At 41.1% G+C, this 57,671-nt stretch carries 59 protein-coding genes (1 of these 59 running past the window's edge); 57 read left to right on the top strand and 2 right to left on the bottom strand.

Features of this window, described 5'->3' with window-relative positions; genetic code table 11:
- Window positions 1–52 precede the first annotated feature (52 nt).
- The 34 genes from J7I90_RS12745 (at window position 53) to J7I90_RS12585 (ending at window position 33,495) form a co-directional block, all read left to right on the top strand.
- Window positions 53–673, top strand: a complete 621-nt coding sequence (locus tag J7I90_RS12745) for a YphA family membrane protein (RefSeq protein WP_214772069.1) — start codon at window positions 53–55, stop codon at window positions 671–673.
- A 497-nt stretch (window positions 674–1,170) separates the two neighbouring features.
- Window positions 1,171–2,481 (top strand): ribosome biogenesis GTPase Der, encoded by a 1,311-nt coding sequence (der, locus tag J7I90_RS12740; RefSeq protein WP_034308039.1) that lies wholly within the window; start codon window positions 1,171–1,173, stop codon window positions 2,479–2,481.
- Window positions 2,482–2,497: 16 nt separating this feature from the next.
- Entirely contained in the window at window positions 2,498–3,550 is a 1,053-nt protein-coding gene (locus tag J7I90_RS12735; protein ID WP_238141517.1) for an NAD(P)H-dependent glycerol-3-phosphate dehydrogenase, read from the top strand.
- A gap of 376 nt (window positions 3,551–3,926) precedes the next feature.
- A complete protein-coding gene (locus J7I90_RS12730; protein WP_214772066.1) occupies window positions 3,927–5,264 on the top strand; it encodes an APC family permease in 1,338 nt (445 codons plus the stop codon).
- An 863-nt stretch (window positions 5,265–6,127) separates the two neighbouring features.
- The gene (locus tag J7I90_RS12725; protein ID WP_238141516.1) at window positions 6,128–8,233 is read left to right on the top strand and encodes a sigma 54-interacting transcriptional regulator; all 2,106 of its coding nucleotides are present in this window, start codon (window positions 6,128–6,130) and stop codon (window positions 8,231–8,233) included.
- A gap of 303 nt (window positions 8,234–8,536) precedes the next feature.
- Window positions 8,537–9,910 (top strand): putrescine aminotransferase, encoded by a 1,374-nt coding sequence (locus J7I90_RS12720; protein ID WP_214772064.1) that lies wholly within the window; start codon window positions 8,537–8,539, stop codon window positions 9,908–9,910.
- 323 nt (window positions 9,911–10,233) lie between these two features.
- Window positions 10,234–10,368, top strand: coding sequence for a hypothetical protein (locus J7I90_RS27790; RefSeq protein WP_285289429.1), 135 nt, complete (start codon window positions 10,234–10,236; stop codon window positions 10,366–10,368).
- A gap of 254 nt (window positions 10,369–10,622) precedes the next feature.
- Window positions 10,623–10,820, top strand: coding sequence for a DUF2768 domain-containing protein (locus J7I90_RS12715; protein WP_048681698.1), 198 nt, complete (start codon window positions 10,623–10,625; stop codon window positions 10,818–10,820).
- Between the two features lie 16 nt (window positions 10,821–10,836).
- Window positions 10,837–11,559: a hypothetical protein gene (locus J7I90_RS12710; protein ID WP_396020132.1), complete on the top strand. Its 723-nt coding sequence runs from the start codon at window positions 10,837–10,839 to the stop codon at window positions 11,557–11,559.
- Window positions 11,560–11,792: 233 nt separating this feature from the next.
- Window positions 11,793–13,271 carry a stage IV sporulation protein A gene (spoIVA, locus tag J7I90_RS12705; RefSeq protein WP_034308024.1) on the top strand — a complete coding sequence of 493 codons (1,479 nt, stop codon included), beginning with the start codon at window positions 11,793–11,795 and terminating at the stop codon, window positions 13,269–13,271.
- A 504-nt stretch (window positions 13,272–13,775) separates the two neighbouring features.
- Complete coding sequence (locus tag J7I90_RS12700) at window positions 13,776–14,048, top strand: HU family DNA-binding protein (RefSeq protein ID WP_034308023.1); 273 nt, start codon at window positions 13,776–13,778, stop codon at window positions 14,046–14,048.
- Between the two features lie 98 nt (window positions 14,049–14,146).
- Window positions 14,147–14,341, top strand: coding sequence for a hypothetical protein (locus tag J7I90_RS12695; protein ID WP_214772059.1), 195 nt, complete (start codon window positions 14,147–14,149; stop codon window positions 14,339–14,341).
- Window positions 14,342–14,353: 12 nt separating this feature from the next.
- The gene (folE, locus tag J7I90_RS12690; protein ID WP_034308020.1) at window positions 14,354–14,920 is read left to right on the top strand and encodes a GTP cyclohydrolase I FolE; all 567 of its coding nucleotides are present in this window, start codon (window positions 14,354–14,356) and stop codon (window positions 14,918–14,920) included.
- Window positions 14,921–14,940: 20 nt separating this feature from the next.
- Window positions 14,941–15,189, top strand: coding sequence for a trp RNA-binding attenuation protein MtrB (mtrB, locus tag J7I90_RS12685; protein ID WP_076365643.1), 249 nt, complete (start codon window positions 14,941–14,943; stop codon window positions 15,187–15,189).
- 247 nt (window positions 15,190–15,436) lie between these two features.
- On the top strand, window positions 15,437–16,267 hold the full coding sequence (locus tag J7I90_RS12680; RefSeq protein WP_214772057.1) for a heptaprenyl diphosphate synthase component 1: 831 nt from the start codon (window positions 15,437–15,439) through the stop codon (window positions 16,265–16,267).
- 3 nt (window positions 16,268–16,270) lie between these two features.
- Window positions 16,271–16,981 carry a demethylmenaquinone methyltransferase gene (locus tag J7I90_RS12675; protein WP_034308012.1) on the top strand — a complete coding sequence of 237 codons (711 nt, stop codon included), beginning with the start codon at window positions 16,271–16,273 and terminating at the stop codon, window positions 16,979–16,981.
- Between the two features lie 34 nt (window positions 16,982–17,015).
- The gene (hepT, locus tag J7I90_RS12670) at window positions 17,016–17,978 is read left to right on the top strand and encodes a heptaprenyl diphosphate synthase component II (RefSeq protein ID WP_053535594.1); all 963 of its coding nucleotides are present in this window, start codon (window positions 17,016–17,018) and stop codon (window positions 17,976–17,978) included.
- 96 nt (window positions 17,979–18,074) lie between these two features.
- The gene (gene ndk / locus J7I90_RS12665; protein WP_034308008.1) at window positions 18,075–18,521 is read left to right on the top strand and encodes a nucleoside-diphosphate kinase; all 447 of its coding nucleotides are present in this window, start codon (window positions 18,075–18,077) and stop codon (window positions 18,519–18,521) included.
- A 185-nt stretch (window positions 18,522–18,706) separates the two neighbouring features.
- Window positions 18,707–19,480 (top strand): CheR family methyltransferase, encoded by a 774-nt coding sequence (locus J7I90_RS12660; protein WP_214772055.1) that lies wholly within the window; start codon window positions 18,707–18,709, stop codon window positions 19,478–19,480.
- Window positions 19,481–19,732: 252 nt separating this feature from the next.
- Window positions 19,733–20,905, top strand: coding sequence for a chorismate synthase (aroC, locus tag J7I90_RS12655; RefSeq protein WP_034308003.1), 1,173 nt, complete (start codon window positions 19,733–19,735; stop codon window positions 20,903–20,905).
- Between the two features lie 3 nt (window positions 20,906–20,908).
- A complete protein-coding gene (gene aroB / locus J7I90_RS12650) occupies window positions 20,909–21,988 on the top strand; it encodes a 3-dehydroquinate synthase (protein WP_214772054.1) in 1,080 nt (359 codons plus the stop codon).
- Window positions 21,989–22,012: 24 nt separating this feature from the next.
- Window positions 22,013–22,381 (top strand): chorismate mutase, encoded by a 369-nt coding sequence (gene aroH, locus J7I90_RS12645; RefSeq protein ID WP_214772053.1) that lies wholly within the window; start codon window positions 22,013–22,015, stop codon window positions 22,379–22,381.
- Window positions 22,382–22,456: 75 nt separating this feature from the next.
- The gene (gene hisC, locus J7I90_RS12640) at window positions 22,457–23,569 is read left to right on the top strand and encodes a histidinol-phosphate transaminase (protein ID WP_214772052.1); all 1,113 of its coding nucleotides are present in this window, start codon (window positions 22,457–22,459) and stop codon (window positions 23,567–23,569) included.
- Window positions 23,570–23,616: 47 nt separating this feature from the next.
- A complete protein-coding gene (locus J7I90_RS12635) occupies window positions 23,617–24,720 on the top strand; it encodes a prephenate dehydrogenase (protein WP_214772051.1) in 1,104 nt (367 codons plus the stop codon).
- 22 nt (window positions 24,721–24,742) lie between these two features.
- Window positions 24,743–26,029 (top strand): 3-phosphoshikimate 1-carboxyvinyltransferase, encoded by a 1,287-nt coding sequence (gene aroA / locus J7I90_RS12630; protein ID WP_214772050.1) that lies wholly within the window; start codon window positions 24,743–24,745, stop codon window positions 26,027–26,029.
- Window positions 26,030–26,398: 369 nt separating this feature from the next.
- Entirely contained in the window at window positions 26,399–27,670 is a 1,272-nt protein-coding gene (locus J7I90_RS12625) for a tetratricopeptide repeat protein (protein WP_214772049.1), read from the top strand.
- A gap of 41 nt (window positions 27,671–27,711) precedes the next feature.
- On the top strand, window positions 27,712–28,263 hold the full coding sequence (locus tag J7I90_RS12620) for a ReoY family proteolytic degradation factor (RefSeq protein ID WP_034307987.1): 552 nt from the start codon (window positions 27,712–27,714) through the stop codon (window positions 28,261–28,263).
- 162 nt (window positions 28,264–28,425) lie between these two features.
- The gene (locus J7I90_RS12615) at window positions 28,426–28,887 is read left to right on the top strand and encodes a YpiF family protein (RefSeq protein WP_214772048.1); all 462 of its coding nucleotides are present in this window, start codon (window positions 28,426–28,428) and stop codon (window positions 28,885–28,887) included.
- A 160-nt stretch (window positions 28,888–29,047) separates the two neighbouring features.
- Window positions 29,048–29,554, top strand: coding sequence for a Rieske (2Fe-2S) protein (locus J7I90_RS12610; protein ID WP_214772047.1), 507 nt, complete (start codon window positions 29,048–29,050; stop codon window positions 29,552–29,554).
- A gap of 3 nt (window positions 29,555–29,557) precedes the next feature.
- Complete coding sequence (qcrB, locus tag J7I90_RS12605) at window positions 29,558–30,232, top strand: menaquinol-cytochrome c reductase cytochrome b subunit (protein ID WP_034307974.1); 675 nt, start codon at window positions 29,558–29,560, stop codon at window positions 30,230–30,232.
- Window positions 30,233–30,288: 56 nt separating this feature from the next.
- Window positions 30,289–31,056 carry a menaquinol-cytochrome c reductase cytochrome b/c subunit gene (locus J7I90_RS12600; RefSeq protein WP_034307972.1) on the top strand — a complete coding sequence of 256 codons (768 nt, stop codon included), beginning with the start codon at window positions 30,289–30,291 and terminating at the stop codon, window positions 31,054–31,056.
- A gap of 177 nt (window positions 31,057–31,233) precedes the next feature.
- Window positions 31,234–31,830 carry a lipoprotein heptaprenylglyceryl N-acetyltransferase LhaT gene (gene lhaT, locus J7I90_RS12595; RefSeq protein WP_214772172.1) on the top strand — a complete coding sequence of 199 codons (597 nt, stop codon included), beginning with the start codon at window positions 31,234–31,236 and terminating at the stop codon, window positions 31,828–31,830.
- Between the two features lie 119 nt (window positions 31,831–31,949).
- On the top strand, window positions 31,950–32,735 hold the full coding sequence (ypjB, locus tag J7I90_RS12590; RefSeq protein ID WP_214772045.1) for a sporulation protein YpjB: 786 nt from the start codon (window positions 31,950–31,952) through the stop codon (window positions 32,733–32,735).
- A gap of 85 nt (window positions 32,736–32,820) precedes the next feature.
- Window positions 32,821–33,495, top strand: a complete 675-nt coding sequence (locus J7I90_RS12585; protein WP_214772043.1) for a zinc metallopeptidase — start codon at window positions 32,821–32,823, stop codon at window positions 33,493–33,495.
- A gap of 134 nt (window positions 33,496–33,629) precedes the next feature.
- Here the strand turns inward: J7I90_RS12585 and J7I90_RS12580 are convergent, their stop codons facing one another.
- A complete protein-coding gene (locus tag J7I90_RS12580) occupies window positions 33,630–34,502 on the bottom strand; it encodes a YitT family protein (protein ID WP_053535584.1) in 873 nt (290 codons plus the stop codon).
- Between the two features lie 168 nt (window positions 34,503–34,670).
- Here J7I90_RS12580 and J7I90_RS12575 point away from each other — a divergent pair, with 168 nt between their 5' ends.
- The 22 genes from J7I90_RS12575 to J7I90_RS12470 all read left to right on the top strand — a co-directional run bounded on the left by J7I90_RS12575 (window position 34,671) and on the right by J7I90_RS12470 (window position 55,266).
- Entirely contained in the window at window positions 34,671–35,030 is a 360-nt protein-coding gene (locus J7I90_RS12575; protein WP_214772170.1) for a nucleotide pyrophosphohydrolase, read from the top strand.
- The gene (gene dapB / locus J7I90_RS12570) at window positions 35,023–35,823 is read left to right on the top strand and encodes a 4-hydroxy-tetrahydrodipicolinate reductase (RefSeq protein WP_214772042.1); all 801 of its coding nucleotides are present in this window, start codon (window positions 35,023–35,025) and stop codon (window positions 35,821–35,823) included. Before J7I90_RS12575 ends, dapB begins: the two co-directional genes overlap by 8 nt.
- Before the next feature lie 18 nt (window positions 35,824–35,841).
- A complete protein-coding gene (locus J7I90_RS12565; RefSeq protein WP_048681639.1) occupies window positions 35,842–36,267 on the top strand; it encodes a methylglyoxal synthase in 426 nt (141 codons plus the stop codon).
- The gene (gene bshB1 / locus J7I90_RS12560; RefSeq protein ID WP_214772039.1) at window positions 36,251–36,961 is read left to right on the top strand and encodes a bacillithiol biosynthesis deacetylase BshB1; all 711 of its coding nucleotides are present in this window, start codon (window positions 36,251–36,253) and stop codon (window positions 36,959–36,961) included. The genes J7I90_RS12565 and bshB1 overlap by 17 nt, the downstream gene beginning before the upstream one ends.
- Window positions 36,962–36,968: 7 nt before the next feature.
- Window positions 36,969–38,108, top strand: coding sequence for an N-acetyl-alpha-D-glucosaminyl L-malate synthase BshA (gene bshA, locus J7I90_RS12555; RefSeq protein WP_214772037.1), 1,140 nt, complete (start codon window positions 36,969–36,971; stop codon window positions 38,106–38,108).
- Between the two features lie 13 nt (window positions 38,109–38,121).
- Window positions 38,122–39,306: a CCA tRNA nucleotidyltransferase gene (locus J7I90_RS12550; RefSeq protein ID WP_214772035.1), complete on the top strand. Its 1,185-nt coding sequence runs from the start codon at window positions 38,122–38,124 to the stop codon at window positions 39,304–39,306.
- Window positions 39,291–40,271 (top strand): biotin--[acetyl-CoA-carboxylase] ligase, encoded by a 981-nt coding sequence (locus J7I90_RS12545; protein WP_214772033.1) that lies wholly within the window; start codon window positions 39,291–39,293, stop codon window positions 40,269–40,271. Before J7I90_RS12550 ends, J7I90_RS12545 begins: the two co-directional genes overlap by 16 nt.
- A 343-nt stretch (window positions 40,272–40,614) precedes the next feature.
- Window positions 40,615–41,451, top strand: coding sequence for a 3-methyl-2-oxobutanoate hydroxymethyltransferase (gene panB, locus J7I90_RS12540; RefSeq protein WP_214772031.1), 837 nt, complete (start codon window positions 40,615–40,617; stop codon window positions 41,449–41,451).
- Window positions 41,448–42,296, top strand: coding sequence for a pantoate--beta-alanine ligase (gene panC / locus J7I90_RS12535; protein WP_214772029.1), 849 nt, complete (start codon window positions 41,448–41,450; stop codon window positions 42,294–42,296). Before panB ends, panC begins: the two co-directional genes overlap by 4 nt.
- 24 nt (window positions 42,297–42,320) lie before the next feature.
- Window positions 42,321–42,704 carry an aspartate 1-decarboxylase gene (gene panD, locus J7I90_RS12530; protein ID WP_214772027.1) on the top strand — a complete coding sequence of 128 codons (384 nt, stop codon included), beginning with the start codon at window positions 42,321–42,323 and terminating at the stop codon, window positions 42,702–42,704.
- Window positions 42,705–42,864: 160 nt separating this feature from the next.
- Entirely contained in the window at window positions 42,865–45,645 is a 2,781-nt protein-coding gene (gene dinG / locus J7I90_RS12525) for an ATP-dependent DNA helicase DinG (RefSeq protein WP_214772024.1), read from the top strand.
- Between the two features lie 151 nt (window positions 45,646–45,796).
- Entirely contained in the window at window positions 45,797–45,967 is a 171-nt protein-coding gene (locus tag J7I90_RS12520; protein ID WP_214772022.1) for a YpmA family protein, read from the top strand.
- Between the two features lie 18 nt (window positions 45,968–45,985).
- Window positions 45,986–46,462: a cell wall elongation regulator TseB-like domain-containing protein gene (locus J7I90_RS12515; RefSeq protein WP_214772020.1), complete on the top strand. Its 477-nt coding sequence runs from the start codon at window positions 45,986–45,988 to the stop codon at window positions 46,460–46,462.
- Between the two features lie 19 nt (window positions 46,463–46,481).
- Complete coding sequence (locus J7I90_RS12510; protein ID WP_053535574.1) at window positions 46,482–47,666, top strand: pyridoxal phosphate-dependent aminotransferase; 1,185 nt, start codon at window positions 46,482–46,484, stop codon at window positions 47,664–47,666.
- A gap of 177 nt (window positions 47,667–47,843) precedes the next feature.
- Complete coding sequence (locus tag J7I90_RS12505; RefSeq protein ID WP_214772018.1) at window positions 47,844–48,521, top strand: GntR family transcriptional regulator; 678 nt, start codon at window positions 47,844–47,846, stop codon at window positions 48,519–48,521.
- A gap of 108 nt (window positions 48,522–48,629) precedes the next feature.
- The gene (gene hpaI / locus J7I90_RS12500; RefSeq protein ID WP_063590708.1) at window positions 48,630–49,547 is read left to right on the top strand and encodes a 2,4-dihydroxyhept-2-ene-1,7-dioic acid aldolase; all 918 of its coding nucleotides are present in this window, start codon (window positions 48,630–48,632) and stop codon (window positions 49,545–49,547) included.
- 77 nt (window positions 49,548–49,624) lie between these two features.
- Window positions 49,625–51,139: a 5-carboxymethyl-2-hydroxymuconate semialdehyde dehydrogenase gene (gene hpaE, locus J7I90_RS12495; RefSeq protein ID WP_214772016.1), complete on the top strand. Its 1,515-nt coding sequence runs from the start codon at window positions 49,625–49,627 to the stop codon at window positions 51,137–51,139.
- Window positions 51,140–51,170: 31 nt separating this feature from the next.
- The gene (hpaD, locus tag J7I90_RS12490; protein WP_134782127.1) at window positions 51,171–52,154 is read left to right on the top strand and encodes a 3,4-dihydroxyphenylacetate 2,3-dioxygenase; all 984 of its coding nucleotides are present in this window, start codon (window positions 51,171–51,173) and stop codon (window positions 52,152–52,154) included.
- 144 nt (window positions 52,155–52,298) lie between these two features.
- Entirely contained in the window at window positions 52,299–52,481 is a 183-nt protein-coding gene (locus J7I90_RS12485) for a hypothetical protein (RefSeq protein ID WP_214772014.1), read from the top strand.
- A gap of 208 nt (window positions 52,482–52,689) precedes the next feature.
- On the top strand, window positions 52,690–53,013 hold the full coding sequence (locus J7I90_RS12480) for a nucleotidyl transferase family protein (RefSeq protein ID WP_214772012.1): 324 nt from the start codon (window positions 52,690–52,692) through the stop codon (window positions 53,011–53,013).
- 345 nt (window positions 53,014–53,358) lie between these two features.
- Complete coding sequence (locus J7I90_RS12475; protein ID WP_053535567.1) at window positions 53,359–53,697, top strand: DUF485 domain-containing protein; 339 nt, start codon at window positions 53,359–53,361, stop codon at window positions 53,695–53,697.
- Between the two features lie 3 nt (window positions 53,698–53,700).
- The gene (locus J7I90_RS12470) at window positions 53,701–55,266 is read left to right on the top strand and encodes a solute symporter family protein (protein ID WP_214772010.1); all 1,566 of its coding nucleotides are present in this window, start codon (window positions 53,701–53,703) and stop codon (window positions 55,264–55,266) included.
- A gap of 181 nt (window positions 55,267–55,447) precedes the next feature.
- Here J7I90_RS12470 and J7I90_RS12465 read toward each other — a convergent pair whose 3' ends face one another.
- A complete protein-coding gene (locus tag J7I90_RS12465) occupies window positions 55,448–56,317 on the bottom strand; it encodes a LysR family transcriptional regulator (protein ID WP_214772008.1) in 870 nt (289 codons plus the stop codon).
- A gap of 163 nt (window positions 56,318–56,480) precedes the next feature.
- On the opposite strand from J7I90_RS12465, the gene hpaB reads away from it, so the two are divergent.
- Window positions 56,481–57,671: the 5' portion of a 4-hydroxyphenylacetate 3-monooxygenase, oxygenase component gene (gene hpaB / locus J7I90_RS12460; RefSeq protein WP_214772006.1), read on the top strand. The gene runs 282 nt beyond the window's last position; 1,191 of the gene's 1,473 nt are visible here — the first part of the coding sequence; the start codon lies at window positions 56,481–56,483; its stop codon lies beyond the right edge, outside the window.

Below are 57,671 nucleotides of genomic sequence, written 5' to 3'. Positions count from 1 at the left end.
GTTTATACTTTGAATAAACAACCCATAATGTTCCTAAAAGGGGGGACGCTGCATGGATGGAATTATATTTTATTGGATTTCATGGATAGTTTGGGTCATTATCATGTTTTTTATTCCGAAAACGGTTCCCTTTCGTTTTGATTTTCTTTTTCATCTATTAGCCGTAATGGTATTAGCGGGCTATAAACTGGAGGCTCCATTGATTTCCGTGCATTTGAGCGGACCGTATCTTTTCTTTATTCTGTGTGTGTATATTAGGAAGAAATCAATCATCAAGATGATGGAACTGATTAGCGGAAGTCTTATTATCACTCTCGCTTATGCGAGCTTTCAACTTTTTTCTTTACTTGATCCGATATGGCTCATAATGAAACCCTCTTATCTTTTGTGTATTTTCCTGAATTATCTCATATTATTACTTTTTAAAAATTGGAAACATCGATTGTTCGTCCTTTTAATTGGGATGCTGCTAGGAGATATTATATATTCGGGATTACTTGCTTACCACTCTTTACCTTATGTGGCCCTTGCTTACTCATGGCATGATAATGCCGTGCTGGTATTGGGGGCAAACATACTGTGGAGAATGTTGGAACTGGTTGGCCAATACATTTATACAATTTCCCATTCGAGATTTTTATCAAAACAAGGAAAAGAGAATTTTAATCAATGAGTATGGAGAAAATTAGTATGGGGTATTAGCTATTTTATCAAAATGCAGAAATATAAATGGAACCAATTGGAATTGGAAGGCTTTTATTCATACAATCATTGTTGATTGGCGAGAAATTTGTTACTATAGGATAGTTAGAGGTCTGTAGATAAATCGTAAAATGCTCTAAACAATTAAAAAGGAAGCCGTATGCCGAAGCTTTCTTCATTTTTTTGGGCTGTTTAGAATCAAGTTTTAGCATGCAGAGGGTTCAGCTTCATGTCACCTAAGGAACCGGGGCGTCAAGTGGACAAACCGCCCGTGAATACCTGATGAGTTTAACTGAACATCAGTTGGGATTATTCTTACTGATGAAAGATTCCTTTAAATGATGATGAATACAACCTTTTCCTTTAAAAGGAAATTATGAAAATCAATAATGCAAAGCAACCGTAATAAATGCATTCATGAATTTCGTGACTTTGACAGAGATATAGTAGCAGAAAGGGTGAATAGCAATGCCAAAACCGGTAATTGCGATAGTCGGTCGTCCGAACGTGGGAAAATCGACAATCTTTAATAGAATAGTTGGAGAACGGGTTTCAATTGTTGAAGACGTTCCAGGAGTGACCCGGGACAGGATTTATAGTTCGGGTGAATGGTTGACACATGATTTTAACATTATTGATACAGGTGGAATTGATATCGGTGACGAGCCGTTCCTAGAACAAATTCGCCAGCAGGCTGAAATTGCCATTGACGAAGCTGATGTCATTATTTTTATGACGAATGGTCGTGAAGGTGTAACGGCTGCTGATGAAGAGGTCGCAAAGATTCTCTATAAATCCAGAAAGCCGGTTGTCCTTGCGGTAAATAAAGTCGATAACCCAGAAATGAAAGATCAAATTTATGATTTCTATGCGTTAGGTTTTGGCGATCCATTCCCGATCTCCGGTTCTCATGGACTTGGTCTTGGTGACCTTCTGGATGAAGCGGCTAAACATTTCCCTAAATTTGACGGCCCGGATTATGCTGATGATGTCATTAAATTCAGCTTGATTGGAAGACCGAACGTAGGTAAATCTTCTCTGGTCAATGCACTATTAGGTGAAGAACGTGTCATTGTCAGTGATATTGAAGGTACGACTCGTGACGCGATTGACTCTCCGTATAAGTACAATGGCAAAGAGTATGTCATTATTGATACAGCAGGGATGCGGAAAAAAGGCAAGGTGTATGAAAGTACGGAAAAATATAGCGTACTTCGTGCATTAAGGGCAATTGAACGTTCAGACGTTGTTCTTGTAGTCCTGAACGCTGAAGAAGGAATTCGTGAGCAGGATAAGAAAATTGCAGGATATGCCCATGAAGCGGGTAGGGCGGTCATCATCGTCGTCAATAAGTGGGATGCCATCGAGAAAGATGAAAAAACGATGAAGGATTTTGAAGAAAAGATCCGGGCTCATTTCCTGTTCTTGGATTATGCGCCAATCATTTATCTTTCTGCCTTAACGAAAAAACGGACACATACCTTAATACCGGTCATTGATCAGGCTAGTGAGAATCATGCTATCCGGGTTCAGACAAATGTATTGAATGAAGTGGTAATGGATGCCGTGGCAATGAATCCGACACCGACTCATAATGGAAACCGTTTGAAAATTTACTATACGACACAGGTAGCCATCAAGCCGCCAACTTTCGTCGTATTCGTTAACGATCCGGAGTTATTGCATTTCTCATATGAGAGATTTTTAGAAAATCGAATTAGGGATGCCTTTGGTTTTGAAGGAACACCAATACGAATTTTTGGACGCCAGAGAAAATAGTAAAGGTGGTTATACCGTGGTAAAAGAAAAAGAAAGTATCGCAGTGATTGGAGCTGGGAGCTGGGGGACTGCTTTAGCGCTCGTAATCGCTGATAACCAGCATGAAGTGAGATTATGGGGACATAATCAGAAACAAATCGATGAAATCAATCAAAATCATACGAATGAAAAATACTTGCCTGGCATTGAATTGCCTTTGGGGATTAAAGGTTATTCTTCCCTTAAGGAAGCGTTGGCCGGAATTGAAATAATTATTTTGGCGGTGCCGACAAAAGCCTACAGGGAAGTGCTTGGCCAGATTAAAGAGGCTCATGATAAACCATTGACGATCGTTCATGTGAGTAAAGGAATTGAACCTGATACACTGCTTCGTATATCAGAAATGATTGAGGAAGTCTCTTCGGCGGATTGGCTTAAAGATATAGTGGTTCTTTCTGGACCGAGCCATGCAGAAGAAGTCAGTTTACGTCACCCGACAACAGTTGCCGTTTCTTCAAAGAATATGAAAGCTGCCGAAAGGGTTCAGGACATCTTTATCAATAATAATTTCCGTGTCTATACAAATCCGGACTTGATTGGTGTTGAAATCGGTGGGGCATTAAAGAACATCATCGCTTTGGGTGCCGGCCTTACGGATGGTTTAGGCTATGGGGATAATGCCAAGGCTGCATTAATGACACGGGGATTGGCTGAAATATCCCGTCTAGGGGCGGCCATGGGGGCTAACCCACTAACGTTTTCAGGTTTAGCTGGGATTGGCGACTTGATCGTCACTTGTACAAGCGTTCATTCCCGTAATTGGAGAGCTGGGAATATGCTTGGTAAAGGGCAAAAACTTGAAGAAGTTTTGGAAAACATGGGGATGGTCGTTGAAGGTGTCAGAACCACTAAAGCCGCCTATCAACTAGCCCAAAAGTACGAAGTGAATATGCCAATCACCGAAGCTCTGTACGATGTTTTATTCAATGGGGAAGAAGTGAAAAAGGCAGTTGACCTTTTGATGAATCGTTCAAAAACGAATGAGATGGAAGAACTTTTTAACATATTGGATAGCAGGCAGCAGGATTAATCTCCAATCTGTTGATTTTCATAAAAGAATTTCATTAAATTAGGCATTTGATGATGCGCCTTGCCGTGTATCAGCATACAATGCAACGAAAGTAAACTAGTAATTTGACCTCGGCACGGGGGATTTAGTCAAATGAGCAGAAGGTATCTAAATATCTTCTGCTTTTTTTATGGGCAAAAAATCTTCAATTTATGAATAATTGAATAGATTATTCAGATTTGCATAAATCATTCTACATATTTCCTTGTTTTTTGTTAAAAATCGACCCTTTTTTTTGGTATGAAAATTGCGTAGTGTAATATGACCAAAAAATTATAAGGGGTGGCGAGAAAAGTTAGTTACCCTTTTCTCGCTTAAAAAGGAAGGGGAATGATACATGCAAACAGGTAATCTGAAAAGGTCATTAAACTTGTGGCATATCGTATTGCTCGGTGTTGGATATATGACGCCGATGGTTGTTTTTGATACATTCGGGATAGTTTCCGAAAAAACCGGGGGGCATGTGCCGACCGCTTATATCATTGCTCTTTTGGCAATGTTGTTTACGGCAGCCAGTTATGGAAAAATGGTTAAAATATATCCGCAGGCAGGTTCATCCTATACTTACACACAAAAAACGATCAGTCCTCATTTAGGCTTCCTTGTCGGGTGGTCTTCGTTACTTGACTATTTATTTTTACCGATGGTGAACGGCATTTTGACAAAAATATACTTAACTGCTCTTTTTCCGGAAGTATACCCATGGATATGGGTGGTGGCATTTGTCCTTTTAATGACAGTCATTAACTTATTCAATGTTAATTTTGCGGCTAACTTTAATAGCTTCCTTGTTTTTTTTCAAATGTTGGTCATCTTCATTTTTGGGGCTCTTGTCGTTAAAGGCGTCATGGGTGGAGAAGGGACTGGAGAGGTCTTGTCGGTTCAGCCATTCATCGGGCCCCACATGGAAATCTCGACGCTCATAACTGGTGCTACAATCCTTTGTTTTTCTTTTTTGGGGTTTGACGCAGTCACTACTTTATCGGAAGAAACACCGAATCCATCTAAAACGGTCCCCCGGGCAATCTTTTTGACTGCCCTGATCGGAGGGGTTTTATTCGTGACGGCATCATTCTTTACACAGTTATTTTTCCCGGATGTTTCCCGTTTTAGCGATCCTGAAGCAGCTTCTCCGGAAATTGCCCTTTTCGTGGGCGGGAAGTTATTTCAGGCATTCTTTCTTGCAGGAACGTTATGCGGTACCCTTGCCTCCGGTCTGGCATCTCACGCTAGTGTTTCTAGGTTGCTATATGTCATGGGGCGTGACCAAATGATCCCGAAAAAACTATTTGGGTTTGTCCACCCCAAGTACAACACGCCATTTTTTAATGTCATTTTTGTCGGGTCGATATCACTGGTTGCCTTATTCCTTGATTTGGTTACGGCCACTTCCCTCATAAACTTTGGGGCATTAATCGCTTTTACCTTCGTGAATATTTGCGTAATCGTCCATTCGATAAGAAACAAAAGCTTCAGAACGATTAAAGGTTTTCTTTCAACTATTCTGTCCCCGGTTTTAGGCGCGGCTTCGGTCTTCATCCTTTGGCTTAATCTCGGTATGAGTTCCTTGATTTTAGGAATAGTCTGGGCGGTAATTGGGATTGGTTATCTCCTATATCGGACAAAATGGTTTACGGAATCCCCTCCGCTATTTCATTTTGAAAAAGCACAGTGAATTTATTCTACTGTTTCATTACACGAGGGAGGGTCTTACATGGCTGATGAGAAATAAAGAGGTCATTAATGCTATTGCTTGTTGTTCCCATGCCGTTCATAGCGTTAGCAACATGTATTCAGCACTTAGGGCAAGAATATGTAGATTAATATGGTGCCCGGGAGCTTTATGGTGATGCTTTTCCCGGCGTACGGTTATGTAATGTTGGCAAAGTCATTCCTTCGGCAGGTTCGGTATAGGTTTATATGCAAAAGTCCATTCATACATATGCCTGTTTTTGCAGGTTAGTCGATACTGATGGATTAATCATTCATTTCAATTATATTGCTTTTAATAAATTTCCTTCTGTACTGACCTATCCATAAGCGTTGAATTTACTGATTATTGTGACGGTTCCCGTGTCATGGTTAGGAAAATGGGTGCGAAAGCAATGCTGTATTAACGTTCGTCGCCTTGCTTTTGATGGTATTTATCTGACAAATTACGCAGGGGGATGTATAAGGAATGGTGACGGGGGCAGAAGCATATATTTTACCCTTGGTTCCTTATAGTGCTGACGGTATGGAGGGAGCGGTTCTATCTGTATAAAAAGCCTTAGCAGAGGACTGCCATCCACAGAAATCATTACAAATAGGAATAAGCAAAAGTCAAACATGATTGGAATGTATAAGATAAGGTGGACGGTCCTTTATAAAATAAGTCTAAGCTGCATATCAGGTTCAAAAGGGTCCGTTAATGGACCCTTTTGTTGTGGAATGAGTAAAGGTAAATGCTGGATATGAGTAATGGTGCCTATTATTTTTTATCTTGCAATTCGGAATTGTGATAAAATATAGGTTAGGTTACAAAAGGAGAGTGAAACTGTGTTATCTATTCCGGATGATAAAATTAGACCATTCATAACTATAACAATTGATCAGCCTACATTTTCAGACCAAAATATTCATGAGATACAGGAACCTTTCTTCTTTCTTATGAAGGAAAATCAAGTGTTTGCGTATATCCGCATGGATGACCTCCCGTTAAATGAAAAAATAACGACAGTCGATCAGCTTTTACAGTATGCTTTTTCGATTGATAATGTCTGTAAATTGCACCCTAACATTTCCTTGCCGCATCTGTTTCAAATTATCGGTGAACCTATCGTGCTGATAAAAACGGATGATGGCCTGCTAACGGGTTATGTAAAAAGGGAAGATGTATTAGCAGAATTATTCAAGCAGGACAGCAAACAAAATTTAGACCTGCTGAATGTTATATTAACCTCCATTCCTATGGGGATATTTGTGGCTGATAAAGAAAAGAATATCGTGAACTTCAATGAATCAGGCTTGAAGATGATAAAAAAACCTTCTGAACAAGTCCTTAATGAACCTGCTGCGAACATCTTCAATAAGCAGCATATACATAGCGTGTTTGCCAGCGGGAGCAGTATTCTGAATCAGTTGGAGATTACTGATGTCATGAGTGTGCTCGTCGACTATAGCCCGATTCTGAACCATGAAAAAGAAGTCGAAGGCCTGATCATCATCGTTCAGGATTTACCGATGGTTGAGGAAATGGCCATGGAAATAGAATTGATAAAAAGCTCGAATAAAGACTTGAATGCCATTTTAGCGAATATCTATGATGAAATACTTGTAGTCAATCAAAAAGGAGAGCTGCTGCGCTATAGTGACAGCATCATCTCGGGATTCTGGGGGAAGGACTTAAAAGATTATATCGGGAAGAATCTCTTGCAATTAGAAGATGAAGGGATTTTTAATCCTTCGGTAACCCGGTTAGTCCTTGAACAAAAAAAGAAAGTATCGATTGTCCAAGATACGAAAATGAATAAGAAAGTCCTTTCCGTCGGCACCCCTGTGTTCAATGAAAAAGGGGAAATAGATCGAATAGTCATTGCATCAAGGGATATAACGGAAACGACACAATTGAAATCGGAATTAAATGAAATGAGGAAAGAACTGGACTCTTTCAAAAAACAGGATCAATTTTATAAAGAGTTGGTTTTTGCAAGTCCTAAAATGGAGCAAATAATCAGCCAAGTCAAGAAAATAGCCCATTTTTCATCTACTGTATTAATCAATGGGGAGTCGGGAGTAGGTAAAGAAGTGATTGCTGAAGCCATTCATAAAATGGGCAGGCGATCTAAACAACCTTTCCTGAAGATAAATTGCGGGGCGATTCCGGAAAACCTTCTCGAAAGTGAATTGTTTGGTTATACGAAGGGTTCCTTTACAGGAGCGGATAAAAATGGGAAGGTAGGATACTTTCAGCAGGCCAATAAAGGTGTATTATTCCTGGATGAAGTGGGTGACATGCCCATACATCTGCAAGTCAAGCTGCTGCGGGTACTCCAGGAACAGGAAGTGATTCCGATTGGCAGCACCACACCCATTTCCATTGATGTTCAAATTGTTGCGGCCACGAATAAGAGTCTGGAAAAAATGGTCGAGATGGGCACGTTCCGAGAAGATTTATTCTATCGATTGAACGTCATACCCATACATGTGCCCCCATTAAGGGAAAGGCCGGAGGATATACCGCCGCTAGCCTTTCATTTCCTGCAAAAACTGAATGAAAGGTATCAGCGGAATTATCACTTTTCCCCTGATGCATTAAATATACTGGAAGTCTATACTTGGCCGGGAAACATTCGTGAGTTGCAGAACATGATTGAAAGATTGGTTGTTTCTGCAGATGAAGAGATGATCGATGCTGACTTCATTCAAAGGTTCATACCTGTGGGCAGTGACTTTAAACAAACGAAACCCATCATTACGAGAATCCTTCCGCTGCAGGAAGCGCAGGATCATGTGGAAGAACAATTGATCATGCTTGCCATGAAACAGTATAAAACCACGACCAAAGCGGCTAAAGCGCTCGGGATAAGTCAATCGTCAGTGAGCAGGAAGTATCAAAAAGTGTTAGCTGAACAAAGTAAGAAAATCGAAAATGATGCATTTTGATTAAAAGCCGTTGCCGAGTGATGAAAATCACTTGTCAACGGCTTTTATTTTTATGAAGGCATTTTCGAAGCTTTTCAATGATTTCCCACACTTGATTATGCAAAGTGAAATAACGATATGCATAATTGCATAATTTAAGAGTGGTTTTTTTAAAAAAATGCGATTTTATTGGTGAATTAACTTGGCATGGTTCTTGCTTGATTAGTAAGTATAAGAAAAAAGGGAGGTAAGCATCAAAGTTTCATAAAACAAGCAAACTTAATTAACCCATCAACTAAAGCTATTAAAAAAGGAGATTATAAAATGTCAATTAACGTAGAAAGTAAAAACACTCAAGCTACCCAATCAGCAACTCAAGATTATATTAAAAAGGTGCTTCAATTAATCGAGCAGAAAGAAATTTCAAAAGAAGATGCACAGTGGGTAACAAGAGAAACGGTCGAGAATTTCCGTAACCATGTAAACCCTGGGTTTTTGGAATACCGGAAGACGGTCACTAAAGACACACAGTTCGCTTCGGTGGAGTGGTCTGATCAAGATTCCTGTTTTACGGATGTAAATGGAAAAAAATATATTGATTGTTTAGGTGGCTTTGGTATTTATAATGTTGGCCACCGTAACCCTAAAGTAGTAAAGGCAGTAACCGATCAATTGCAAAGACAAGCCCTTCATAGCCAGGACTTGCTTGATCCATTACGTGCAATGCTTGCCAAGATCCTTGCTGAAATCACGCCGGGAGATCTAAAATATTCATTCTTTACGAACAGCGGTACCGAGAGCGTGGAGGCTGCACTAAAACTGGCTAAAATGTACAGTGACAAATACACGATCATTTCCACGACAAAATCATTCCATGGCAAAAGCCTTGGTTCCCTGTCTGCAACGGCAAAGGGTATGTTCAGAAAACCGTTCATCCCGTTGGTACCAGGTGTGCGCCATGTACCATTCGGTGATGTGGATATGATGAGAAAAACGTTTGAAAGTTGCGCATTGGTCGGTGAAGATGTTGCTGCTGTGCTGTTGGAGCCTATTCAAGGTGAAGGAGGGGTCATCCTGCCTCCGCAAGATTATTTAAAACAGGTTCGGGCATTGTGTGACGAATATGATGCGTTATTGATCTTGGATGAAGTGCAAACAGGAATGGGACGGACAGGTAAAATGTTTGCATCCCAGCTATATGATGTTGTTCCGGACATTATTTGTTTAGCGAAAGCATTCGGTGGCGGAGTAATGCCTGCAGGCGCTGTTGTAGCCAATGAGAAAGTATTTAAAAGCTGGTTCGACAATCCATTCATGCATACTACGACATTTGGCGGAAATCCATTAGCTTGTGCTGCGGCCATTGCTACGATCGACGTACTTTTGGAAGAAAACTTACCGCAGCGTGCTGCAGAAGTTGGGGAATACTTCTTAAATGGGTTAAGGGAAGTGGCTGCTGAGCACAAAGATAAGGTGCTGGAAATACGCGGCCAAGGATTAATGATCGGTATTGAGTTCCATAAAGATGAAGTGGGTTATGAATTCTCAAAAGCCCTTTTTGATAAAGGCATCTTGGTGGCAGGTACGCTTATTAATTCCAAAACAATCAGGATCGAGCCATCATTGACTATTAAGCTGGATGAAGTCGATACAGTCATTAAAGCGTTTAAAGAAGTCTTGCCGACGCTTCAATCTTAATTGAAAAAAGCAGAAAAACAGCCTTAGGGCTGATTCAGACTGTAGATAAAAAGGTTTCGGAATGGTACCATTCCGAAACCTTTTTGAATTTATAGCAGTTTTGGATAATGATGAACTCTCCAAGGTAATTATTTCGACCATTTCTATCCTTCGGCAAGTCTAGGTGGACATCTTCTTTACATGAATGGCAGCCTCCATTTTACTAATCAAATAGTTCGCTGCAAGAGGTGGTCCAAGTAAACATTTCAAGCTGATCAAAGGTATCCTCATCACCTCGCGTTTTCACCCTTGAATAAGGAGCTTATCTTCCTGTTAACACAAGGTTGACTGGAACGGAACGTACGAGACTGCTGCGGGAAAGCGGGGCCATGGGAGACCCCATAGGCGCTAATGGCACCGTAGGCGGACCTTCCGGGGAAAGCGAGTGCACTGCGTTCCAATCAACGGTCAAATTTTAAACACCTTAAAAAACTGTCGACGAACTCAATTATTATCGAGTTTGTTTATAAACTGAAACATTCATTGCGGTGTTTTTTTGTTGCTTGGAGGAGGGAATAATTACATATTTCTCGTTATATAACTGGATCTCAGAAATTTTTTTTCACGAGAACGAGTAATGAAAACGGGAATTACACAGATTGGACAAGGATTTAATTCCTTTAACGTAATTTGGTATGTTATAATAATTTCTGGAAAAAGGAGTGATGAAGATATGACACCTGCTCTGCAAAAAATGTGGATATCCTTTATAGCTATGGGCTTTATGGTTATCTCTATATTTCTAATCTACTTAAGCCGCTATAAATTAAAAGGTTTTTGGAGAGTCTTGACAGCAATTATCGCATACATACTTATGATTCTGGCCGGCTTGATCATCCTTATCGTTGTTCTTAGCGGGCCAACCACTTGATAGGTGAGGAGAAATGATGAGAAATTTTTTCAAAATATTATGTTTATTATGCATCACTGTATCATTATCTGGCTGCTTATATCCGGAGAAGCAAAAAATGCAAAACCAACTGCCTTATAAAGAGCAAATACAATCCGTCCAAAGTGCAGTGGATCAATTTCAGAAAGATGAAGGCGGCATACTGCCGATAGTTACTAAAGATGCAGGGACACCGATTTATCAAAAATATGTCATAAAATTTTCTAAGATTTCGCCGAGGTATATGGCTGAACCGCCGGACAATGCCTTTGAATCCGGGGGTATCTTTCAATACATCCTCGTTAATGTTGAAAAAGATCCGACTGTAAAGCTATTGGATGTCAGGATGGCGCAGAAGATTCAGGATGTTTCCTTGAGATTGACTGCCTATCAGCAAAGCAACGGATACCCACCGTTTAAGGAAAGGTTATCCAATAATGTCTTCACGCTTGATTATGAAAAGATGGGCCTGAAGGAAGCTCCGACGGTCACTAGTCCATTTTCACAAAAAGATTTATTCCTTGTAGTCGATGGTCAAGGCAGCATTTTTGTTGATTATACTCCGGATTTACTTGAGGCATTGAAGAAGAATGAGGGGAAAATCAAGCAAGGTGAAGATATCCGGGAACTGCTGGTGCGGAGTTCGGAGTTCGTCCCTGCCTATTCGTTACCATATACAATTGATGAAAAAACAAATACCCCAATATTTCTTACAAAATAGGCATAACCCTTCTTCTGCAAAATATATTGTAGGGGAAGGGTTATTTCTTTTATCTTTATTTCATCTTACTTTTAAAATAACAACCCTTATATAAAAATTTCTGGTGGAGGAAGGGATTGAACCAGGGAAATAAATGGAATAAATTTTTAGGACAACATCATAGATATATATTGTCCTAAATAAATGCAAATGGATAAACGAAATCCCAAAACTCTAATTCGGGAGGGGATACCTTGGAAAAGGTAGATATTTTTAAAGATATAGCTGAACGGACCGGTGGCGATATATACTTGGGGGTGGTCGGTGCCGTCAGGACTGGAAAATCCACATTTATTAAAAAATTCATGGAGCTAGTCGTCATTCCGAATATACCGTCTGAGGCGGACCGTGCCAGGGCACAGGATGAATTGCCTCAAAGTGCTGCCGGAAAGACGATCATGACGACGGAACCCAAATTCGTACCGAACCAGGCAGCGTCGATTCAAGTAGCTGAAGGTCTCGACGTGAACATCCGTTTAGTCGATTGTGTCGGTTATACAATACCCGGGGCAAAAGGGTATGAAGATGAAAATGGTCCCCGCATGATTCACACGCCTTGGTATGAAGAGCCGATTCCGTTCAATGAAGCTGCCGAGATCGGTACTCGCAAAGTAATTCAGGATCATTCCACATTAGGCGTGGTCGTTACTACGGATGGTTCGATAGGAGAAATCCCGCGAAGTGATTATTTAGAGGCCGAGGAAAGGGTCGTCGAAGAATTGAAAGAGGTTGGCAAGCCATTTATCATGATTGTCAATTCCGTTCAGCCTCACCACCCGAATACGGTAGCACTGAGGGAATCCTTGCAGGAAAAGTATGATATCCCCGTATTGGCCATGAGTGTCGAGGGAATGAGGGAATCGGATGTTTACAGCGTACTGCGCGAAGCCTTGTACGAATTTCCTGTTCTCGAGGTCAATGTTAATCTCCCGAGCTGGGTTATGGTTCTGCGCGAGGATCATTGGTTAAGGGAAAGTTACCAGGAAGCGGTTAAAGAGACCGTCAAGGACATTAAGCGCCTAAGGGATGTTGATCGTGTAGTCGGTCATTTCAATGAATTCGAGTTCATTGACCGTGCAGCACTTGCAGGCATTGAGATGGGGCAGGGGGTTGCAGAAATAGACCTATACGCTCCGGATGAACTCTATGATGATATTCTGAAGGAAATTGTCGGTGTGGAGATTCGGGGCAAGGATCATTTGTTATCATTAATGCAGGACTTTGCGTATGCGAAAGCAGAATATGATCAGGTGGCCGATGCGTTGAGAATGGTTAAACAAACTGGATATGGTGTCGCAGCGCCATCCCTTAACGATATGAGTCTTGATGAACCGGAAATCATCCGCCAGGGAGCCAGGTTCGGTGTCAGGCTAAAAGCCGTAGCCCCTTCCATCCATATGATCAAGGTCGATGTCGAATCCGAATTCTCGCCAATCATCGGTACGGAAAAGCAAAGTGAGGAATTAGTACGTTATCTGATGCAGGATTTCGAAGACAATCCGCTTTCCATTTGGAACTCCGATATTTTTGGAAGAAGCCTAAGTTCCTACGTAAGGGAAGGCATACAGGTGAAATTAGCGATGATGCCAGACAATGCACGCTATAAATTAAAAGAAACACTTGAGAGGATTATTAATGAGGGCAGTGGCGGTTTGATTGCCATCATCTTATAGAAAACGTTTAAGGCTGGACCAACTCCATTTATGGATTGGTCTTTTTACATGGGAGAAACGGCAGGATCGCAAGAAAAATATCATTTATGAACGCTAATATTTGAATTAATCTGCTGTTTTTTAGTATAATCTTGAAAAAACCCTGTGGTTAAGCGATTTTCAGCAATATAATAAGTTTAATTTCTATAAAAAAGGGAAATGATGAATAGCGAAAGACAAAATTTATAATATATACAATTATTAATGAAAAGATTCCCATTATTTTTTGAATTCCCTTGCTAAGCTTATAGGATTTGTGATAATCTACATACAGAAAACGCGTTATAACAGCGATTTCAACCTATTTATAAATTTCCGGATGAATAATTTGGAAATTAAACCGGCTTGGTAATCCCTGATTGTCAGTGAATGAAAATTTTTTGACCGAAGCTAATATCAAATCACTATTATAGTGTTGTAATAATGATTTTTTATAAAGATTCCTTTTGGGAGGAGGTGAATGGCATGAACAAAACAGAATTAATTAATGAAGTTGTTACAGCAACTGAAATTTCTAAGAAAGACGCTACAAAAGCTGTTGATGCTGTTTTTGATACAATCTTAGAAGCTCTAAAAAACGGTGATAAAGTCCAATTGATTGGTTTTGGTAACTTTGAAGTTCGTGAACGTGCGGCTCGTAAAGGCCGTAACCCACAGACTGGTGACGAAATCGAAATTGCAGCTAGCAAAGTGCCAGCTTTCAAACCCGGTAAAGCGCTGAAAGATGCAGTGAAGTAATTCTACCATTACATACGGGTGCTTAACCGAAAAGGGCCGCGTGAAAACGCGGTCCTTTTTTTGCTTCTTAATTTCCATCTGTGATAATATAAAGGACAGTGAATATTTTAGAAACGCTTCAGATGGTGAAAACTGCACAAGAAAATAACCATCCGAAACCGCTTCCGACGAAACTGCCTTTAAAGGGCTTCAATGTATGGGTAATCGGTGATTTAATAATTGCAATTATGGATTTCCGGGTGCAACGCGCTTTGGTTTTTTTATCTGAATACATAATATTATTGATTTTTTAGGAGGTACAAAAAATGGCTAATGTTGATCATGCCAAATTAGAAGAAGCGGTTAAAATGCTTCTCGAGGCTGTAGGGGAAGACCCAACGAGGGAAGGACTGCTGGATACTCCTGCTCGTGTAGCCAGAATGTATGAAGAAATTTTTTCTGGACTTAATCAGGATCCAAAGGAATATTTCGATACTGTTTTTGGGGAGGACCATGAAGAACTTGTACTTGTAAAGGATATTCCGTTTTACTCGGTATGTGAACATCATTTAGTCCCTTTTTACGGGAAAGCCCATGTAGCATATATTCCGAAAAACGGAAAAGTGACTGGTTTAAGCAAATTGGCACGGGCGGTTGAGGCTGTATCGAAGCGTCCGCAGCTTCAAGAGCGCATCACTTCTACAGTTGCAGACTCGATAATGGAAAAGCTCGAGCCTCATGGTGTAATGGTTGTAGTAGAGGCTGAACATATGTGCATGACCATGCGAGGCGTGAAAAAACCGGGATCTAAAACAGTGACTTCAGCTGTAAGGGGAACGTTTGCGAAGGATCACCGTACTAGAGCTGAAGTACTGGCATTCATTAAAGACTAAGGATATGGGGGCAGGAAAAAATGAATGAAAAAAAGATTCTGAATGATTTTGTCGTAATCAAAGCCATTGAGGATAGTGTGAATGTCATCGGGTTGACAAGAGGAACGGACACCAAGTTTCACCACTCCGAAAAACTGGACTCAGGAGAGGTGATGATCGCACAATTCACGGAGCATACCTCGGCAATTAAAATCAGGGGCCATGCAAAGGTCTATACCCCATTCGGAGAGATAGAAAGTGATTCCAAAAAGAATTCACCTGACAAATGATCGTTTCTCAATGCTTGGTTAATTATAAATCAATCACCTGATATCGCGTTTAACAAGCTGTAAATTTCCCGCATCCATGTTTTTGAAGAGCAAAAGTCGATGATTTCCTTGTTTTTGGAAGTTTCATTTTATAAACGTTGACCATTTCATCTGATTGTTTTTATGGTATAATAATGTGTATTTTACACAGACAGAAACCAATATGTATGAAAAAAATTATCTTTCGGGGATGCAAGGGTGATCTCAATTGTTAAACATAACGGACGACATAAGGCAATTAAAACGATTAATAGAAACGAAAGCTCAACATCCATATTTGTTGAAGTATATACAAAAGCCAAGCCTGGACGAAGATAAACTGATGTTGCTTTGGGGATTGTTTAACGATTTGGACGTTACAAGCGAAAAACGGAATCAATACATCATTTCAACCATGTTAGTGCAAATAGCTCTGGATACCCATGAAATCGTCTCGAATTCGGGTGAAGGAATCGAGTCGCCCGAGGTATTGAAAAATCGTCAATTACAAGTGCTTGCCGGTGATTACTATAGTGGCTTATATTATCAAGGGCTTGCCAGTATAGGTAATGTTGATATGATCCGTATCCTTTCAAGCGCGATAAAAAAAATAAATGATAATAAAATCATTCTATACCAACAAGGGTCGATTCATGATGTACCAACGCTTTTAATGACGTTAAAAGCGATCGAGGCTTCGCTGATTCAGAAACTGGCGAATTACTATAATGAGCCTGCCTGGATAGAAATATCGGAAGATCTGCTGCTTTTAAAACGGTTGCATGCCGAGAAGAGCGGTTATATGAAGTCGGGGGAATCAATAGTTTTTGATGTCCTAAGGGAAATGCTTTTTGATGACTCGATCGGTGGGGATGTTCCCATTTCGGAAAAGGAAGAACAGGTACGCACCCAATTCGACAAGTGCCTGAGGGATGCCAGGCAATCCGTAGAACGCTCGATGCGGAAGCTGGCAAAGTTGGATGATGAACTACTGGAAAGAGTGAAGACCATCTTGGAACAAACAGAGAGTATGGCAAATTCATATGTGAAAGAAGGGTGAATCATGGAGCAGTCTAAAGAGCAAAAAGTTCATCATGTCTTTGAAAAGATTTACGGAAATTATGACAAGATGAATTCCCTCATCAGCTTTAAACAGCATCTTAAATGGCGGAAGGCTACAATGGCCATCATGAATGTCCCAAAAGGCGCCCATGCACTGGATGTATGCTGTGGAACAGCGGACTGGACCATTGCCCTTGCTAATGAAGTAGGACCAGAAGGAAAGGTTGTTGGTCTGGATTTTAGTAAAAACATGCTGAAAATCGGCGAACAAAAGGTGAAGGAACTCAATCTGGATCAGGTTTCCCTAATGCATGGGAATGCAATGGAACTTCCTTTTGAGGATAATAGCTTTGACTATGTCACGATCGGTTTCGGGCTGCGGAATGTCCCTGATTACATGAAAGTGCTTAAAGAGTTAAACCGTGTAGCGAAGCCAGGTGGTATGGTCGTTTGCCTGGATACGTCACAGCCAACGATGCTAGGCTTTAAACAGGGATATTATTTTTATTTCCGTTTCATCATGCCCATGTTCGGCAAATTATTCGCAAAAAGCTATAGTGAATACTCATGGCTGCAGGAATCGGCTCGAGATTTCCCAGGCATGAAAAAGCTTGAAAACATGTTTAAGCAGGCAGGAATGGAAAATGTCAGTTATAAAGCCCATTTCGGTGGGGTAGCAGCAACACATTTCGGGTACAAGCCTTCAAAATAAGCAGAATAGCAATGGACAAAGCTGGGTGGAATGTATGAAATTTAAAATGATGTATTCATTTTTGAATGCAGATTTGCAATTAATAGAAAAAGAACTGGAAGCCGCAATTGAAGCGGATTCCACGGTTTTAAGGGAAGCTTCCCTGCATTTACTGCAATCCGGTGGAAAACGGATCCGTCCGGTATTCGTCCTATTGGGTGCGAAGTTTGGCAACTATGATATTCATGTCGTAAAGCATGTCGCAGCGACTCTGGAACTGATTCATACGGCTTCCCTTGTACATGATGATGTTGTGGATGATGCGGATTTACGCAGAGGGTCGGCTACCATCAAGTCGAAATGGGATAATCGCGTCGCCATGTACACAGGCGACTTCATTTTTGCTCGTGCACTGGAAATGATGGCGGTCATCGAGTCTCCGCTTGCGCATCAGATTCTCGCTGATACCATGGTTGAACTATGTCTTGGGGAAATTGAACAAATTAAAGATAAGTATAATTTCGAACAGAATTGGCGGATATATTTTAGACGGATCAAACGGAAAACGGCATTGCTCATTGCATCCAGCTGCCAGTTGGGAGCCATTTCAGCAGGTGTTGAAGAGGGAATTCACGAAAAGCTATTTAAATTCGGATATTATGTCGGTATGTCCTATCAAATCACCGATGATATATTGGATTTTACGGCGTCGGAAGAAGAGCTTGGTAAACCGGCCGGGAGTGATTTGATTCAAGGTAATATCACTTTACCCGTTTTGATCGCTATGGAGGATCCAAAATTAAAAAAGCTTATCGAAACTGTTCGGGAAGATACGCCAAAAGATGAAATGTCCCATATAATCAATGCGATAAAAACTTCCGGTGCCATTGAACAGGCAGCGAGGATCAGTGATATGTATTTAGAAAAAGCTTTTACTGAGTTGAAAGGTCTTCCTGCCATTAAAGCTAGAAAAACTTTATCGGATATCGCGAAAAATATCGGAAAAAGAAAGTTTTGATAATGGGAGTTGCGAAACTCATCAAACAATGGTAATATTCTAAAAGTATTGCCTTATATAGGCAAATAACAATGATACATATTAGGAGTGACATTCATGGAAAGAACATTTTTAATGGTAAAGCCTGACGGCGTTCAACGCAATTTAATCGGTGAAATCGTTTCCCGTTTCGAAAAGAAAGGCTTCCTTCTTGCAGGAGCAAAATTAATGGTCATTTCTCAAGAATTGGCTGAGCAACATTATGGCGAGCACAAAGAACGTCCTTTCTTTGGCGAATTAGTGGACTTCATTACTTCAGGTCCTGTCTTCGCAATGGTTTGGGAAGGTGAAAATGTAATCGCTACAGCACGTCAAATGATGGGTGCTACTAACCCTAAAGATGCAGCAGCAGCAACAATTCGTGGCGATTTTGCCGTAACTGTCGGCAAAAACATCATTCACGGATCTGATTCAGCTGAAAGCGCTGTACGTGAAATCGGTTTATTCTTCAAAGAAGAAGAACTTGTTGAGTATTCTAAACTTGTAAACGAGTGGGTTTATTAATTAGTACTCATCACTATATAGGAAGCGGGTTCCATCGTCATTATGCGATGGAACCCGTTTTTTTTGCATTGCTTTTTTAACTTCCCGGCATGGTAAGGAATTATTGTAGTTTAAAGAAAATATGGCACTCTCCGATATATAAAGGGCAGGACCACTTAAATATTATGTGCAGGGGAGTCGTAGGAATGCCTCAAGAATATGAAGAGTTTATTCGCAATATCAAAACGTTAACAGGCATTGATTTGGCATTATATAAGGAAGGGCAAATGAAAAGGCGATTGACATCTCTATATGAAAAAAGAGGATATCATTCATTTCGAGAATACTATAAAGACATTCAAACCAATCCAGAAGTTCTAAATGAGTTTCTGGATAGAATGACAATCAATGTTTCCGAATTTTATCGAAATGCGAAAAGATGGGAAGTATTGGAGCGGAAAATCCTTCCAGGGTTATTAGCAAGCAAAAAAAAGTTAAAGATTTGGAGTGCGGCCTGTTCAACTGGCGAGGAACCATACACGCTTGCCATGATTTTATCCAATCTGGTTCCACTTAGCCAGATAGAGATATTGGCGACGGATCTGGATGAAAATGTGTTGGCGCGAGCGAAATTGGGGATGTATCCTGAACGTTCCTTAAATGAAGTGCCTGAAGAAATCAAAAGGAAATACTTTGAAAAAAAAGCGGATTTTTATCGTGTTGATGAAGAAATTAAGAGAAGGGTAACATTTAAAAAGCAAAACCTTCTCGCTGATCGATTTGAACAGGGGTTCGATTTAATCATTTGCCGCAATGTGCTAATTTATTTCACGGAAGAAGCCAAAAATTTGTTATATGAAAAATTCAGTGCATCACTAAGAAGCGGCGGGGTTTTTTTTGTAGGAAGTACAGAGCAAATATTCACCCCTGGAAAATATCAATTTGAAACGATCGACACATTTTTTTACAAGAAAAAGTAAATACTTTTAAAAAAGGGACTGATTCTGCTCATGGGCGTTCAGTCCTTTTCGTTTGTCGAGTAATAGCAAATCCAGTAGAACTCTGATTTGAAAGATTAATCTATATCGAAAATGTTTAAGTACTTGTAAAGTAGAGTGAAAAGTGATTAAATTCAAACAATATGGTTTTTACGTTTTACATATACCCACATTTCATAAAATTGTGGTATATTGATACATATACACTTTAAAGTGCTAAAAGGGGGCTGGAAGATGAGATATTTAACAGCGGGAGAATCACATGGTCCGCAATTGACTACTATCATTGAAGGATTACCGGCAGGAATGCCGATTTCGAATGAGGATATCAATCAAGAATTGGGGCGCCGGCAAAAAGGGCATGGACGTGGAAGAAGGATGCAGATCGAGAAAGATCAGGCTTTTATTTCTTCAGGAATCAGACATGGCTACACACTCGGTTCACCGGTTGCTTTGGTGGTCGAGAACGATGATTGGAAACATTGGACAAAGATCATGGGAAGTGAAGGGCTTTCAGAAGAGGAAGCTGAAGAAATTAAACGTAAAATCACCCGGCCACGTCCTGGTCATGCCGACTTGAACGGCGGGATTAAATATGGGCACCGCGATTTGAGAAATGTCCTGGAACGCTCTTCGGCCCGTGAAACGACAGTAAGGGTGGCGGCAGGTTCTGTCGCAAAAAAACTATTGTCTTTATTGGGGATAGAAGTGGCATCACATGTTTTGGAAATTGGCGGAGTGAAGGCAGAACCGCCAAAATACGAAACGATCCAGCAATTGCAACAAGTAACAGAAGAATCTTCCGTAAGATGTTTCGACAAAAACGTAGAGCAGCAGATGAAGGATGCAATTGATGAAGCGAAACAAAAAGGAGATTCCATCGGCGGAATCGTCGAAGTCATTGTAGAAGGAATGCCGGTGGGAGTGGGGAGTTATGTGCATTATGACCGTAAGCTTGATGCAAAACTAGCCGCAGCGATAATGAGCATCAATGCATTTAAAGGTGTGGAAATAGGTCTAGGATTTGAAGCGGCCCATCTATTCGGCAGTGATGTCCATGATGAAATCGCATGGGATGAAGAACAGGGTTATTACCGCAAAACCAATCGCCTCGGCGGTTTTGAAGGCGGTATGACAACTGGAATGCCAATAGTTGTACGCGGTGTGATGAAGCCGATCCCCACTTTATATAAACCTTTGAAAAGTGTTGATATTGATACGAAGGAAGTGTTTGAAGCAAGTGTCGAGCGTTCCGATAGTTGTGCGGTTCCTGCAGCAGCAGTAGTTGCTGAGGCGGTAGTCGCATGGGAACTGGCGGCTGCCATCGTTGATCAATTCCCTTCAGATCGTTATGAGCAATTAGCAGAGTACATAAGATCATATCGGGAAGAAGTAAAGGGGTTTTAAATCATGGAATCCATCCAAATAAAAACGGCTTCCAAGCAATATCCGGTTTTAATTGGCAAGAAGGCAATCAATGAATTGCCCGAATTAATAACACATGAACTGAATCATCTAAACAAGATTCTGATCATAACTGATGAGAAAGTGGCGGCACTTCATTTGCAGACTGTGAAGGACGCCCTGATCAAGACGGGAAAACCGGTTTTGCATCATGTAGTGCCAGAAGGGGAGCATGCTAAAACATTCGATGTGTTTTATGAATGCCAAAGCTTCTGCTTATCCAAACAAATGAATCGCAAGTCATTGATTATCGCCCTTGGCGGCGGTGCTGTCGGTGATTTGGCTGGATTCGTTGCAGCTACTTTTATGAGAGGGATTCCATTTATACAGGTTCCGACGACTTTGCTTGCCCACGATAGTGCAGTGGGCGGCAAGGTTGCCATTAATCACCCGCTAGGGAAAAATATGATTGGGGCCTTTCATCAGCCTGAAGCGGTCATTTATGATCTGGAATTTTTAAAGACTCTGCCACTTAAAGAATTAAGGTCAGGTTTTGCAGAAGTCATTAAACATTCCTTGATAGCAGATAATGAGTTTTATCTATGGTTAAAGTCGAATATTGTTGATTTGAATGATATAACGGATGAGCAATTCCTTACCATGATTACAAAGGGGATTGGCATTAAAGCTAAAATTGTCGAAGAGGATGAGAAGGAAAACGGCATTCGTGCCTTTTTGAATTTTGGTCATACGCTTGGACATGCAGTGGAAGGTTCAATGGGATACGGAAACTTTACGCATGGGGAATCGATTTTAATCGGGATGGTATATGCTCTTAAATTAAGCAGAAAGAAAGTGGATCTCGATTTTAAACTAGATGAGTTTATTGACTGGGTTGCTTATTTAGGATATCAAATAACCATTCCAACCCGACTTGAACATGCAATTCTGCTTGAATTAATGAAAACAGACAAAAAATCGGTCAATGATGCAGCTACCTTTGTTCTGCTAAACGAAGTGGGGTCACCGCTATTAATGGATATGGCCGACTCTGAGCTGATAGAGGAAATGGCGGAGATGATTTAGAGTTCAGGAGAAGGGGGACTATGTGTGATAAGAGGAATAAGGGGTGCCACTACAGTAGAAAGAGACACAGAAATGGAAGTGATTTCAGCTGTCGAAAAGTTGATGTCCGAGATCATTCAGGTCAACGAAATTGATCCCGATATGGTAGCTTCTGTATTTTTTTCTGCTACGGAAGAGATTCGTTCTGTTTTTCCTGCCAAAGCCTTGAGGAAATTCGAAGGCTGGACTTATGTACCGGTTACATGCATGAAAGAAATACCGGTGAGCAATTCCTTGCCATTTTGCATCCGGGTCATGATTCACGTAAATACGACGAAATCTCAAAAAGAGATACAGCATGTATACCAGGCAGGGGCTACGGTATTACGGCCAGATTTGACAAAGCAGATATAAAATGATTATAAATCTATGATATACTATTCTCACACTTTCTTACTTTAAAGTGATAAAAATATAGAGGTGATTGACATGAAATGGAATGAAGCGGTCCTTTCCTTGAAGTCTTATCAACCGGGAAAATCCACTGATGAAGTGAAAAAATTATACGGGTTGGAAAAAATCACGAAATTAGCTTCAAATGAAAACCCTTTTGGCTGTTCGGAAAAGGTCAAGGAATCCGTTAAGAATGCAACCCATTCGTTTGCCATCTATCCAGATGGATATGCAACGATGCTAAGAGAAGCTGTTGCGAAACATACAGGTGTGAAAGAAACTCAGCTTATTTTTGGAAATGGATCTGATGAGAACATTCAAATCATCTCCAGGAGTCTATTGGGAGCTGGGAAGAATACGGTCATGGCAACAGGCACTTTTTCGCAGTATCGCCATAATGCCACGCTAGAAGGAGCGGAAATCAGGGAAGTTCCTCATATTGACGGTGCTCATGATCTAGAAGGAATGCTTAAAGTAATAGATGATGAAACAGCGGTTGTCTGGCTTTGTACACCAAATAATCCAACAGGTAAATACATTTCGGAACATGACTTATTATCGTTCATCGAAAAAGTGCCGGAAGATGTTCTTATCGTTTTGGATGAAGCTTATTGTGAATATGCAACGGCTGAGGATTACCCGAGAACGAACCAATGGATTAATAAATATAAAAATTTGATCATACTCCGGACTTTCTCGAAAATTTATGGACTGGCCAGTTTTAGGGTAGGGTACGGTTTGGCGGATGAGGATATCATCCAGAAACTAGATCCATCCCGGGAACCATTCAATGTGAACACATTTGCACAGAATATTGCAATCGTCGCTTTGGAAGATCAGGCCTTCATTGAAAAATGCAAGGAAGAAAATCAAAAAGGGCTAAAGCAGTACTATGAATTTTGCAATAAGGAAAATTTGGCTTATTACCCGTCACAAGGTAATTTCATCTTTATCCATTTTAAACAGGATGCCGATGTGGTATTTCAATATTTGCTTGAGCGCGGCTTCATCGCAAGGTCGGGGAAATCTTTCGGTTTTCCTAACAGCCTGAGGGTAACGATTGGTTCTACGGAAGAAAATGAAGGAATGATCCATGCTATTAAAGCTTTTTTGAATGAAGTTGAGGCACCTTCTGATTCGCTGCTTTAACGTTTCATCAAACCTAGAGGAGCATAAAAGATGCGGGGGAGAGAAGAGTGAAGGGTAAGGTTTTTGTAATAGGTTTAGGTCTAATAGGCGGATCACTGGCCATGGCTGTACGCCATGCACATCCTGAAGCCGTGATTGTTGGTATGGACCTAAGTGAAAAGAATGTTCAACTATCGATGCTATTGGGGATCATTGATGATTCTGTATCATCTTTGGAAGCGGGAGCATGTGAAGCTGATTTGATTCTACTTGCTGTGCCTGTCAATGAAACCGTGAAGATTTTAGCTCAATTGGCTGAAATGGATTTAAAAAGTGATGTCCTCATATCTGATGCAGGAAGTACGAAGGATACAGTCGTTAAGGCAGCGAAACCATTGATAGATAAAGGGGTGGCCTTCATCGGGGGGCACCCTATGGCTGGTTCCCATAAGAGTGGCGCTGCGGCAGCAAAATTACATTTATTCGAACATGCATTTTATTTGCTTACTCCCGGGGATTCCATCAAAGAAGAAAAAGTTGAGCAGCTGAAAGGGTGGCTGCAGGGGACAAGAGCTAACTTTCTTATTGTTAGTCCTGCCACACACGATAAGCTGACTGGGGTCATTAGCCATTTTCCGCATATTGTCGCATCGGGGCTCGTTAAGCAGGCAGAGAATTACAGTAAGGAAAACAAATTGATTTCAAGGCTCGCAGCAGGCGGATTCCGGGATATTACCAGAATCGCCTCAAGCAGTCCGGAAATGTGGCGTGACATTTTGTTACATAACCGGGATGTGCTGCTTGAATTAATGAATGATTGGCTGAATGAAATGGAGCATATAAAAGGTCTGGTTGCGAATGAAGATAGTGAAGAAATCCTTCGATTCTTTACCGATGCCAAGATTTTCAGGGATGATTTGCCGACACATGCGAAAGGCGCCATACCAGCGTTTTATGATTTATATATCGATATACCGGATTATGCCGGAATAATTTCAGAGATTACCGGATATTTGGCACAAGAAGGTATCAGCATTACAAACATCAGGATCATTGAAACCAGGGAAGAGATATACGGTGTGCTGGTCATCAGTTTCCAAACGGATGTTGATCGCATAAAAGCTGCGGAGTGTATTTCAAGACATACAGATTATGAAACGATCCTGGCATAATAATTTAGGGAAGGATGGTTTTATGAATACAAAAAAATTACAAACGAACATCCAAACATTGCGTGGTTCGATTGCCATACCTGGAGATAAGTCGATCTCCCATCGTTCGATAATGTTTGGAGCCCTTGCCGAAGGGGAAACGACAGTAACTAATTTTCTTCCAGGAGCTGATTGTTTAAGTACGATTTCCTGTTTTAAGCAGCTTGGAGTCCATATTGAACAAGATGGCCAGCACGTCAAAATTGAAGGCAAAGGTTTTAATGGATTAAAGGAACCTGAATCAGTACTGGATGTCGGAAATTCCGGTACCACGATCAGGTTAATGATGGGCATATTGGCAGGACAGGATTTTTCAGCCGTTTTGGCAGGTGACGAATCGATAGCCAAACGTCCAATGACCCGGGTAGTCAACCCTCTTCGTCAGATGGGGGCAACCATTGATGGCCGAAAAGGAGCCGAATATACCCCCCTCGCCATAAGAGGAGGCAAATTGCAAGGGTTTCGCTATGAATTGCCTGTAGCGAGTGCACAGGTGAAATCTGCGATAATCTTGGCTGGTTTACAGGCAGAGGGTGAAACGATCATTATCGAACCGGAAGAGACCCGTGATCATACAGAACGAATGATCCAGGAGTTTGGCGGTAAAATCGAAAAGGACGGCCATACGATTAAAGTAAGCGGAAATCAAGTCTTCAAAGGGACGGCCATCCATGTGCCGGGTGATATTTCTTCGGCAGCTTTCTTCATGGTGGCTGCAGCGATTACGGAAAATAGTGAAGTGGTATTAAAGAATGTGGGCCTTAATTCGACAAGGACTGGAATCATCGAAGTCATGAAATCGATGGGGGCTGATATCACGATAGAGAAGAAGACGAGCGAGGGTGAACCTGCAGGTGACATCACGGTCAGAAGCTCCCGATTAAAAGGAACGACCATCAGCGGTGATTTAATTCCCCGTCTCATCGATGAAATACCGGTAATTGCACTTCTGGCGACACAGGCAGAAGGGATAACGACGATCAAGGATGCAGCAGAATTAAAAGTGAAAGAGACGAATCGAATTGATACTGTTGCAAATGAGCTTTCCATCCTGGGGGCAGATATAACCCCGACAGCAGACGGATTGATCATCAAAGGCCGTAAAGCCCTGAATGGAGGTACGGTTACAAGCCATGGGGATCATCGTATCGGGATGATGCTTGCTGTAGCGGCTTTGATAACGGATGGGGAAGTGGAACTTGCCGACCCTGATGCCATCGATGTATCATATCCACAATTTTTTGGCCATTTGACGCAATTGATAAAGTAAATATAAAAAAAGTTTACATACCTTATTTGGTCTGTAAACTTTTTTTAAATGCTTAAAAGTGTTGAAAGCGCTAACATCAGGGCTTTTTTCAACCTGTATTGATCATGAAAATAATGAAAAAGGGGTTCAAGATCAAAAAGGAGATTTACCGTAGCGTGGAGAATTAACTAGTAACCTTTTTTTAATGAGAATGGGAGGGGACTTCATCGATGGAATACAAGGCTGCAGTATGGTAAACTAATGAATACTGTTTACTATGCATCTCGCGATTACATGGTATTTTGTTCTCAATGGCAGAGTATGTTACATTAAGGCGTGAGTGTGTATGACTAGGGACCAAGTCTATCATGCAAAAGGAAGGATTCAACAATGAACACAGTGGAACAAGTTATACAGCATTTAAAAAAAGGGGAATTAACAGAAGCTCTTAAACATATAAATCGAATTAAATCATCAGAGTCAGCAGAGGACATTTTATTGCTGGCCGAAGAAATGCTCCAGCTTGGCTTTGCCGAAGAGGCAAAAGAACTTTTTGAACATCTGCTGCAACTCTATCCCGATGAAGGAGAATTGATTGTTTCGTTGGCAGAAATCCTGATTGATATGGACCAGGAAGATGAAGCGATGCTGATGCTTGAAAAAGTAAGTGCAGATGATGAAGTATATCCAAGTGCTTTGCTTTTGGAAGCGGACCTTTATCAATTACAGGGGATGGATGAGGTCAGCGAACGGAAATTACTGCAGGCTAAGGAAATGCTTCCAGATGAGGTCATCATTGATTTTGCACTAGCTGAACTGTTCTTTCATCAAGGCAGGGATCAGGAAGCCATTGCAAATTACATAAAGGTTTTGGAACAGGAACAAGAAATCGCTGGTGTTAATGTCAATCAGAGGCTTGCTGAAGCATTAAGCAGCTCGGGCAAGTTCGAGGAGGCCCTTCCGCACTTTGAAAAGGCCTTGAAGGATGGACTTGAAATCAATACTCTATTTGAATATGCATTTACAGCTTTTCAGGCAGGTCTTTATGAGACAGCCGTACGAAAGTTTATTGAACTGAAAGAATTAGATCATGAATATCATTCACTATATTTGTACCTGGCAAAGAGTTATGAACATCTTGAAGATCTCGAAAATGCCTTGAAAACGGTCAAAGAAGGAATCAAGGCTGATGAATTCAATAAGGAACTTTACTTCTTCGGTGGTAAAATAGCCTTGAAAAGCGGGCTTGACGAAGAGGCTGAAAATCTATTTAAAGAAGCACTTGCCATTGATCCGGGATATCTGGAAGCTGCACTCACCCTTTTGAAATTGTATATGCACCAAGAAAGGTATGAAGATGTATTGGAGTGTATAGGTGAAGTAAGGCGATATGGAGAGGATGATCCTCAGTTTGACTGGATAGCTGCTGTATCATATCAGCATACCGAACAATTTAAAGAGTCATTAACCAGCTATCATAAAGCATATAATTCATTCAAGAGCAATCAAGATTTCCTTGAAGATTATGGTTTCTTTTTAATTGAAGAAGGAGACAGAGCCACATCTAGAGAAGTATTTAATAAGCTGCTTGAGATGAATCCGGCGAATGATGAGTATGCAATGATTTTGGAGCGGCTAGGTGAAAGCACAGAGGATATGTAGATAAGTGAAACACAACTAAATCAAGACAGAGGAGGGAATTCATGGTGGCTGCCCCTGTTTCTGTGAATGAGAAGAAGGATTTTATTCGGTGGTTCTTAAATCATTATCAACTGAAGCGAAGAGAATGCGTGTGGATATTGAATTACTTAATGAGTCATGATCAACTGATGAAAAAGGTTCATTTTGTAGAAAATGCACAATATTGCCCCCGTGGACTGATCATGTCGACACATTGTGTGGATGAGGTCCCTTTCAGGTTCTATAAGTCCAATATCATGACGACCGATGCAGAGAAATCTTTTCATGATATCCGTTTAAATCGGGACGAAGACATTTATATTCAGCTTAATTTTAAATCGTCTTACTCTTCCTATCAATATGCAGCGGTACTCGAGCACAATCCCTTCATGCCGAAATCGACGGCATCGAATGAAAAAGATCAGCTGCTAGCTGAACAATTTTTAGAAAGAAGCATGTTGTATTTTCAAAGGGACCGTCTTCTTAAGGAAATCGATGAAGCACTTGATAAGCATGATGAACAAGCATTTAAGGATTTAACCGAACAATTGAATCAATTGAAAGTACTTGGATGAAATAAATTGACCTTTCCGTAATCAGGAAAGGTTTTTATTTTTTATAAAACATTGATAAAATCCACATTTTTGTAAAGACTATGGGTATATGGTAAAGATGTTATAAAAATAATGGTAAAATGATAAGGAGTTGATTCAAAAAATCGGGAGTGAAGAAAAAACATGAAGTGGACAGCAAAAGATCTTGACATGTTTATGCAGTCAAAAGAGTATGTGGATACCGTTTTGATTCCTTTGGTTCCCCTATCTTTTAAAGGGCAAATGAAGCAATCGGGCTCAATGAATGAATTTCTTACCATTTTAAGCTTGGAAATTGAAAAGCAGATGAAAGGTAGAATTCTTTTATTGCCGACATTTCATTATTTAAGTGATGAAATGGATAAGGTTGAACGGTTAAAGCGTTGGGCCAATGAAGTGAAAGAAAATAATTTCGAGCATGTTTTCTTTCTTACATCGGATTTCGAGTGGAAAAAAGAAGAGCGGGAATTGGAAAATAATTTAGTATGGATTCCTGCCATTCCCTTGGAGGGGCTTGAAATTGAACAAGCAAGGGAAATGATTAACCAGCAAGTTCTCCAAATCCTTGATATTTTCTCTTATAATTGGAAAAATGAAAAAAAGTAGGATTTTTCGCATTATTTGACACATAGTTGCCACCTTTTGGGTTTTACAAATATTGACCTTGGTAAATTATTGAGATATCATGGAAATGTCCTAGTTTTATAGTGTCGCTATTTATTGGTCCTTTGGGCTCTCAGTATAGTAATAGAGGGGGGGAAAACGCATGAGCAAGCATAATGTTTCACGACGTCAATTCCTTAATTACACACTTACTGGCGTTGGTGGATTTATGGCGGCCGGTATGTTGATGCCTATGGTTAGGTTTGCAATTGATCCTGTATTATCAGCTGATAAAGGCGGGGATTACGTTGCAACTAAGCAGAAGGTAGGTGAACTGACTACCGAACCAACCCGTGTCGACTTTAGTTTTAAACAGGTCGATGGGTGGTATGAGTCTGAAGAAACAAATACAGCTTGGGTTTACAAAACGGAAGATGGTAAGATCGTTGCTTTATCTCCAATCTGTAAACATTTGGGCTGTACGGTAGGGTGGAATACGGATAAGACTAATCCGAATCAATTTTTCTGTCCTTGCCATTATGGCAGGTATACGAAAGATGGGATGAATGTGAAAGGGACACCGCCGGTTTCACCATTGGATGTCTTTGACACGAAAGAAAAAGATGGAATACTTTATTTGGGTCAACTAAAACCGCACGGGGAGGCGTAAACATTGCTAACAAAGTTATATGACTGGGTGGACGAGCGTTTAGATATTACGCCGTTATGGCGGGATATTGCTGACCATGAGGTTCCTGAACATGTTAACCCCGCACATCATTTTTCCGCATTCGTATATTGTTTTGGTGGGTTAACTTTCTTCATTACGGTCATCCAAATATTGTCAGGCATGTTCTTGACGATGTACTATGTCCCGGACATTAAAAACGCTTGGGAATCTGTTTATTATTTGCAAAATGAAGTTGCCTTCGGTCAAATTGTCCGTGGTATGCATCACTGGGGAGCAAGTCTAGTTATCGTTATGATGTTTTTACATACTCTTCGTGTCTTCTTCCAGGGAGCTTACAAAAAACCGCGTGAATTGAACTGGATGGTCGGCGTATTGATTTTCTTCATCATGCTGGCATTAGGCTTGACTGGTTATTTATTGCCATGGGATATGAAAGCGCTATTCGCAACGAAAGTTACGTTGACAATTGTCGAATCGGTACCGTTGATGGGACCGGCACTCAAGACATTGATAGCAGGAGATCCAACAATCGTTGGAGCACAGACATTGACACGATTCTTTGCAATTCATGTATTCTTCCTGCCAGCAGCATTATTTGCTTTACTAGCGGCTCATTTCCTGATGATCCGAAAACAAGGTATTTCAGGTCCGCTATAAAAGAATGGTGAACCAAAAACCAAAAAAACCTTTTCATAAAGGAGGGGAATTGTTCAATGCATCGTGGGAAAGGTATGAAATTCGTAGGTGACTCGCGTATCTCCGCGGACCGTAAACCGAATATTCCGAAAGATTATTCAGAATATCCTGGGAAAACTGAAGCATTTTGGCCTAATTTCCTTTTAAAAGAATGGATGGTAGGAGCTGTATTTCTTGTAGGTTACCTATGCCTGACAATCGCGCATCCGTCACCATTGGAAAGGATAGCAGATCCAACAGATACAGGGTATATTCCTCTGCCGGACTGGTATTTCCTATTCCTTTACCAATTACTTAAGTATACCTATGCTTCAGGTCCTTATAATGCTATCGGGTCCATGGTAATACCTGGCTTGGCTTTTGGAGCGTTGCTCTTGGCACCTTTTTTAGATCGTGGTCCAGAGCGGAGCCCGGCGAAACGTCCTTTTGCTGTAGGCTTCATGCTATTGGCAATGGCTGGCGTTTTCTATCTAACATGGGAGTCCGCAGCCCATCACGATTGGGAAGCTTCCAAGAAGCAAGGAGCCATCGTGGAAGGTGCAGACATTGATAAAGAGAGCGATGGGTATAAATTGATGGATTCTAATGGCTGTATTAGCTGTCATGGAGCAGAATTAACTGGTGGGGCAGGAGCGCCAAGCTTAATTGACACTGGATTGAAGCCAGAAGAAATTTCTAAAATCGCAGTCAAAGGCCAGGGTGCCATGCCAGCTGGCATGTTCAAAGGTACAGATGAAGAACTGAAAACATTAGCTGAATTTGTATCTGGTTTATCGACAAAGTGATATAGCCATAAACTTCAATTTCTTTCATAGGCTGCAAATAAAGCTGACGACTACGGTTGTCGGCTTTTTTATTGGTAAATTGAAGCGTATATGAGAAGAATATGAAATGAATACTTGGTTTTCTGGTTGATGGCCTGTAAAATGAATATACTTGAGAATGTAAGTGAGGGTATAAGAATGAATGTTATTTACAGTTTGCTTGCAAACCGGCAAATGCTATCTTTGTTATTATTAATAAATATATTCGGTACTGCCTATGGATATTATTGGTACGGTAGTCAATTGGAAAACACTCCGGCGATTTTTTTGGCATTTGTGCCGGACAGTCCGACAGCTAGCCTGTTCTTTGTATTTGTTTTATTGGGGTTTCTGTTAAGAAGGAATTTCGGACTTATGGAAGCGTTGGCGATCATAACTCTATTCAAATATGGAATATGGGCGGTTGCAATGAATCTGATGACCTTCGTGACAACCGGTTCATTGCCATGGGAAGGTTATATGTTAATGGCTTCTCACTTGGGGATGGCGATACAAGGGGTATTATATGCACCATTTTATCGAATAAAACCTTGGCATTTGATAGTGGCTGCGATTTGGACCATACATAATGACATAATCGATTATGTTTTTGAAATGATGCCAATTTATCGTGATTTATTGGTATATATGAAATCGATAGGTTATTTCACTTTTTGGCTCAGTATACTATCCATTTATGTCGGCTGGTACTTTGGATATAGAAAAAAGCGGACCACCCTATCCATCATCCATTAAAAAGTTAACTCGTAATACAGCTTTTTAAAAGCAGGGTTAACTTTTTTATGTTGAACGAGGTCTACTCATGTTTTTTCTTTCATATCGTTTTAGTAGAGATATGAGGAGGGACGAGTAGCATGTTGAAAAAATTCATATTAACCATTGCTGTTTTATTTGTCGTCTTACATTTCCCTGTCTATGCAGAATCCTCTTCAAGTTTGGAGCAATTAGATGACATTTCCGATAGAGCCTTGGAAATGACCAAGTTGAAGCGATATGGAGATTCGGAAAAGATGTTGACGTTTTTTTCTGACCGGTTTTTAAAAGAGACAGCGAAAGAGCAGATCCTTGATATGGACGAACTTCGAATTATCACTGTAGCTCATAATGAGGCGTTGATGACAATAAAGGATATGAACAAGGGAGATTCCGAAAAGGTTAATTCTGTTACAAAGTTCCGGCTTGTTGTTGATGCGGTCAAGTCCACCCATCAGCCTCTTTGGACGGAGATGGAGGATCAAATGATGAATTCTTTCCAGCAGACAAAGAATGCCGCGATCAATCAAGACACAATTACCTTCAATAGCCAATTGAACTTATTCCTATCACAATATGAAATGATATATCCAAGCTTGAAAGTCGACCTTTCTAAAGAAACGATGCAGCAACTGGACACGAGGATTCAATACATCAACCAATACCGTCCGGAGGTAATCAGTGATGGAGAAAGTCAAAAGGAACTGGATGCGTTGCAAAACGAACTAACCTCCATTTTTGATGATATGGGGGAAGATGATGCAGATCCTTCCCTTTGGTGGGTCATCATATCGACAGGCTCAATCATCATCATGACGCTTTCTTATGTAGGCTGGAGAAAATATAAAGGGGATAGGGAAAAACCAAGGAAAGAACATAATGATTAAAAAGACAGGGGAAGAGAACACTATATTTGACACGGTTGCCTTCAATCCATAGAATTAAGAGTAATAATAGTTATAGGAGGATACCATGTATTTCATTTATTTGGCGATTATCATTTTAATCCCGATTTATGCACAAATGAAAGTGAAAAGCACATATAAAAAATATTCAAAGGTATCGGCCTCATCCGGTATGAGCGGTGCTGAGACGGCACGGGCCATTTTAGATCAAAATGGACTGTTCAATGTCAGGGTCGAAGAGACGCCTGGAATGCTTTCGGACCATTATGACCCAAGGGATAAAACAGTGCGTTTATCAACGGATAACTATCACGGCCATTCAGTTGCCGGTGTAGCGGTAGCAGCCCATGAAGTTGGACATGCGATTCAAGATAAAGAAGCCTATGCATTCTTGCGTTTCCGTCATGCATTAGTACCGGTAGCTAATTTTGGCTCTAACATATCTTGGATTTTGATATTAATCGGGATGTTAGCTTCAATCCCTGAGTTGCTATTGGCTGGTATCGTATTTATGGCAGCCGCTGTATTGTTCCAAGTGATAACCCTGCCGGTTGAATTCAATGCCTCTTCTCGGGCGATGGATCAACTCGTTTCCGCCGGGGTCATCCGGAATGATGAAGAACGGGAAACGAAAAAAGTATTAAGTGCCGCTGCGATGACTTATGTTGCTGCCGCTCTTGTAGCCGTTCTGGAATTAGTTCGCCTTCTGCTTATGTATACTGGAATGAGGGAAGAAGATTAATGAGAAAAGGACACCATCTTGGGATGGGGTCCTTTTTTCATTTTTAAGAGTATTTCTGCACAAGCTAATAAAATTCAGTTGGACAGGGCAACATTCATAAGGGTTGCATTCAATCGGTATGTACAGTCAATGGATCACCTTTCAATGGGATTCTTGTTCTCATCAAGGGTAAAGCCCTCACCCAATACGTCATGAACTTCACTGACTGATACAAATGCATGAGGGTCCACAGAAGTTATGGCATTTTTTAAGCGGACTAACTCATTTTTCCCAACAACACAATAGAGGACTTCCCGGTCATTGCGTGTAAAGGACCCATAGCCCCTTAATACAGTTACGCCCCGCTCCATATCATTCATGATTTTTTCGGCAATTTCCTTGTTTTTATCACTAATGATCATTGCACCTCTGGCAGCATAGGCTCCTTCTTGCATAAAGTCGATTACTCGGGCACCTATAAAAACGGCAACAAGGGTATACATCGCTTGCCGGTAATCCAGGTAGGTAAGGATGGACAGGCCAATGACGACCGCATCAAAGATGAACATGGTCCGACCCATGCCCACCCCTAAGTAACGATGGGCAAAACGGGCAATGATATCCACTCCGCCTGTTGTACCGCCGTAACGAAAAATGATGCCCAGCCCGACACCAACCGAGACCCCGGCAAACAATGCCACAAGCATCAAATCATTACCGAGATTGATTTCAAATTCGTATCTCTCGAAAACCCATAGCCAAACGGAGAGGCCAACCGTTCCGATAATCGTATAAAAGAAAGATGTGCGACCTAAATATTTCCACCCGATTAAAAATAAGGGAATATTCAAAATCAAATTAGAATAAGAAGGATTTATCCCGATAAGTTGATATATAATCAAGGTGAGACCGGTGAATCCGCCCTCGGCCAAGTTGTTCTGCATGTTAAAATGCACGAGGCCAAATGCGAATATTCCAGCCCCAAAAAGGATGAATATGATATTTTTCAATTTTAAGCCCAAAAGCATGTCCCATACCTCCAAAGGTTTGCATAGCATTAATTTACTTATTATAACTAATTAACCAACTATGGGCAATTTTGATTCGCAAACGTATCTGTTGTCATCTGTTTCACTTTTAGCTAACATGGAGAAGGTATGATGTTTGAAAACGAAAATCAAGAATGGGTGACTCATATGGAAAAGCAAAAGACGATCCAACAAATGCAAGCGGAAGTCGACCGATACATAGGACAATTTAAAGAAGGATATTTCAGCCCTCTGGCCATGCTCGCCCGCTTGTCTGAAGAACTTGGGGAATTGGCTAGGGAAGTCAATCATTACCATGGTGAAAAACCAAAGAAGGCGACAGAAGAAGAAAATACCATTGAAGCGGAATTGGGGGACATGCTTTTTGTGTTGATTTGTTTTGCCAATTCTTTAGGGATCGATCTTCAAAACTCGCATGATTCGGTCATGGAGAAATTTACAACCCGCGATAAAGATAGATGGACAAGAAAAGAAGAGGAAATGAAGGAGGAAAATAAAGATGAGTAAAGTGAAAGTGATTGTAGCAGGTCCACGAGGCAGAATGGGAAATGAAGCGGTGAAGCTTGTACATAGGACAGAAGGGTTTGAATTGGCAGCTGTCATAGACCGCAAGCATAACGGGGAAAGCCTTTCCGCAATAGAAGGTTTTCACGGGATTGAAGCACCGGTTTTTTCTGATATAAATGAATGCTTTTCTTCTGTAGAGGCAGACGTATTGATCGATTTGACCACACCGGAAGTGGGCATGTTCCATACCGAAACGGCACTTAATCATGGCATCCGCCCTGTAGTGGGAACGACTGGTTTTACAAAAGAGGATTTAGCAAAGCTGGAATCATTGACAAAAGAAAAGGGCATTGGTTGCATCATCGCGCCAAACTTTGCAATTGGCGCCATTTTGATGATGAAGTTCTCCCAAATGGCCGCAAAGTATTTCCCGGATGTGGAAATCATAGAAATGCACCATGATCAAAAACTGGATGCACCTTCTGGAACTGCTTCCAAAACGGCAGACATGATTGCAGCTGTACGTGAAACAAAACAACAGGGGCACCCTAATGAAAAAGAAACCATCCAGGGGGCAAGAGGTGCAAATGTAGATGGCATGCATATCCACAGTGTCCGTCTGCCGGGACTCGTTGCCCATCAACAGGTGCTTTTCGGAAGTGATGGAGAGCTATTGACGGTTAGGCATGATTCCTTTAATCGAGCTTCATTCATGTCAGGAGTCAAACTTGCTGTCGATACCGTCATGAAATTGGATGTTCTTGTATACGGCCTGGAAAATATTATTGAATAGGGATCAGGAGGATTTACGATGAAAATTGCCTTAATTGCCCATGATATGAAAAAAGAAGATATCATTCAATTTGTGACAGCCTATAAAGATGTATTTGAGCAGCATGAATTATTTGCAACAGGTACGACTGGGAAACGAATCATGGAAGAAGTATCACTGCCTGTCCATCGTTTTCATTCAGGACCTCTTGGCGGGGATCAGGAAATAGGTGCAATGATTGCACGCGGAGAAATGGACATGGTCCTATTTTTCCGCGATCCTTTGACATCACAGCCGCATGAACCTGATGTATCGGCGCTTATCCGCCTATCAGATGTATATGAAATACCCTTGGCAACGAATATGGGCACTGCAGAAGTGCTCATACAAGGTTTGAAACATGGATATATGGACTGGCTAAAACTAAGGCAAAAACAAGGTGAGATAAATGATAAACAAAAGTAACATAGATATCCTGGCTTTCGGGGCACATGCGGATGATGTTGAAATCGGTATGGGTGGCACAATCGCTAAATATGTGCAACAAGGCAGGAAAATTGTCATTTGTGATTTGACAAAAGCTGAAATGTCGTCCAATGGAACCGTTCCACTGCGGCAAGAGGAAGCCGATAAGGCTGCTGAAATCCTTGGGGTGAAGAGGATTTCCCTTGATCTACCCGACAGGGGTTTATACATGAAGGCGGAATACATAAACCAAATCATCACGGTCATTCGCCAATATAAACCTGCACTTGTATTTGCACCATTTTTGGAAGATCGCCATCCTGATCATGGTAACTGTGCCAAATTAGTCGAGGAAGCAGTTTTTTCGGCAGGAGTAAGAAAGTATATGGAAGAAGAAGGTCTGGATTCCCATCGAATCCAAAATATGCACTATTATATGATCAATGGGTTTCACAAACCGGACTTCGTCGTGGATATCACGTCTACAATATCGAAAAAGCTGGATAGCCTTAGGGCATATGGGAGCCAATTCGAAAAAAGTCAGGTATCTGTAGAAACACCGTTGGTTAATGGCTATATCGAGACTGTAGAGGCACGGGAGCGGATGTTTGGCAAAGAAGTGGGTGTCGCCTTTGCGGAGGGATTCATGACAAAAAAACCGTTACTGATCAATGCCGATTTGTTAGGAGAATAATAATCTTATGAAATTAAAAATTGGAATTACCTGTTACCCGACAGTTGGGGGTTCTGGTGTCGTAGCAACTGAATTAGGTAAGATGCTTGCAGAAAAAGGACATGAAATACATTTCATTTCTTCAAGCATCCCTTTTCGCTTAAATAAGATGTACTGTAATATTTTTTATCACCAGGTTGAAGTGAACTCATATTCAGTCTTTCAATATCCGCCATATGACCTGGCACTTGCAAGCAAGATGGCGGATGTCGTAAAACGGGAGAAATTAGATATCCTTCACGTTCACTATGCAATTCCACATGCTGTTTGTGCGATCCTTGCAAAGCAGATGTCAGGTAATGAAGTAAAGATCGTAACGACACTGCATGGTACGGATATTACCGTTTTGGGCCATGATCCCTCATTGACCAATTTGATTAAATTCGGCATAGAGCAATCAGATGTCGTTACAGGAGTATCTAATTCCCTTGTTCAGCAAACACATGAATTAATCGCGCCGGAAAAGGAAATCAAAACCGTCTATAATTTCATTGATGAAAGGGAGTACCATAAATCCGATTCCGATTACCTTAAAGATGAATACGGAATCAGGAAAGATGAAAAAGTGATCATACATGTTTCGAATTTCCGTTCGGTCAAGCGAGTGAAAGATGTCATCCAGGCGTTTTATTTAACTCAAAAGAAGATGCCTGCAAAGCTACTGCTCGTAGGAGACGGGCCGGAAGTGACAACCGTATTGAAATTGGCTAAAGATCTTGGAATCGATGATGCGGTCTTGTTCCTTGGCAAGCAGGATAACCTTGCGGAATTATATTCAATCAGTGATTTGATATTCCTGTTATCGGAAAAAGAGAGTTTCGGACTTGTGCTGCTCGAAGCGATGGCATGTGGAGTTCCTTGTATCGGGACGAATATCGGGGGAATACCTGAAGTCATCGTTGATGGGGAGACTGGTTATATTTGTGAATTGGGAGATGTCAAAATGGTTGCTGAAAAAGCGGTTGGACTTTTAAGCGACCCGAGTTTGCATAAACGGTTTTCTGAAGCTGCTATGGAAAGGGCCAATACTGATTTCCATAGTGATACGATTATGTCAGAGTATGAAGCCATCTACATTCAAGCACTTGAAGGTAAATCCATGGAATAGGGAGGAGACGCTGATGGATCGATTATTCTTGAAATCAGTACCCATTCTGGAATTGATTGAAGAAGCAGGATATGAGGCTTATTTCGTTGGCGGCTCTGTAAGGGATTATATCCTTGGCAGGCCAATAAACGATGTGGACATCGCTACTTCCGCAACACCCCAGGAAATCAAAAGGATTTTTCCTAATACGGCTGATATCGGAATCGACCACGGTACAGTGCTTGTCATTACGGATACGGGTACATACGAAATTACGACGTTTAGAACGGAAAGCGGGTATTCGGACTTTCGCAGGCCCGATGCCGTAAAGTTTGTCCGTTCTTTGACCGAAGATTTGCAAAGAAGAGATTTTACCATGAATGCAATAGCAATGGATAGGACCGGAAAGATCATCGATCCATTTAATGGTAAGCGCGATTTGGCACAAAAAAGGATTATCACAGTTGGTAACCCGCATGAAAGGTTTCATGAAGATGCATTGAGAATGATGCGTGCTTTAAGGTTCGTCAGTCAACTTGATTTTGAATTGGATCAAGAAACCTTTGATTCCCTTAAAGAGAACGCCCAGAACATCAGTGAAATCGCTGTCGAGAGAATTCTGGTTGAATTTGAGAAACTAGCGGCCGGGTCCAATAAGATAAAGGCTTTCTCACTCTTGTTGGAAAGCGGATTATATCAATACCTGCCTCTATTCTCAAGTAAAAAAGATCATCTGATGGACTTACTGAACCTGCCGCTTCATCAACTGAATGCTGCAGAAATATGGTCTATCATCATGATTCACACAAATGATCAAGAAATCGAAGAGGCTTTGAGGGCATGGAAGCTGCCATTGAAAACTATAAGAAACGTTCAACGTACGATAAAGCTGGTGAAGAGTAAAGAACCATCAGCCATCGATGTATTTCAGGCAGGTCATGGCATAACGGTACAAGCTGCTAAAGTCAGAGCTGCACTGAAAGCCGGGAATGTATCGGATGCTGAAGAGAATGCACACCAACGCTACAATGAACTTATTATAAAACAAATGTCGGATCTTGATGTCACGGGGACGGATTTATTGATTTGGCATCAAGAAAAACCAGGTCCATGGGTCAAGGAATACTTGGAAAAAATATTGAAAGCTGTCTTGAATGAAGAATTAAGAAATGATAAAGAAGAAATTAAGAGGTGGCTGGAGAAATGCAATCTGAGTTAAGAACAAAGCTGATGGAAGCCCTCTCAAAAGCGGATGGTGCGTTTATATCCGGTCAGGAAATTGCTGAATACATTGGCTGTTCGCGCACAGCGGTCTGGAAGCATATAGAAGACCTGCGAAGTGAAGGGTATAATGTCGAAGCTGTTAGGAAAAAAGGCTACCGGATCATATCGGCGCCGGAAAAAGTATCCGAGAGCGAAATACAACTTGGCTTGGAAACAAAAACGATCGGCAAGATGATACATTATCAGGAAACTGTGGAATCCACTCAAAAAATTGCGCATCAACTAGCAAATGAAGGCGTTCAGGAGGGAACCCTCGTCGTTGCCGAGGAGCAGTTATCCGGAAAAGGAAGGCTAATGAGATCTTGGCATTCCCCAAAATTCAGCGGGATATGGATGAGTCTCATCCTAAGACCGAAAATTCCGATTCATGAGGCGCCACAACTTACATTATTGGCCGCGGTCGCTATAGCTCAGGCTATAGAGGATACCACTGATTTGAAGCCGCAAATAAAGTGGCCTAATGATATTTTGGTGAATCGCAAGAAAGTGGTGGGCATCCTTACGGAGATGCAGGCGGAGTCAGATAGAATCCATTCTGTCATTATCGGAATTGGAATGAATATCAATCAGCAATTGGAGGATTTTCCTGAAGAACTGCAGGAAAAAGCGTCTTCCCTTCTCATTGAAAGTGGAGGGACGGTTTCAAGGTCCAAGGTCATTCAACGAGCATTATTTCGCCTGGAAAATTTGTACGAACTATATTTAGATCAAGGGTTCATGCCTATAAAGGATTTATGGGAGAGTTATGCGATCAGTCTTGGACAGGTAATCAAAGCCAGTACCGTTAATGACACGATTATCGGAAAAGCATTGGGCATAACGGATTCAGGCGTCTTACTTCTTGAAGACGGAAAAGGAACCGTACATTCGATATATTCTGCAGATATTGAAATTCAGTAGGTTTTTGTCAAATTCGTGAAAATTAAATAGAAATATTCAATTTGGCTTGTTATAATGCAAGTGGGCAGTATCTCATGTGAACTGCACCCCCATAAATACCAAATTATATGAAAATCTGCCTTGATCCAGAGAACTGGACTGGGACGGAGGGATGAAACTTCTGATGAAACAAAGGGATTGACTAAAAAGCTAAGTGCTGTTTATTGATCGAATTGTGGCTTTACATGCCGTTTTTCGAAGCGAAAACAGATACTTTTTTAGTCAGTCCTTTTTTTGCGCATGAATGTATAGACACCAGTTTTCGCTGATGTTTTCATCTCCTCCATTAAAAGGAGGAAACGTAATGAAATTGTCCGGAGATTTTTTGAAGATGAAACAAAATCAAGAGAAGATTGTCATGCTCACGGCTTATGATTACCCGTCAGCAAAGTTAGCCGAACAATCAGGTGTAGACATGATTTTAGTCGGTGATTCTTTAGGAATGGTCGTATTGGGATATGACTCAACGATTCCAGTTACGGTGAATGACATGATCCATCATACGAAGGCAGTAAAACGGGGGGCACCAAATACATTTGTCGTGACGGATATGCCCTTTATGAGCTATCACCTATCAATGGATGAAACACTGAAAAATGCAGCCCGCATCATGCAGGAAGGCAATGCGGATGCCGTGAAGCTTGAGGGAGCGGATGATGTTGTTGAAAAAATATCAGCATTGACAAAGGCAGGCATCCCGGTTGTAGCCCATCTTGGCTTGACTCCTCAATCCGTCGGAGTTCTGGGGGGATATAAAGTGCAAGGAAAAGATGCAGAAAGTGCAGCACGACTCTTGGAAGATGCGAGAAAGTGTGAAGCGGCAGGGGCGATGCTAGTAGTTTTTGAATGTGTTCCATATCAAGTGGGGGAACTTGTCACACGAAATCTCGAAATTCCAACCATTGGAATTGGAGCAGGCGCAGAAACGGATGGTCAAGTCCTCGTTTACCATGATGTCATCAAGTATGGGGTAGATCGACTAGCGAAATTCGTAAAAGTTTATGGAGATGCCAATGAACTGATTGGCCAATCGATTACAAGCTTTGTGAATGAAGTGAAATCTAAAGATTTTCCGTCGGAAGAACATACATTCACGATGAAGGAAGAGCAGCTTTCTGAACTTTACGGAGGAAAAAGATGAAAACTTTTACATCAGCAGCTGATTTGCAATTGGCACTTAGAGAGGAAAAAAACAATCACAAAAGCATTGGCTATGTAGCGACAATGGGGTTTTTGCATGAGGGGCATGCAACCCTTTTGGAAAAGGCCCGCAAAGAAAATGATATTGTGGTATTGAGTATTTTTGTAAATCCGATGCAGTTTGGACCGAATGAGGATTTTGAAACATATCCGCGGGATTTGGAACGGGATGAAAATGTCGCAGCCAATGGCGGAGTGGATTATCTCTTCTATCCAACAGTCCATGAAATGTACGGAGAAGAACCTTCTGTGAAAGTTGTTGTCCAAAGCAGGACGGATGTTTTATGCGGGCGACAAAGGCCTGGACACTTTGATGGTGTAGCGACAGTCTTAACGAAATTCTTCAATATCATCCTTCCGGATAGAGCTTACTTTGGTAAGAAGGATGCCCAGCAAGTCGCCGTGATAGATGGACTGATCAAAGACTTCAATTTCCCTATCCAGCTTGTTGCTGTAGATACCGTACGCGAGGAAGATGGGTTAGCGAAGAGTTCGCGAAATGTGAACCTATCAGATCAAGAACGCATGGAGGCTAAAGAGCTGTACCAAAGTTTATTGAAGGCCAAAGAGGCGGTTGAATCGGGTGAAAGAAATGCAGCTACCGTCACGGCTCTAATTAGTGAACATATTACTGCCCAAACAAGTGGAGTGATCGACTATATTGAAGTCTATCAATACCCGGAACTTAAACCACTAGAATCATTGACAGGAAACATCATCATTGCAATGGCTGTAAAGTTCAAGCATGCAAGACTAATTGATAATATCACCTTATATATAGAATAAATCATAAGATCAGGGGGAATTGAGATGTTTCGAACGATGATGAATGGTAAAATCCACCGTGCAAGGGTAACTGAAGCTAATTTGAATTATGTAGGCAGCATTACGATTGATGAAGATATAATAGATGCGGTGGGGATTGTGCCTAATGAGAAAGTCGCCATCGTGAATAATAATAATGGTGCAAGGCTTGAAACGTATGTGATTGCGGGTGAACGGGGGAGCGGTGTCGTGTGTTTGAATGGAGCGGCAGCTAGACTGGTGCAGCCGGATGATATCGTGATAATCATTTCTTATGTGATGGTTCCAGAGGATAAACTGGGAGATCACAAACCAAAAGTTGCGATCATGGATGAAAACAATAAAATCATTGATTTAATTTCAAACGAACCTGCAGCTACGATCATGTAAGCGGAGGGCCGGCACATGTGCATGAAACATGCATACAGGTGCCGGTCCTTTTCGTCTTTTGATGAACGGCTTGTTTCCTTTATTACGATTATTATGGTATAAAAAAGATAAGAGAATTCCATCAGGAAGTGGAGAAAGCGAAGTTTGAGGTGTACAATTCATGATGCAACGATATGTAGTGGTCGATTTGGAAACAACAGGGAATTCTCCGAAAAAAGGAGATAGGATTATTCAATTTGCTGGAGTGGTCATCGAAAATGACCAAATCGTGGATGAATACTCGACATTCATCCACCCCGGACAGGAAATTTCCTTGTTTATTGAAGAATTGACCGGAATAAGCAACGAGACGGTAAAAAATGCACCTGACTTTGAAGATGTTGCAGAAAATATTGCCCGGCTTATAGAAGGGGCTTGTTTTGTTGCCCATAATGTTTTATTTGATTTATCTTTTTTACAGGAAGAACTAGTGCGATGCGGGTTTGAGCCGTTTTATGGTTCCACCCTTGATACAGTGGAGTTAGCGAAAATATTAAAACCAACATCCGATGGATATAAGCTGCACCAGCTGGCAAAAGAAGAAAACCTAGATCATTCCAGGCCCCATCAAGCGGATAGTGATGCATATGCCACCGCTTTATTATTGTTGGAATTGAAAAAAAAGCTGATGAATCTTCCAGTCATGACACTTAAACAGTTGTATCGATTATCTTATTCCTTACAAAGTGAGGTTTCCGAATTAATAGATGCTTGCATTGCAAGCAAACTTGCTAAAGCCGAAGTCCATTCGCCTGATCTAATTACTTATAGGGGCCTTGCCTTTAAAAAGGCTGAACAGGAAGGTGATCATAAAGACACGGGGGCTAAATTCCCGCTCGGCAATGATGAAAAAATAGCCATGCTCCAAAATGCATTCCCTGCATTCGAAGCAAGAAGCGGACAACTTGATATGATGAACCTGATTCACAATTCTTTCGAAACCAGCCAGGATGCAATCATTGAAGCTGGAACAGGTATTGGTAAATCGATAGGTTATCTGCTTCCGGCCGTTTATTTTGCAAAAAAACATCAAAAACCTGTCGTCGTTTCGACATATACGCTTCAGTTGCAGGACCAACTTCTTCAAAACGAAGTTCCTAAGCTTAAGAAAATCCTTCCTTTTACCTTTCAAGCCGTTTTACTGAAGGGGAGAAGCAATTATTTGAGCTTGGCAAAGTTCGAAAGGGCTTTGCGTGAAAAGGAAGATAATTATGAAACGGCCTTAACGAAAATGCAGATATTGGTTTGGCTTACTGAGACCGTAACAGGTGATAAAGATGAATTGAACCTAACAAGCGGCGGTCAGCTATTTTGGAATAGGCTTCAAAGCGATGGTCTTACATACGCCGGTTTAAAACAGCCCTGGCTTGAATTGGATTTTTTTGAACGGGCAAAAAAAACAGCTGCCAAGGCGGATATCATCATTACTAACCATTCATTTTTAATGACGGATCTTCTTACGGAAGACGCCTTGATTCCCAAAAAAGGGTATTTGGTTCTCGATGAAGCACACCATTTGGAACAGGCTGCATCCAAACAGCTTGGGAGCAGGCTAAATTACATTTCGGTGAAGACGATTTTGAACAGACTGGGGACATCGGATCAAAAGCAATTATTATATAAATTGGACAGGATGCTCTTGAATAACGGACTGACGGATGGAAAGTCTTCACATGAATTAGATCAAAAGCTTAGTGATTTTTCGTATGAATTCGAACAGCTTTTTTATTACCTTTCCAATCAGGCGGAAAAACTTTCACGTTCTGTGAGTCCAAAACGGCTTTCATTCAAAATGAATGATGGAAGATGGGGAAAAGCGATTCTTGTCGCTGAGCGGTTGGTGGATTTATTAGGATACATCATCACGGAGTTAGAGAAAAGATTGGCCCTTTTATTGAATAATGAGTCCCCATTAGGGAAAAATTCATTATTTCACTTGAATGATATCGAGGTGCTGCTTGGACATTTACAGGATACCAGGGTCTCCTTGCATGAGTTTTTCATCAAGCCCCACGAAGAAAATATTTATTGGCTTGATTATACGAATGCAGCACCTCAGCATGGGGTGACTTTGACGGTTCAGCCGATTGCAGGCAGTAAACGGCTATGGGATTCCTATTTCGGTCGCCAAAAAAGTGTGGTCATGACATCGGCAACCCTTGTGGTGAAGGATTCTTTTAAGTATTTTAAGGAACAACTCGGATTAGAGAATGAGCCGATCCAGACAGCAAGTTTTCCATCACCCTTTCCTTATAAGAAACTCGTAAAGGTACTGGTACCAAATGATCTGCCAGATATCAATTGTTTATCGGTGGACGAATTCTCCGAAACTGCAGCAAACCATATTATTGCTGCCGCTCAGGCAGCGAAAGGGAGAATGATGGTATTATTCACCTCGCATGAAATGCTGCGGGCAACCTATCATTCGGTCAAAGATTGTGGTGTTCTGGATGAGTTCACCCTGTTTGCACAAGGGATTTCTGGCGGAAGCCGGATGAGGCTGCTCAGGAATTTCCAAAACTTCGAGAAAGCGGTCCTGTTTGGGACAACCAGCTTATGGGAGGGCGTCGATATCCCTGGCGAGGATTTATCTTGTTTAATCATTGTCAGGCTGCCTTTTTCGCCACCGGATGAACCAGTAACAGCTGCAAAATGCCAACTTCTCGAGAATCAGGGGCGCAATCCATTCTCTGAGTATTCATTACCCGAAGCCCTATTAAGGTTCCGACAAGGTTTCGGAAGGCTTATACGCACTCCGGAAGATAAAGGGATTTTGGTTATACTCGATCGCCGCATCATCACTGCTAAATATGGAACTGAATTTCAAAAGGCCATTCCGAAAGTGGACTGGCACCAAGGCACTATTTCAGAAATGGCTGAAATGATAGAAGAGTGGATTTAAAGGATCTTGATAATTCATTAATCCAGGAATTTTTATGAATTTATAAAGAAAAATAACCACTGAGCTGGTATAATGTGATAGGTGGTAAAGCCTTCAAATCCTATTCATACCAGTGGTTGTTGACAATTTATTAAAATGGAGGGGCATTTTCATGGAAAGTAAAATCGAAGTAATTTCAACAGTCAGGTTGCAAAATTCTCCTGATCTGTATAAAATTGTGGATTCCTTGAACCGAACATTGAAAAAAGATGATTTGATGTTCGGTCTGGCATTGGATTCCCAAGATCAAGAAAAAGCGATATTTACAATTTATCGTACATAGAAAGAAGGAAAAGCAGCTTTGAAAAAATGGTTGATTATTGCTTCTATCCTAGTCCTTTGTTTTATCGGATTTGTCAGCGGGGCATATATTAAAGCGTTGCAGCCTAAAAAAGAGGCTGGTGATGAGGCTTTTAAAAAGGCAAAGGAAGAGGGCGGCCTTGTTACCATGGAAGAATTCTACCTTTATAATGGGCAGGATTCATACTCTGTCATCATTGGTAAGGGGGAAAAAGGGACTAAAAAAATAGTCTGGCTTCCTGAGGACAAGAAGAAAGAAATAGTAGTGGAAAACTATAAAGATGGTAAATCAAAAAAAGAGATCATGAACATTGTCAAAGAAAAGCTTAATCCTCAAAAAATCATTTCGGTTAAGCTAGGCATGGAAAAGAACGTCCCGCTTTGGGAAGTAACGTATCTTGATGAATCCGAGCGCTTTAATTATGACTATTATGATTTTAAAACTGGGGAATGGCTAAAGTATTATCGAAGCATTTAGAATGGAGGATTAATTTAAAATGAAATTAGCGAACCGTGTTCAGTCATTAACGCCATCAACAACATTGGCCATTACGGCAAAAGCAAAGGAACTTAAGGCCCAAGGTTTAGATATAATTGGTTTGGGTGCAGGTGAACCAGACTATAATACGCCCAAACATATCATAGATGCAGCACTTCTTTCCATGAATGAAGGTCAAACTAAATACACGCCATCCGCTGGTCTGCCGAAGCTAAAAGAAGCAATTGCGGCTAAATTGAAGCGTGATCAGGGCTTGGATTACAAACCTTCTGAAATTGCAGTTGGCTCAGGTGCAAAGCACTCGCTGTACACATTGTTTCAAGCGATCCTGGATGAAGAAGATGAAGTCATTGTTCCGATACCATATTGGGTGAGCTATCCTGAGCAAATCAAGCTTGCTGACGGTAAGCCGGTATATATAGTCGGTACGGAAGAAAATCAATATAAAATCACGAAAGAACAATTAGAACAAGCAATTACCGATAAAACGAAAGCGGTTATTATCAACTCTCCAAGCAATCCAACGGGCATGCTTTATTCCAGGGAAGAATTGGCGGCTATCGGGGAAGTTTGCCTGGCTCATGATATCTTGATCGTTTCCGACGAAATTTACGAAAAATTGGTTTATGGAAATGCTAAACATACATCCATTGCAGAGATTTCACCTGAATTGAAAAAGCAAACGATCATCATCAATGGTGTTTCTAAATCGCACTCGATGACTGGCTGGAGAATAGGTTATGCAGCCGGTGATGAGTCCATCATTAAAGCAATGGCGAACCTTGCTAGCCATAGCACATCCAACCCAACCACAACCGCTCAATATGGTGCGATTGCGGCTTATGAAGGTACACAGGAGCCTGTTGAGGAAATGCGTCAAGCATTTGAAGGCCGTTTGAATAAAATCTATGATAAATTGGTTGAAATTCCAGGTGTAAGCTGCATTAAACCACAAGGGGCATTTTATTTATTCCCGAACGTTAAACGTGCAGTTGAATTAACAGGGTACAGCAATGTCGAAGATTTTACGACTGCGTTGCTTGAAGAAGCCCAAGTGGCTGTTATTCCAGGTTCAGGGTTCGGTGCACCTGATAACATCAGACTCTCTTATGCAACTTCACTGGAGCTGCTGGAAGCAGCCGTTGAAAGAATACATTCATTCGTTAATTCAAAAATGGCCTAATTTATTATTAAAAACCTGCAGACTGAGTCTGCAGGTTTTTTTTAGTTGGATTATATTTCGACTCGTGAAGAAGGCGGGACTTTGCATTTATATATGCAAACAAGCATGTGGAAAATCATATATGATTTTTAATGAAAATCGATTGCAATCATATATGATTTCATATATGATGAAAATATGGAAGAGAAAAGCAAAAACCCCAGCAAAAAGCAACTAGCTTATGAGCACCTTCGTAAATTAATTTTGGATGGAACATATGGTTCTGGACAGCGGATCATTATCGATCAAACGGCAAAAGAACTTAGTTTAAGTCCGATTCCTGTCAGGGAAGCGATCAGGCAACTGGAATCTGACGGCCTTATTCAATATAAGCCTTATAGTGGAGCGGTGGTTACAAGCATAAATGAGAGCGAATACATTGAAACTCTTTCTGTTTTATCTCTGCTTGAAGGATATGCAGCTGCACTCAGTTCTTTAACCATGAATGATCATGATTTTGAAAATCTAATTAATTTAAACAATGAAATGGAAAAAGCCCTCCATAACTTTGAATTAGAGCTGTTTGGTAAATTAAACGAATGTTTCCATGCGGAAATTTATGAAAAGTCCGGAAATTCCTTTTTAATAGAGGAAATTAAACAGGCACAACAAAGAATGAATAGAGTCAGAAAGTCCATGTTCACCATGGTGCCGCAACGCGCAGTCCAATCGATTCGCGAACATGAAAGCATCATAAAGCTCCTAAAGGAAAAAGCATCTTTTGAAGAAATTGAATCATTGGTGAGAAAGCATAAACTGAATGCGATAAGCACATTCAAGCAGAGGGCGGAAACTAATCAAGATCAGGCACTTTGATGACCCAGGCTTTGTTTTATTATAGTCGATTGATTATTGATAAAAGCAAAGCCGATTTTTTCACTTGGATTATTCGGAATATTCAAATAACGAAAAGGTGGTAGAAAAATGTACGAGGAAATCAAAAGTCGTTTAAGAGGATCCATCGCACCCGTTATCACTCCCTTTGATGACAAGATGGAAGTTGATGTAAAGGCCATTGAAAATCTAGTAAACTGGCATATTGAAAGCGGTTCCCATGGAATTTCGGTATGCGGGACTACAGGCGAGCCGAGTTCACTTACGATTGAAGAACGGGAATTAGTGATGGAAACGGCAATTAAAGCAGCAAAAGCCCGTGTTCCAGTTGCACCAGGTACCGGATCTGCCAATCAGAAAGAAACGTTGCATTTGACAAAAAGGGCACAGGAAATGGGCGCGGATGCTGCTTTAGTCATCGTACCTTATTACAATAAACCGAATCAACAGGCACTTTATAATCATTTTAAAACCGTAGCTAATGCTGTTGATATCCCGCTGATCGTTTATAACATTCCCGGAAGAACGGCGACGAATTTAGAAGTGAAGACATTGGCACGTCTTGCTGAAGATTGTGAAAATATTATTGGTGTAAAAGAATCTAATAAAGATTTCGAACATGTGAACCGTGTCTTATTAAATTGCGGAAGGGATTTTCTCTTATATTCTGGCATTGAATTATTATGCTATCCAATGTTGGCTATTGGAGGGGCAGGACATATAAGTGCTACTGCCAATATCACTCCTAAAGAAGTGGCGGACATTTATAACCTTTGGGTGGAGGGTGATGTAGATAAGGCGCTTGACCTCCATTACAAATTAATGCCATTGAATGATGTTTTATTTAAAGAAACCAATCCAGGACCATTAAAAGCTGCGATGGGGATGATGGGGAAAATCAATCCGGCATTAAGGCCGCCTATGGGACCGCCTTCTGAACCATTGGAAAAAGAGCTGCGTGAAACCCTTCAATCATACGGGTTGATTGACCAAAAAATCCAGTCATAATGGCTAGTTGGGAAGATTGCACAAATCCAAACGATTTTTGTCATCTTCCCGAATTAATTTTTAAAGGAGGATTTATCATGCAAACCTTTCCCGTGCAGGATGTGAAGCATTACGTCAATGGTCAATTTGTGGATGGTATCTCAGGAAAAACATTTGAAAATCTAAGCCCTTTTAATAATCAAGCAATCAATAATGTGGCAGAAGGGTTTAAAGAGGATATTGATCAAGCGGTCGCCGCCGCAAGAGCTGCATTCGATAATGGCCCATGGAGAACGATGAAAGTGGAAGAAAGATTGAAGTACATGAATAGGATTGCTGATCTAATTGAAGAAAATGCCGAAGAAATCTCCTTTTTGGAATCACTGGATACAGGGTTGCCGATTAGCCAGACAAAAAAACAAGCGGCAAGGGGAGCGGAGAATTTCCGTTTTTATTCTGAAATGGTGAAAAGCAGGCTGATAGGAGAGTCATATCAAATGGATGACACTTTCATCAATTATACGATTCATAAACCGATAGGAGTGGCAGGATTAATCACTCCTTGGAATGCACCTTTCATGTTAGAAACCTGGAAGATCGCCCCGGCCCTGGCTACAGGCAATACATGTGTCCTTAAACCGGCGGAGTGGTCTCCATTGACTGCCAATAAATTAGCTCAAATCATTGATCAATCCGGTCTGCCAAAAGGCGTATTCAATATCGTTCACGGTTTTGGGGAGACAGCGGGGGCGTCCTTGGTTGCCCATCCTGAAGTCCAATTGATTTCTTTTACCGGAGAAACGACAACCGGCGCTGAAATCATTAAAAATGGTGCAGATACAATGAAACGTTTTTCCATGGAACTCGGCGGTAAATCACCAGCAGTCATTTTTGAAGATGCAGATTTAGAAAAGGCCCTGGATTCAGTGATATGGGGAATCTATTCATTCAATGGGGAGCGATGCACAGCCAATTCCAGATTATTTGTCCATGAATCGATAATAGACCAGTTCGTGGCAGAATTGAAGGCGCGCGTTCATCATATCAAAATTGGAAACCCAATGGATCCAGACACGGAAATCGGACCGCTGATCCATCGTAACCATTTTAATAATGTCTCCCGATATCTGGATATAGCAAAAGATGAAGGTGCGGAAATTGTAAGCGGAGCCATACCAAGTGCATTCAAGGAAGGGAATTTTATTGCCCCGACGCTTCTTTTGAACTGTACAAATGATATGACGGTGGCACAAGAAGAGATTTTTGGACCTGTCATGGCTGTCATTCCTTTCAAGACTGAAGAGGAAGTACTGAGAATGGCTAATGATGTAAAGTATGGGCTAGCTGCTTATGTTTGGACCAATGATATGAAACGTGGACATAGATTTGCTCAAGCTGTCGATAGTGGGATGGTCTGGGTGAATTCCCAAAACGTTAGGGATTTGCGGATTCCATTTGGAGGATCGAAATATAGTGGGGTAGGACGTGAAGGCGGCCATTATAGCTTTGAATTCTATACGGAAACACAAGTTATCCACGTGGCAATTGGAGAACATCACATTCCAAAATTTGGCGACATAAAACAAAATGCCGTTTCTTCTGCTGAAAAATAATCCGGGTTTCATTAAAAAAGGGGAGAATACTATGAACTTTTCTATTATTCGTGTTGCGAGAACGATACTTAATGTAACAGATTTAGATAAATCAAGAGCCTTTTATGTGGATGCTTTAGGTTTTATTGAAACGGAAAGAACGAATGACCACATATATTTACGTGGTTTAGAGGAAGCGCATCATCATTCGCTTATCTTGCAAAAGGCAGAAAAGCCAAGCGTTGAAGCAATAGGATACAAGGTTGAAAAAGAGGAAGACCTTGAAGGGTTGGAATCTTTCTTCCTGTCCAAGGGAATGAAAATGAAGTGGATGCAGGAAGGAACACAGCATGCACTAGGCAAGTCACTGCGAGTTCAGGATATTTCAGGATTGCCAGTGGAGTTTTTTTACAAAATGGATAAAGCCGAGAGATTACTGCAACGATATGATATGCATAGGGGTTCGAGGGTCCAAAGAATCGATCATGTGAATTGTTGTGTGCCAAATGTGCAAAAAGCCTCTGACTTTTATATGAAAGAATTAGGTTTTGCCTGCTCGGAAGATACAGTGGATGAGTCGGGCAAATTATGGGCAACGTGGCTACATAGAAAGCAAACGGTCCATGACCAGGCATTCATGAACGGTATCGGTCCAAGACTTCACCATGTAGGCTTTTTTCTACCTGACCCCCTTGCACTTATCCATGCCTGTGATGTACTGGCATCTCTTGGATATGCACAGTCGATCGAACGCGGCCCAGGAAGGCATGGCCTATCCAATGCATTCTTCCTATATTTAAGAGACCCGGACGGCCATAGAATCGAATTATACAATGGGGATTACTTAACATCTGACCCGGATACCGAACCGATTCATTGGGACTTGAATGATCCAAGACGCCAGACATTCTGGGGAGCCCAAGCTCCGGATTCATGGTTTGATGAGGCATCTTCTGTACTTGATATAATATCAGGAGAGGAAGTTCCTCTTAAAGAACCGATCCTGGCAAAAAGTAAGCCTGAATTCATCATCTAAATAGAAGCGGGATCTAGGATGAATCATGCAAAATTTAGGCAAAACATACATGGACTCTCATAGTCTTTTCAATAGGGCGCCAGTGCAAATGGTGAAAAGTTGATGGAAGACTGCAGGATTATGGGGGTTCCTTTTACTGAGTAAATGGAACCTTTCAAGAATCATAGGAAGGAAGATGGATTTGGCTATCATTCATGTTCAGCACCCACTTTCCCATCAGAAGCAGAACCGTATGTAGCTCTAGGATTTTTCGACGGAGTTCATCTAGGCCATCAAGAATTGATAAATCTAGCCAAAAGGATTGCCAAACAGCAAAATTTCAAATAGGCAGTCATGACTTTTTTTCCACATCTAAAGCAAATCATCGGAAACGATCAAACCCCTCAAACATACATTACTCCTTAAGAGCAAAAAGCAAAACTATGCAGGATTTAGTAGATACCTTGATAGACTTGTACTTCGATTCCGCATTTGCCCATCTTTCACCTTCTGATTTTATCGAGGATTTTCTATTTGGATTTAAAGCAAACATGCCGTGGCTGAATTCGATTTCCGGTATGGGCATAAAGGGGAAGGGAATATGGAAACGCTGAAAATCGAAGGTAAGCGATTTTTTGAAGTGACGGAAATGAAGAAATTAGAAATTGACCATGAAAAAGTAAGTTCCACTAAGCTTAGAAACTTGATTGCGGAAAGTCGGTTCGCTGATATCCCGTCATATCTTGGCTCATATTTTGAAAGTCAAGGGACAATCGATTCCGAGGATAATCAACACATCATCGTTACATTGTCAGAAGCATTCCTGACACCCCCCGCCCGGTGTGTATTAAATCGAAATCCATACCGAAGGAAATATTAATGAAGGAATAGCCCATCAAATGATGGACGGATCATTTCAAGGGAGTTGGCACTTACATTTCAATGATTCTCTTCCTTTGAAAGGAAAGAAGATTCATATCAAATGGAAAAGTGAAATAGATGAAGGATAGGCGAGCCAAGTCTATTGCCAAATTGCAAGCCTTCTAAAAGATATGGTCTGGGACAGGGCAGCAGTGGGAGCTTACTGCTGCCCTATTTGTAACTGTTGGATTGTAGGGATTTTGGGATGTAGGAAGAATTTGCCATTGAAGAATGCGGCTGACATCGGAGGAATACTACCAGGACCGTCCTTGGAAAAAATAAAGATCAGAAGAGGTGTGAAGAGATGGTTCGGCTGGAAAAAAAACTTGAAGAATCGGAACAAACTGATCTAGTGGATTATGAAAAAATTGTTGCCTCGAAAGAGTTTCAGAATATGCTTTCCGATAAAAAGAAGTTCGTCATCCCTTTTACGATTTTATTTATGGGATATTCCCTGCTTTTGCCCTTCTTAGTTTTTTACACAGATATCCTGGATCACCCTTTCATTGGGGACATAACATGGGCGTGGGTGTACGGTGTCTCCATTACGGTTATGTCTGTATGGGTTTGCAGCATATATGTAAGGAAATCTGAAAGAATCGATGAACAAATAAAAGAAATCATCGAGAAAGAAGGGCTTTGAATCATGAATTGGACAGTTATCATTCTCTTTGCGCTAATGTCGATGGGTACGCTTTTCATCACGTATTTCGCTTCCAAAAAAACTAAAACGGCAGGCTCCTTTTATACGGCCGGGGGCGGGTTGACCGCTAGGCAAAATGGACTTGCATTGGCCGGGGATTTTATGTCGGCTTCCACGTTTTTAGGGTTGATTGGGGCATTTTCCTTAACTGGATATGATGGATTTTTCCTGATGTATGGAGCACTTGTTTCATTTCTTGTCGTGTTATTCCTAGTGGCTGAGCCATTAAGGAACTTAGGGAAATACACATTGGCTGATATGGTTACTGCAAGGTTTAAATATAAACAGGTCCGGGGAGTGACCGCTTTTAATACCCTGGTGATATCAGTCATGTACATGCTGGGGCAACTTGTTGCTGCAGGTGCTTTATTTAAATTGCTTTTGGACATCCCGTATAATACCTCTGTCATCATCGTAGGTATTGTAATGTTGGTATTTGTTCTATTCGGGGGGATGACGGCGACGAGCTGGGTGCAGATCATTAAAGCGATCCTGCTGATAGGCGGAGTGTTTATATTATTCATGATCGTCATGTGGAAGTTGAATTTTAGTTTCATCGGAATTTTCACGGATATGAAAACAGCAACACCAATGGGTGCAGATTACCTGAAGGCAGGTATTAAGTATGCCAGTGGATGGGATGCAGCTTCCTTGTCATTGGGCCTGATTTTGGGAACGGCAGGTCTGCCTCACATTTTAATACGTTTTTTGACTGTCCCGAATGCACGAGTGGCAAGAAAATCGGTTGTTTGGGTGATGTGGATTATGGGTGCTTTTCATATCATGGTCATTTTTCTCGGATTCGGTGCTGCGAAGTTGGTCGGAACATCGAATATCATGGCCGCTAATCCAGCAGGTAACATGGCTGCACCTCTATTGGCCCAACTTGTGGGCGGGGACATCTTATTCGCATTTATTGCGGCCGTTTCCTTCGCAACGATACTCGCAGTAGTTGCAGGAATCGTTTTAACAGGTGCTACGGCATTTTCACATGATTTTTATAATGAAATATTAAAAGATGGAAAAGCGACGGAAAAACAGCAAATGACGATGGCTAGATGGGCTTCCATTGGTGTGACTGCACTTACGATTGTTTTATCATTAGGTCTGCAGGAATTCAATGTAGCGTTTCTGGCATCTATCGCCTTTACATTGGCCGCCAGTTCGAATTTGCCAGTAATCCTTCTAACGATCTATTGGAAAAAATTCAATAAAACTGGAGCGATAGTCGGTATGATGACAGGTCTTTTTGGTACACTTTTGCTCGTGGCCCTCAGTCCAAATGTCTGGAACCCGGTCCCTGGAGCAACGATTATGACAGGTGAGCCGATTTTCCCTTTGAATTCACCAGGAATCGTTTCCATTCCGCTTGGATTCATCGCCTGCTATTTAGGTGCCTTGGTCGGTAATCGCAGGACCGGTCTAAAAACGGTTGCAAAAGACAATTATAATGAAATCCTGGTAAAGTCCCATACCGGTCATGATGTTAAAGGTGTTTTACGACATTGAATGAAGTAAAGGCATGCCTATAAATAAAGCGCAGGTCAATGCACTTGTGAATGGATTTGAAAAAGCAGCCATCTCCTGATGGGTTGCTTTTTTCTTTTCAATGGATATAGAAATTCGAACGAATACAAAAGATTATTAGAAAGAAGTACAGGCGCACTAATATTCAAGGATAACTGGGCATTCATTCAGAAAAAGTTTCTAGGAATTTGACGGCGCCTTTAGAAAGGTAGCGATCTTCGAGCCAAATAAGGGCGGCTTCCGATTGAACTTCACAATCTATCAATTCGACTATTTTTATCCCCTGGGTTGAAAACGATTTGGACGTGGTACGTGGCATGATGGTAGCGCCTACTCCTTCCTTCACTAAAGATAAGATCATTGCAGCATCAGGACATTCACATACAATCGTAGGGTCAAATCCATGTCTTAAGCATTCATCCACTATAAGTTCGTAGGTACCTTGTCCGCTAACCCTATGCAGCAATAAGAGGGGATATTCCTTAATTTGTTTGAATTCGATCGAGTCTGGGATATCCCAACCTTTTGGGGTGACAAGCACAAAGTCTTCCGGCGGAAGGTTAATCGATGAGAATTGCTTACCGTTAATAGGAAGCCTTACAATGGCCAACTCGATTTCCCTGTTTATTAAGCCTTCTGTCAAACGGAACGTATCACCTTCCATTAACTTGAAACGTATGTCAGGGTATTTAACTCTAAAGGTTCTCATCCTTTGCGGAATGTAAGAAAAGCAAGTTTTTACTGACCCTATGGAAAGAGTGCCCTTTACCCCTTTACTGACTTCCTTCACTTCCAGCAGCGATTCTTCGAACTGGTTTAATAATGCTTCAGCTTTTTTATAAAGGACCTTGCCAGTTTCAGTGAGTTCAAGTTTCTTTCCATTCCGATCGAACAGTTTTTCACCGATTTCCATTTCCATCATTTTAAGTTGCTGGCTAAGAGGCGGTTGAGCCATATGTAATTTTTTTGCGGCTTTGGTTATTTGCCCTTCCTGAACGATCGTCACAAAATATTTTAACTGCCGGATGTCCATTATATACACCTCATACATATGATTAACATATACATATTGAATTTTTTAAGTATTATATATATATCATAACACATGGTATATTTTGTTATAGTAATTAATTCAATATTTGGAATTTATTTAATTGTAAGCGCTTTATCATTTTAGTGTTAAGGGGGATGTAATTATGCCGGCTAAAACAGGTAAAGAATATATCGATAGGGTAGACAAAGCAAAGGCGAATGTATGGATCAATGGAGAGCAAGTAAAAGATAAGATCAGTCAACACCCAGCTTTTAAAGGGGTCATGAAAACACAGGCCGAATTATATGATTTGCAGCATGATTCTGAGAAACATGACATCATGACTTATATTTCACCAACTTCAAACGAAAGAGTAGGAACCTCATTCATGCAGCCGCGGACTAAGGAAGACCTTGAAAAGAGGAGGAAAATGATTCAAGAATGGGCAAGACATAATAATGGAATGATGGGACGTTCCCCTGACTATATCAACAGTGGGATGATGGCGTACGGTACTGCAGCTGATATGTTCGGTACTCAGGATTCGGCATTTGCTAAAAATATGAAAGACTATTATGAGCTTTGCCGGGAAAAGGATTTGTCGTTGACACATACCTTGATTCAACCCCAGGTTAATAGGGGAGTTAGTGCCGCAAAGCTTCCGGATCCTTACATCGCTGCAAGGATTGCCGGCAAGAATTCAGAAGGACTAATTATAAAGGGTGCAAGATTATTAGCTACACAAGGAGGAATAACGGATGAAATCATGGTTTTCCCTTCCACATTGCTTAAACAATCAGAAGAAGAAAACCCTTATGCATTCGCCTTCTCCATACCAAATAATACTCCGGGGTTGAAATTTATCTGTCGTGAATCATTCGACTATGGCAAATCGCATTTTGACCATCCCCTTGGTTCAAGATTTGAGGAAATGGATACGATTATCGTTTTTGATGATGTAGTCGTACCTTGGAATCGGGTATTTGCATATGGGGATGTCAGCATTTGCAACCAGGCTTATAATGAAAGCAATGCCGTTGTTCATATGACCCATCAGGTGGTATCGAAGAATATCGCTAAAACCGAGTTCATTCTGGGGATTTTGCAGCTAATGGTGGAAACAATCAATATCGGGCAATACCAGCATGTTCAGGAGAAAGTCTCGGAAGTCATCATAGCGCTTGAAACGGTAAAGGCTTTCATTACAGCTTCGGAGGCAAATGCGAAAGTGGATAAGTGGGGAATGATGACACCCGATTTCACACCTTTAAACATAGCCCGTAATTATTATCCGAAGATTTACCCTAGATTCAGTGAAATAATGCAGCTTCTTGGAGCTAGTGGCTTAATGGCG

Source organism: Bacillus sp. ISL-57, assembly GCF_018613135.1.
Classification (GTDB): Bacteria; Bacillota; Bacilli; order Bacillales; family DSM-1321; genus Peribacillus; species Peribacillus frigoritolerans.
This window is presented reverse-complemented; position numbering and strand designations above follow the sequence as displayed.

Excerpts from the sequence above, each read along its gene's own strand:
- J7I90_RS12475 (WP_053535567.1), top strand. The coding sequence starts at position 53,359 with ATGGTTCGGCTGGAAAAAAAACTTGAAGAATCGGAACAAACTGATCTA.
- J7I90_RS12580 (WP_053535584.1), bottom strand. The coding sequence starts at position 34,502 with ATGCTTTTGGGCTTAAAATTGAAAAATATCATATTCATCCTTTTTGGG.
- dinG (WP_214772024.1), top strand. The coding sequence starts at position 42,865 with ATGATGCAACGATATGTAGTGGTCGATTTGGAAACAACAGGGAATTCT.
- J7I90_RS12710 (WP_396020132.1), top strand. The coding sequence starts at position 10,837 with ATGAGAAATTTTTTCAAAATATTATGTTTATTATGCATCACTGTATCA.
- aroA (WP_214772050.1), top strand. The coding sequence starts at position 24,743 with ATGAATACAAAAAAATTACAAACGAACATCCAAACATTGCGTGGTTCG.
- aroC (WP_034308003.1), top strand. The coding sequence starts at position 19,733 with ATGAGATATTTAACAGCGGGAGAATCACATGGTCCGCAATTGACTACT.
- J7I90_RS12470 (WP_214772010.1), top strand. The coding sequence starts at position 53,701 with ATGAATTGGACAGTTATCATTCTCTTTGCGCTAATGTCGATGGGTACG.
- aroB (WP_214772054.1), top strand. The coding sequence starts at position 20,909 with ATGGAATCCATCCAAATAAAAACGGCTTCCAAGCAATATCCGGTTTTA.
- hisC (WP_214772052.1), top strand. The coding sequence starts at position 22,457 with ATGAAATGGAATGAAGCGGTCCTTTCCTTGAAGTCTTATCAACCGGGA.
- panC (WP_214772029.1), top strand. The coding sequence starts at position 41,448 with ATGAAAACTTTTACATCAGCAGCTGATTTGCAATTGGCACTTAGAGAG.
- ndk (WP_034308008.1), top strand. The coding sequence starts at position 18,075 with ATGGAAAGAACATTTTTAATGGTAAAGCCTGACGGCGTTCAACGCAAT.
- dapB (WP_214772042.1), top strand. The coding sequence starts at position 35,023 with ATGAGTAAAGTGAAAGTGATTGTAGCAGGTCCACGAGGCAGAATGGGA.
- J7I90_RS12720 (WP_214772064.1), top strand. The coding sequence starts at position 8,537 with ATGTCAATTAACGTAGAAAGTAAAAACACTCAAGCTACCCAATCAGCA.
- hpaE (WP_214772016.1), top strand. The coding sequence starts at position 49,625 with ATGCAAACCTTTCCCGTGCAGGATGTGAAGCATTACGTCAATGGTCAA.
- J7I90_RS12730 (WP_214772066.1), top strand. The coding sequence starts at position 3,927 with ATGCAAACAGGTAATCTGAAAAGGTCATTAAACTTGTGGCATATCGTA.
- J7I90_RS12660 (WP_214772055.1), top strand. The coding sequence starts at position 18,707 with ATGCCTCAAGAATATGAAGAGTTTATTCGCAATATCAAAACGTTAACA.
- hepT (WP_053535594.1), top strand. The coding sequence starts at position 17,016 with ATGAAATTTAAAATGATGTATTCATTTTTGAATGCAGATTTGCAATTA.
- hpaD (WP_134782127.1), top strand. The coding sequence starts at position 51,171 with ATGAACTTTTCTATTATTCGTGTTGCGAGAACGATACTTAATGTAACA.
- lhaT (WP_214772172.1), top strand. The coding sequence starts at position 31,234 with ATGAATGTTATTTACAGTTTGCTTGCAAACCGGCAAATGCTATCTTTG.
- mtrB (WP_076365643.1), top strand. The coding sequence starts at position 14,941 with ATGAATGAAAAAAAGATTCTGAATGATTTTGTCGTAATCAAAGCCATT.
- panB (WP_214772031.1), top strand. The coding sequence starts at position 40,615 with ATGAAATTGTCCGGAGATTTTTTGAAGATGAAACAAAATCAAGAGAAG.
- J7I90_RS12465 (WP_214772008.1), bottom strand. The coding sequence starts at position 56,317 with ATGGACATCCGGCAGTTAAAATATTTTGTGACGATCGTTCAGGAAGGG.
- J7I90_RS12505 (WP_214772018.1), top strand. The coding sequence starts at position 47,844 with ATGGAAGAGAAAAGCAAAAACCCCAGCAAAAAGCAACTAGCTTATGAG.
- hpaI (WP_063590708.1), top strand. The coding sequence starts at position 48,630 with ATGTACGAGGAAATCAAAAGTCGTTTAAGAGGATCCATCGCACCCGTT.
- J7I90_RS12545 (WP_214772033.1), top strand. The coding sequence starts at position 39,291 with ATGCAATCTGAGTTAAGAACAAAGCTGATGGAAGCCCTCTCAAAAGCG.
- J7I90_RS12585 (WP_214772043.1), top strand. The coding sequence starts at position 32,821 with ATGTATTTCATTTATTTGGCGATTATCATTTTAATCCCGATTTATGCA.
- J7I90_RS12625 (WP_214772049.1), top strand. The coding sequence starts at position 26,399 with ATGAACACAGTGGAACAAGTTATACAGCATTTAAAAAAAGGGGAATTA.
- J7I90_RS12565 (WP_048681639.1), top strand. The coding sequence starts at position 35,842 with ATGAAAATTGCCTTAATTGCCCATGATATGAAAAAAGAAGATATCATT.
- panD (WP_214772027.1), top strand. The coding sequence starts at position 42,321 with ATGTTTCGAACGATGATGAATGGTAAAATCCACCGTGCAAGGGTAACT.
- J7I90_RS12550 (WP_214772035.1), top strand. The coding sequence starts at position 38,122 with ATGGATCGATTATTCTTGAAATCAGTACCCATTCTGGAATTGATTGAA.
- J7I90_RS12620 (WP_034307987.1), top strand. The coding sequence starts at position 27,712 with ATGGTGGCTGCCCCTGTTTCTGTGAATGAGAAGAAGGATTTTATTCGG.
- J7I90_RS12715 (WP_048681698.1), top strand. The coding sequence starts at position 10,623 with ATGACACCTGCTCTGCAAAAAATGTGGATATCCTTTATAGCTATGGGC.
- bshA (WP_214772037.1), top strand. The coding sequence starts at position 36,969 with ATGAAATTAAAAATTGGAATTACCTGTTACCCGACAGTTGGGGGTTCT.
- bshB1 (WP_214772039.1), top strand. The coding sequence starts at position 36,251 with ATGATAAACAAAAGTAACATAGATATCCTGGCTTTCGGGGCACATGCG.
- J7I90_RS12510 (WP_053535574.1), top strand. The coding sequence starts at position 46,482 with ATGAAATTAGCGAACCGTGTTCAGTCATTAACGCCATCAACAACATTG.
- J7I90_RS12575 (WP_214772170.1), top strand. The coding sequence starts at position 34,671 with ATGGAAAAGCAAAAGACGATCCAACAAATGCAAGCGGAAGTCGACCGA.
- J7I90_RS12675 (WP_034308012.1), top strand. The coding sequence starts at position 16,271 with ATGGAGCAGTCTAAAGAGCAAAAAGTTCATCATGTCTTTGAAAAGATT.
- J7I90_RS12485 (WP_214772014.1), top strand. The coding sequence starts at position 52,299 with ATGGAACCTTTCAAGAATCATAGGAAGGAAGATGGATTTGGCTATCAT.
- J7I90_RS12745 (WP_214772069.1), top strand. The coding sequence starts at position 53 with ATGGATGGAATTATATTTTATTGGATTTCATGGATAGTTTGGGTCATT.
- der (WP_034308039.1), top strand. The coding sequence starts at position 1,171 with ATGCCAAAACCGGTAATTGCGATAGTCGGTCGTCCGAACGTGGGAAAA.
- J7I90_RS12700 (WP_034308023.1), top strand. The coding sequence starts at position 13,776 with ATGAACAAAACAGAATTAATTAATGAAGTTGTTACAGCAACTGAAATT.
- J7I90_RS12600 (WP_034307972.1), top strand. The coding sequence starts at position 30,289 with ATGCATCGTGGGAAAGGTATGAAATTCGTAGGTGACTCGCGTATCTCC.
- J7I90_RS12610 (WP_214772047.1), top strand. The coding sequence starts at position 29,048 with ATGAGCAAGCATAATGTTTCACGACGTCAATTCCTTAATTACACACTT.
- J7I90_RS12520 (WP_214772022.1), top strand. The coding sequence starts at position 45,797 with ATGGAAAGTAAAATCGAAGTAATTTCAACAGTCAGGTTGCAAAATTCT.
- J7I90_RS12615 (WP_214772048.1), top strand. The coding sequence starts at position 28,426 with ATGAAGTGGACAGCAAAAGATCTTGACATGTTTATGCAGTCAAAAGAG.
- ypjB (WP_214772045.1), top strand. The coding sequence starts at position 31,950 with ATGTTGAAAAAATTCATATTAACCATTGCTGTTTTATTTGTCGTCTTA.
- folE (WP_034308020.1), top strand. The coding sequence starts at position 14,354 with ATGGCTAATGTTGATCATGCCAAATTAGAAGAAGCGGTTAAAATGCTT.